The following is a 57671-nucleotide window of genomic DNA, read 5'->3' as shown; positions in this document are numbered from 1 at the left end:
TCATAGATGTCATCCGTTCTTAGTTCTCTTGTTACACGAACCGGATCGACCGTTGTTTTAAACTGAAACACATGCCGAATGACAACGCCATCCCTCTCTAACTCTTCAGCCCGTTTCCCTCTAGCCAGTACCGTAACGTCATTTCCTCCACGTACCAGAACCTGGGCCAATTGACTGCCCAACACACCCGCACCATAGACCAATATTTTCATTTGATTTCCCTCAACTTTGTATTTTATGAATAAACGTTGCTTTATCAACATTTGTTGATAAAATAAGAGTATCAAAGCAGCCACGGTGCTTCAATCGCTAAAATATCCATTTTCGTTGAATAATCAACGAAATGCTCATTATTGTTGAAAAGCGCAAGGAATTTATAAAGAATTGTATAGACTATGCAGGAACATTAGGGACATTAGAGGAGGGGCCATGGACAGACGCGTTTATAAGACAAGAAAGGCCATCATGGAGGCATTTGTGGGATTGCTGGAAGAGCGGGATTTCGAGCAAATGACCATCAACGACATCGCCGATCGAGCCAATGTTAACCGGGGAACGATCTATTTGCATTATACAGACAAGTTTGATCTGCTGGATCGGTGTATCGAGACGTATTTGCAGCAATTGGTGGACACCTGCATGAGCGATCATTTTCCAACGCCACTGACGGCGAAGGAAGCGCTGCTGCGGACCTTCCGGTATCTCGAAGAGCATGCGGCCATTTATACCACGCTTCTAACGAAAAAAGGGATTCCCGCATTCCGAAGCAAGCTGATGACACTTATGATTCAAGGTGTCGAGGAACAAATGGATGCGTGCGGCGTTCAGGAAAGCATGAGCAAAGAAGTCACTGTACAATTTCTTGCTTCTGCTGCCGTGGGTCTGCTGGAATGGTGGATAATGAACGCCATGCCTTATTCTGCGGAGGATATGGTGGATCAGTTGATCGCCCTGCTGGAGCTCCATTTGAGCCTGCCTTCGTTGGTGGCAAAAGGTTAAGTACCTCCATAAAATGATTCCCAACAAACAGAAAACCACGTCCAAGGACGTGGTTTCATTGTCTATACATTTAAAGTGCTAAGCCTCTTCTCAAGAAGAGGCCTTACCCTCATTACATTTTGCCAACAAAAGTTGAATTTGACGCTCCAGCCAGTGCCCAAGCAATGGATGCGGCAGCAGCGTCTCACCACTGTACGCGTAATCCAGTTCCTTCAGCCTGCCCGGAATGACGTTCATCGTAAAATAACCGGCACTCAAAAACAGTGGCGCCACAATAACGCGGCTTCCCTGCTCCTGGCTCCAGTACTTCGCCTTGTCATACACACTCTCCGGATTGAGAAGTGCATAATCCGTATGGGCTACGCCACTAACCTCCTGCACTCGCTGTGCGAGCGAAGAAATGCCTGTTTCCCAGCGCTGACGGAATCCATCATGGATGCTCCCGTGCCCGACAAGCAGAATCGTCTCCTGCTCCGGATCTTGAGAGAGCGATTTGACTTTATCCCATACCATAACGGCAATATCCGGATCGTTATCCACAGGATAACCGAAGTGTACTTTTGCATTTACCCGGAAGGGTTCCAGATCTGTTTCCCGTTCCGGTGCTTGCTTCGCACCGATCGCATACTCGATTTCATCCACATGTGTACTACCGGACGAAACGAAAAGGGGTACGACCAGAATATCAGTTACACCCTGTGCCTCCAGTCGGTCGATACCGTCCTGGATCAGGCGTCCTTCCACAAGTTCAAGAAATGAAGCCTCAACAGGCAATGGGTCAGGAAGAGTGAGCCGGGAGACCGCGTCATCGACGGATTCTACCCAGGTCTGCTCCTGAGAACCGTGACTAATGATGAGCACACCCGGTTTCTTCATCTTAGCGACCCAGACGTTCCAATGTCATTTTATATCCATCATTGCCGTAATTCAGGCAGCGCTTCACACGAGAGATCGTGGCCGTACTTGCCCCTGTCTCCGCTTCGATCTGGTTATACGTATTGCCTTTGCCAAGCATGCGTGCTACTTCCAGCCGCTGGGACATGGATTGGATCTCGTTTACCGTGCAGAGGTCATCAAAAAACACGTAGCACTCCTCAATATCTTTCAGAGTGAGAATGGCCTCGAATAGTTGTTCAATACTTTTATCATTTAGCTTTTTCAGCTGCATTTCATCATCATCCCCTAGCGGTTACTGTGTACCTTCATTGTACTCACCCTGAGTTGGTATTTCAAGCGTTAACGATTTCACGCACTACAGAATAAAAATACATGTTACCGCTTCCATTAGGTACTATTGTCCTCCACACGTGGACACTATCCGATATTACTGCGGTTTTTCCCATTTTTCACCTGTATATTCCCGATTGCTTACGTAGGGATTTAGCCCTCCTAATTGTTACAATTTTGTGTACAAGCTTCTCTTTTCTATGAATAAAAACCTCACTTGTCCCCTGCGCCCAAATCCGCAAATATCACGTTTTCCATGACACCCGCCTACGCCGTCTCTCCGCGAATGACATACAGTATAGCAAAAGGGAGTTCCAACTCGGTCTGTTATGCCCATGATCATTACAGCTGAAGGAACGCAATTCCGAAATCCAACATAGAAGGAACGTGATCGTTCATGCCACAGCATTATTATCATCGCCAGCCTGCACCACGGCAGCGTCCGTCTTCCTATTCGCACAGACAGGCGCAGACTTCTGCCTATATGCCGCCCGGTGCAGTACAGCGTTCATTGAATGAAACCCAGGTTCAGCCGATGTATCCAGGCGTAGAGCCCTATTATCCGGGCTACGGTGAAGTGGAAGCCTCTGCACTTGTACCTTATGGGCAAGGCGCACCCGGCGGAAACTATTTGGGTGGCAGTGCCCCTGTTGTTTCTCCAGTTCCGGTTGAGGCTCCTGCTGCTTCAGGAAGTTCCGGGTTCTCGCTGGCCAATCTCGGTGAACTGAAAGGAATGATCGACCGCTTCGGCGGAATCGACGGCATCATGAATGGCATTGGTAAAATGCAAAAGGTCGTTGGCGGCATTCAACAAATGGCCCCGATGATGAAGCTTGTTATGGGCATCCTGCCTTTTGGTAAAGGAAAAGGCAAGAGCAGCAGTCCTGCAGAGACCGACTATGAGGAATATACACCACCTCGCCGCTCGCGGAAGCGCCGCAAGAAGGCAACAGCCACCCCACGCCGCCGCAGCAGTAACACGACTCGGCGCAAAACCAGTTCCACCAAGCGCCGTCCCAAAAGCAGCAAACGTTAAACACTTCACCAGGCACCTCCCTTATAGAAGGAAGGTGCCTTAACCTTGTTATGTTATGCTGCAATCCCTATTGTTGCCCTAAGCCTTTCATCATTTCTGCCTCCTCTCTAGAATCCAGATCTTTTTTCAGGAACTTATGTTCTTATTCCTGTAAATTAAGGTATACTGGGTAGTAGATAAAGGAGGCGGATTATGGAACTGTTTAAGGACAAATATACGCCCGCATTGATCGATCAAACCGGAGAACTGCTGCACCAATTCTACCCCGCTCTGGACAAGGCGCACTTTCGCGACCTCGTGTTTGCCGAAGGCTGGGAGCAAGCGGAATTCAAGGCACGTATTCGCCGGATTACCCTTGCCCTGACGGAAGTACTGCCTGATTCGTATGAAGAAGCCTTGCATGTGCTTGAACAGGCGGCGCCGCAGCTGCGCGGGGTTGAGTATTTGTTTGTACCTGATTTTATTGAAGTGAACGGACTAGCGCCTGAGCACTATGAATTATCCATGAAGTACCTGGCGGTCTTCACACCTTATTCCAGCTCGGAGTTTGCGGTACGCCCGTTTATTGAACGTTATCCCATCGAAACGATGAAACAGATGATGGAATGGACAAACAGTGAGAACGAGCATATTCGCAGGCTTGCCAGCGAAGGCAGTCGCCCTCGTTTGCCATGGGGTTCCAAGCTGCGAAGTTTGATTGCCGACCCAACACCTGCACTTCCCATTCTCCATGCGTTGAAGCAGGACGAGTCCCTCTATGTACGGAAAAGTGTAGCGAACCATCTGAACGATATCTCGAAAGACCATCCTGATCTGGTTCTGGATCTAGCCTCTACATGGCATGGTCAGCATCCGCATACCGACTGGATTGTACGTCATGCCAGCCGTTCCCTGTTGAAAAAAGGACATCCCAAAGCACTCTCTCTCTTCGGATATACCCAACAGGACGCCGTACATATTGGGCATCTTGAGCTTGCACGGGATACGATTGCGATCGGTGAAGAGCTGGAATTCACGTTCGATGTGGTTAATGAGAGCGGTCAGCCTCAGATGCTGCGGATCGAGTATGAGATCGGATATATGAAGGCAAATGGCAAGCAGGCACCGAAACGCTTCAAATGCTCGGATAAAATGTATCCCGCCGGGAGCAGCAAGGTAGCTACGAAGCAATCGTTCAAGGTAATTACAACAAGACGTTATTATGCCGGGCTGCACACGATAACGATTGTGGTCAATGGACAACCCACCGCCTCGGCAACTTTCGTTCTTGAACAAACGTAGTACAAGATTATAAAGTTATTAACAGTCCGCAGATAAAAAAGATATTCACATGTGGATGAATAATAATATTCCCCTCTAACCGAATGCACATGTCTGTTACAGACGCGCTTCGGTTATTTATTTTCCCTCTCATCCTCCCTGTCTTCATACCCTCCAAAATTCCCTGTTGACTTGAAGCACACTCCAAGTTGTACCATTCGGAGATCATCATCCACATGCTTAACAATTACTAGTGAAAAGAGGAATGACCGATGAAAACCAAAAAAACCGCCCTCATCACGGGAGCAAACAAAGGAATCGGCTTCGAAACGGCTCGGCAGTTGGGAAATATGGGTTATGTTGTTCTCCTCGGAGCAAGAGACTTGCGTAAAGGCGAGGAAGCCGCACAACGACTATTGAACGAGGGAATCGAGGCCTATGGAATCGAGCTTGATGTTACCAGCTCCAATACGATTGAGACAGCCGTCAGTTACATTGAACAAAGGTTCGGCTCGCTCGACATTCTGGTCAACAACGCAGGAATCTCTGTTGGTGGAGCTGCTCCCCCAAGCCTAATCGCTTTGAATGATATACGAAAAACCTATAATACAAACTTCTTCGGCATGATTTCCGTAACCCAGGCCATGTTACCATTACTACAGCAATCCCCGGCAGGACGAATCGTTAACCTGTCAAGCGGGCTGGGCTCACTCGCCTATAATAGTGATCCCGGGCATGAACATGCCCAGTTCAATCTACTTGCTTACAACAGCAGCAAAGCAGCCGTTAACATGTTTACTGTCACTCTTGCCAAGGAATTCAGAGATACGCCGCTCAAAATAAACGCTGTCGATCCTGGCTTTACTGCAACCGATCTGAACGGTTTTACAGGAATCAATACCGTGCAGCAAGCAGCGGCTACGGTTCTGGAGCTGGCTGTTCTCGGGGACGATGGCCCGACAGGAGGATTCTATGGAAAAGATGGAGAAATACCTTGGTAAATTCATTACTGAGGAGTTGGATCAATTGTATGACAAATCGTATGACATACCGGACATCGTTACATCCATTCGGGAAGCTGCTATACTTACAGGCCTGACCGAAGATACGATCCGCTATTATGAAAAAGTAGGTCTGCTCCCATTTGCAGAACGAAAAACAAACGGCCATCGGCAATATCGTAAAGATCAGATTCTCGGCATTATTTTTTTGACAAGATTAAAAGCCACCGGGATGACAATTGAACAGATGAAACATTTCCGCGAGCTGTCTGAGCATGGTGCCGATACCCTTGAAGCCAGATACGCCATTCTGGAGGAACATCAGCGTAAGATACAGCAAGATATAGCTAACTTGAATGAGACATCAAAGATTATAGCCTATAAACTCCAGCATTACCGGGAGCTTTCGGAACATCCCGATCTTGAAGATACGCACTGCGATACCAACCCATAACTCTCTCAAGAGCGTCATCCAATTTTGCAGACACCAAATGATGATCTTTTTTTGCGCAGCTGCAGCTGACAAAAAAGATCATCGTTTGGTTACATCTTATTTATCCTTAGACCTTCTGTACGAGTAAATCTTCTACTTAAACCAGCCACGCTTCACAAACCAAGCTACCATGCTTCCGCCAAGCACAAACATCAGAAGCAGCACCGCACCATATCCAAACTTCCACTGAAGCTCCGGCATATAGGCAAAGTTCATCCCATAAATTCCGGCAATCAGCGTCAGCGGCATAAACACCGTTGTAATAACAGTCAGTGTCTTCATAATGGCGTTCATCCGGTTGGAATTCAGAGAAATATAACTGTCCCGCAGGTCTGCGGTCATCTCCCGATCCGCCTCAATCATATCCGTCAGCTTCAGCAGGTGATCATAGATATCTGTAAAATACGCGGTATGCTCCCCCGTCCTCTGCACATGTTGAGAGTTGATTACCCGGTAGAGCAAATCACGCATGGGCACTACGGTTCGTCTAAGCTTCAGCAGCCGGCTGCGCAGGTCAAACACCTGATTCATCAAGTCCTCTACCGACTCCTGACTGCCCCGGTTCTCCAGTTCAGCCAGCTCATCCTCAATCGCAAACAGCGACGGGAAATAGTGATCAACCAGCTTGTCCATCACCGTATACGCTGCAGCCACCGGTCCACGTGCCCAGATCGTTCGTTCGTGAGCATGATGCAAAATCCGTTCCCAAGCTTCATCCACCTCTTCCAATACACCATGGTGAAAGGAAACAAGGAAGTTTGAACCGAGAAACAGGTCTACCTCCTCGGCTTCCAGTGTGGTAGGATTCAGCGCGTGCAGCACAAGAAACTGCAAATTGTCGTAATAATCCAGCTTCGGACGCTGCAGCACATGCAGACAATCCTCGATCGCCAAGGGGTGAAAATGAAAATATGTATCCAGCAAACGGCTTTCTTCCTCCGAAGGCTGGTTGAAATCTGCCCAGACCCAGGCATAATCCTGCAGATCCAGCTGTGTCAGGGGTACATTAATGGAGACTTGATGATCTCGTGTAATGGCGAGTGTACGAATCATAAATTAGACCACGTCCTTGTCTTATATCCTTTACGCTATTGTATAACTTAATCCTCGAACCGTCTCCTGCAACCGCCTCACAGCCTGATTGTCCACAGAGTCACCTGCGACAGGGACAACAAAAAAAGCCAACCCTGTTGGCTTCTCTCATTTCCTATCCACAGTTCCCTGTATCCACAGGATAATCTTACTTTTGGTTTATCATTCCACGGATGGCTATCCACATATCCAGCCTGTCCACACGTTCATGCACAGGCTTCTCTAGTTTATGATTGTAAAATTGTCCACATATCCCGATATTCACACAGTTATGAACAGTTGTGCATGTCGCTCCCGAATACGTCTTCGGGATAACTTTTCTTAGAAAATGATCCAGTACAGCAACCCTGACAGTACAGCGGTAATCGGAATCGTAATGAACCACGTAATAATGATCCGTCCGGCCAAGCCCCATTTTACAGCGGAGAAACGCTTAGCAGAACCTACACCCAGAATGGCAGATGTAATCGCGTGCGTGGTACTCACTGGAAGATGCAGCAATGTTGCCGTGAATATAACGGAAGCCGCGGATAAATCGGCAGCAAAACCGTTAATCGGTTCAATTTTGAAAATTTTGGTCCCCATCGTTTTGATGATTTTCCAACCACCGATGGAAGTACCCAGTGCCATCGCCGTTGCCGCAGAGATTTTAACCCACAGCGGAACTTCAAGATGATCCTGTACTCCTGCTGCTACGAGAGCAAAAGTGATAATACCCATGGCCTTCTGTGCATCATTGGTACCATGTGTGAAGGCCTGCAGTGCAGCCGTGAAAATCTGTACCGTACGGAAACCTTTGTTCACGGTATGCGGACTGCGTTTGGCAAAAATATATTTGAGAATGGTCATGACCACATAACCTATGGCAAATGCAATCAGCGGGGATAACAGGAGCCCCTCGACGATCTCAATAAATCCGCCCCATTTGACTTTATCGGAACCTGCACCGACAAATACTGCCCCGGCAAGTGCTCCGATCAATGCATGTGAGGAAGATGAAGGAATACCAAACCACCAGGTCACGAGGTTCCAGATAATCGCGGCAATCAAGGTCACTATGACGACCTCTATCCCGTTATCCAGCTTCGTGGGGTCAGTAACACTTCCTCCAATCGTCTTCGCCACTCCCGTAAACATCATCGCACCGACAAAGTTCATCACTGCAGCCATAATGATGGCACGTCTTGGGGTCAGTGCCCGTGTGGAGACCGAAGTTGCAATGGCATTCGCTGTATCATGGAAACCATTGATGAAGTCAAACGCCAATGCAAGGAAGACGACTATACCTAATACCCAAATCGTTGTTTCCATTATTCTCTGGCTCCTTAAGAATTACGCATAATGATGGATTCCAGCATGTTGGCTACGTCTTCACAAGCATCCGTTGTTGTCTCAAGACGCTCGTAAATTTCCTTGCGCTTGATCAACTCAATCGGATCAGACACGGTAGCGAAGAGATGCTTGATGCACATGCGCAATACTTCGTCGCCCTGGTTTTCCAGATCGTTCAGACGGATCGTATATTCGCGGATCGCCAGCAATTTTTTCTGGGACAGCAAATGGATCGCTTTTTGAATTTCGTAAGCCGATTGGCGCAAAATCTCAGCGAACTGCACGATGAATTCATCCGGATCAGTTAGTTGGTACATATAGAATCGGGAAGCGGTTGCTTCAAGCCCGTCCAATACGTCATCAAGTGTTGTTGTCAATTCCATGATGTCATCACGCTCAATTGGCGTAATGAATGTTTTGTTGAGTTCCATAATGATTGTATGCACATAGTCATCACACTTGGACTCGTATTTTTTCATTTCATTGGTAAACAGAGTTACATCTTGAAGGTTGGAAACATGCTCTGAGAAATAGTCAGCCGCTTGTACGACAGTATCCGCCATATTCTCTAATGTTTCGAAAAATATATCCTTCTTCTTAAACTTCATCGTTCTATCCCCTTTACGAGAAATTGCTGATAACCTTGAAACATGAAATGACAACCTTTGATATCTTATCATATTTGTTTCATGGTTTGTACAAAAGGTGCGATCCTTTTTTATATTCTTATCACATTAATCTGAAATGAATCTTAATTATTTGGAATGGATGGAAAAATGATGCTGAGATTTTACACTGCGTTTACAATTCATAAACTGACAGGATTCGACTTTCAATTTGTTCAGCATAATAATGAAGCAACGCGAAGGAATTTTCGTCTTAATTTTGGACATCAATATGGCTTGCAAAGTCGGGTTGATTCGGAACGATACTGATAAAGGTTTGGCCGGGAACCAGAGCCGCCTCTGTCCCATTTTGCACAAAACGAATTATATCGCCCGGTTTCTTCACCCACTGTCCGCGAATCATCTTGCCTTTCTGAAACAGTAGGGCTTCTCCGCCCTGGTCTACATTAACGGATAGTCTGCCAACATTGTCGAGCACCTTGTGATCTGCACCCGCTACAATAATGTTCGCTGCTCCAATCTGTTCCCCATTATCCTGATCCTGGTCGGGCTTCCCATTCACCAGTCTCATATATCGTCCGCTAACTTCATCATAATCATACGTCACCCGGTAACTATCCAATAAATAATGAATGTCGAATAGCGTTCCGGGTTCTCCTGCTGAGGTGGAACCTTCTTCATTATAGTTATAGACGGGTGACTCGCTATCATGGCTGTAGCCCTTGATCTCTGCTCCCTCTCTAAGCTTGTCCGCCGAAGTGTACAGATTATGTGGTGCCTTGCGATCCGATGAACGCCAGAAATACGGGCCACTATTCGAGATTTCGTCCATGTGCTGCTTCTGCTGCTTTTGCAAAATGGAGTAGGCATCCGGGCTGCCGCCCGCATGTACAAGCACACCATCATAGCTCTCGCCCAGTTCAATCAGATACGGACGAATGCTGCGCACAGGTCCTACAGTCTCTGCACCGCCCTGACTTTGAAAAATGGCAATAAACCGGGTAATTCCACCCTCTGCGAGCACCTCGATAATGATATCGGCAGAGCTCAGGCCGGACTGGGGCCGGGCCGCAGGGGCATTGTTTATCATGACCGCGAGCGGTCTCTGTGTAATGGCCTCGTCAACGGGCAGTCCAGTCAGCGGTGCGGTGTACAGTGGAGCCGCCTGTTCTTCCGGTTCTTGTTCTTCCTGTACAGGCGCAGGAACAGATACCGGCTCGGGCGGCATCTGTGTCGCCTCCTGATTTTGACAAGCTGCAAGGCTTACGGCGAGAATCAGCAATGATGCAGCAGACGCTGCCTTATTCCATTTCAATGACTTCAATCGTTGTACCTCCTGTACAATGGCCTGGGTCTAAGGTGCGGCATTTCTTGGATGCAGACAACCATTTTGCATTTTTCTTTCCATTTAATCACACGAACCAATATTTGTCTTCGATATAAAGGCAATTTCCTACCCCTGAATGAGGTAATTGAAACGATGAATTGGAATCGATTTATGTCTAACATGTGAACTCATTAAACCTTACTTAAAATTTGAACTAGATTGTGATTTTTATCACAAACAAAACGACTTTTGAACTATACAATAAAGACATCAAAGGTGATCACTTAGAAAAACAAAAAAAAATAACACACACTAGATTCCATGAAGGAGTGGTTTATATGTTCAGCTTCAACCAATGGCTTAGAGAAAACAAAGTGGCAATGTGGATTTTGACAGTACTTCGGGTGTATATCGGTTATGACTGGATGACTCACGGATGGAGCAAACTGACAGGCGGCTTCCAGGCTGGCGGTTTCCTCGCCGGGGCAGTAGAGAAAGCAGCGGGCGAAAGCCCTACAGTTCAAGCATGGTGGGGAACGTTCCTTGAAAAATTCGCAGTACCGAATGCCGGATTGTTCGACTTTCTCATCCCTCTCGGTGAATTCTTGGTAGGTCTCGGACTGATCCTTGGCTGCTTCACAACACTTGCTGCGCTGATGGCACTCGTGATGAACTTCGCGTTCCTCTTCTCGGGTACAGTGAGCACGAATGCACAACTGGTACTGATGCAAATCTTCCTTGTAGTCGCTGGTGCCAATGCTGGTAAAATTGGTCTGGATCGTTGGGTACTGCCTTACCTTCGCGGATTGTTCAGCCGTAACAAAGGTAACCATCCCAAAGATACACCGACCTTGAATCCAACCCAAAAAACAGCTTAACTTCAATAACATATCAGGCTCTGCTCCCCATCCCCCGGGGAACAGGGCTTTTTTCGTGCCTGACTTGCCCCCGCACGGAATCACGTATTATGATGATCATATAGATTATGACCAAAGGAGCACTTCTCATGCCCACTCAACGCCGTCTTGAGACTGAAGCCGATTTCCAGGAAGCCATGGATATGAAGTACAAAGTCCGGGTGTTTCAGGATAACCACCAGATTGATTCCGGTGGTGTCATTATTCGTTTTGACAGCAAAACGATTGTTGTCCAGTCCAGTGTCAGTGACCTTGCTTATCATTCCCGCATGGATTGCGAGTTCTTCGAAATTCGAAAATAGACATATAGTAATGCACCAAAAAAAGGTTCCCGCTGCCAATGTATCTGGCCGCTGGAACCTTTCTGATTTTGTATTATACGTATGATATTCATGTGTTTCATCGTACAAGAAGTAAGTTCTACCATACAGATGTCTCTGTTGTCTGCTCCGAGTTATACGCCGTCACCGAATTGCCAGCAGTTTAAACTAAGTGTTCCATAGGGGTACGACTGGAACAGACGCTTCGCCTTTCGAGACATATCGGCTGTGCCCATGGCGTAGAACAGTGGAGCCAGATGCTCTGTTCCATACGAAGGAACGGCAGTCCGAGCGTTCGGGGCTTTTTTGTCATATTGAAACAGCTCTCTCGTGTTCCACTTCTCCAGCCGCTCCCCCATCCAGTTGTCAAACTCTACAGCCCAACCCTCCGGTTCATCACTGCTTCCGAGCAAGCGCAGATTATGAACGGTACCGCCACTGCCTATGATCAGCACATCGTCATGACGCAGCTGCTCAAGCATTCGGCCAATATCATACTGTTCCTGCGGTGAACGCAGCGAATCTACAGACACAACAACGACTGGAATATTGGCCTGTGGATACATATGCAGCAGTGGCACCCACACGCCGTGATCCAGGCCTCTGCCTCGAATAGGCTGATGCGGCAGATTGCTGCGGGTGAAGAGGGCACAGATCTCACTTGCGAGCGCTGAGTGTCCTGGTGCCGGATAATCAATTGTATACATATTGGAGGGGAATCCGTAGAAATCATGCAGCGTCTGATGTGAATCATCCATCGTCACGGACGGTTCGGGACAATCCCAATGCGCCGTAAAGACAACGATGGCTTTTGGAGCCGGCAGCCTGTCTCCAAGCTGGTTCAGAAATTGAGTGTAGTCATTGCTCTCCACCGCCAGAGCGGGAGAACCATGCGCAATGAAAAATGCGGGTAATGTCATTGCTGCCAACCTCCAGACACGGATAGAATGGTTACGCTTCTATACTACTCCTCTATTCTACCGCGTAGAAGGCGCTTTTCCAAGCTGACATACCGAAACTGCCCTATCACGCAATCTGGTTTTCCACTTCATTGTGCAATTGGTTACTCCAAACCTTCATACAAGCCATCAAATCATCCAGTGCTGCCAATCCTGCTCGATCTTCTGCCGCTCACCGAGCCATTCACGGGTACGCGTGATCAGCTGCTCCCGCTCTTTGCCGGAAGAGAAGGTATGATCACCCTGGAAAATAATCTCCTTATCGCAGCGTCCTTCCTGACGCATCCAGAACACCTTTTGATAGAGAAAAGCGTAGTCTACTGGGATGATATCATCCGACGTACCATGCACGACCAGAACATCGCCGTTAAACTTGACGGCTTCCTGGAATGGTTGGTGCTCGGCCAGAGACTCGAAGAAAGCCGGCGTGAACTTGTAACCGAGATAATCGGCAGCGCCCTGCTTCACGCCTGCATCGTACACTTCACGTCCTGTAATCTTCACGATGTCGTTGAACGGATATCCAACGGCAGACCACATCACCAGATTCTTGACACGTTTGTCACGAATGGCAGTTAGCAGAGCGACTGCACCGCCCAGACTGTGACCGATCAATGTCACACGGGTTGGGTCCACATCACTGCAGTTCACCGCATAGTCCAGTACGGAACGGGTCTGGGCAATCATGGAATCCAGCCCTTCCGCTCCATACTCGCCGCTGCTCTCGCCGCAGCCGATATAATCGAAGCGAAGCACCAGGTATCCATCCTCAGCCAGTTCACGTGCAGTCTTCACGAACAGGCGATCCACGCCAATTCGGCTGCCAACAAAGCCATGGCAAATTACTGCCAGAGGCACACGCTGCTGGTGATTGCCCTCCTTGATATCCCCAACCACGGGATAATGAATTGTGGCGGTTAACTCTTCCTGTCCATGACGGATACTGATCTGACGCTCCATGCCGATTTCCCCTTTCCATTCTTGCCTTTGCTTGTTCGTTTAGTTAATTATATATAAATCCGATAAGTTTAATGTGTATTAAGATGTTATTAGTATATTATCATCCTGGGAACTTCAAGTCAACGTGACGAAAACATCTGTAGATGGCCTATTCCCCAGTCAAAAAAGAGAACATTATAAAATCTTTAGAATTGGCTTGTATCTTCAATGTATCGGCAAAATCATGCCTGAAGTGAATGAAAAGGTTCGAGATTCAATTCATATAACGTATTCTGTTTTTACGCTCATGGAAATTTTAGGTACAATGAAGACTCAACATTTTAAAGGAAACGGAGACGGCAGTTTAAGGTTACATTTGCCTGAATGATCCTGCCAGGAAATCATCATGAACGAGAATATTTTGATTGTAGACGACGAAAAGGATATTGTGGCCCTGATTCATCAGACGTTATCACAGGAAGGGTATAAGGTGTCCACCGCGTCAAGTGGCAGCGAGGCATTGCAGTTACTCAGCAGTAAACCGGATCTCATTCTGCTGGATATCATGATGCCCGGCATGAGCGGATTCGAGCTCTGCCGGCTGATCCGGGATGAGGTCAGCTGTCCCATCCTCTTTCTGAGTGCGAGGCAGGCCGAAATGGACCGGATTCAGGGGTTATCCATCGGCGGCGATGATTATATGACGAAGCCGTTCAGTCTTGGAGAGTTAAAGGCAAGAGTGGCCGCCCACTTGCGCCGTTCCCGTCGCGATGGCGTTCAGCCGCGCGTGAATGAGCCTGCGTTTTACAGATACGGGTCTCTGCAGATGGACCTTAAAGGCCGCAGTGTGATGATTATGCAGCATGCCATCCTGCTAACGCTCAAGGAATACGATCTGGTGGAACTGCTTGCCACGCATCCTGGACAGGTTTTCTCCAAGGAACAGCTGTATGACCGCATCTGGGGACTGGAAGCCACAGGGGATACTACCACGATCACGGAACATGTCAAAAAAATAAGGGCCAAGCTGGCAGCAGCTGACCCGGATCATGTGTATATCTCAACGGTATGGGGTGTCGGGTACAAATGGGAGCCTGTACGATGATTAAGGAACGCTGGCCGATCAAAAAACAATTAGTCTGGGCATTTGTCCTCGTCATGGTGATCAGCATTTTACTGACTCTCCTCACGTGGGCTGCAGGTGTGTCTTTTCTGTTTTCCAACCAGTGGCTGCAGCCCGCCAACTATTATGAGTCTCAAATCCCCGAAATTCAGCAGAAAGTACAGGAGCAGGCGAGACATAAAATCCAGTGGACCGACACCGCTAATCAGGCGAAACTGGAGCAGCTGCTGCCTCCGGAAGGCATCACCTATCAGGTTGTGGATACCCGCGGAACCAGGAGATACGGGACGATTCAGGAACAGGTCTTGGAAAATGAAACGGACCTGCTGAGCAGACTGAATAGCAAAACGGTCACAGATAGTACACTCGGATTCGGCGGGCTGGTTACGCTCATTTCCCCTCTGAGCGGAGAGCGTGGAACCTATTCCGGGGCACTCGTGCTCCAGTACAGGTTGGAAACCAGTCCCTCTCCCTCCGTGTCCCCCGTTTGGACGAATACGTTTCTCGTGCTCATGCTGGCTTCTCCATTTGTTTATATTGCAGCTGCGACTTGGTTTATGGCAGGCAGAGTGGGTCGCAACGTGAAGCGGCCGATTGAGGACCTTATTCTGGCTTCCAAACGCATCAAAGAGCAGGATCTGGACTTCGCTCTGGATAATCACGCCCCCAATGAGCTCGGGCTGCTCTCCGCTTCCTTCGAGGACATGCGCAAAGAACTGAAAAGTGCACTGACTCGGGAATGGAAGCTTCAGCAGGAACGGAGTGAACTGATGGGAGCCATCAGTCACGATTTCCGCACGCCAATGACAGTGATTCAGGGCCACGTGGAACTTCTCAAGGATTCACCCAAGCATGTGGTACAGAACGCCGAAAGTATCAGCAGTCATCTGGACGTCATTGACCATAATGTGAAACGAATTAATCGCCTGATCCAGGATATGACGGTAGCCGCTGGGACTGATTTTGATTACTTTCCACTTCGCCGGGAACCGGTTGATCCATCTTCCTTCTGGGAGATGAAACAGCGTGAGGTGCGTTTTCTGTGTTCCAGCCAAGGTGTGCAATCCGAATTCAGACTCGTGGATCGACGGCTCCATACTTCTTCGCCTCTTTTACTGGATGTACAAAGGGTCGGTCAGGTACTGGATAATCTGGTAGCTAACAGTTTGCGCTATGTACCCCCGAAAGGGGAAATCAGACTGGATGTGGATATACAAAATAGTAGCTTAATGCAGGTTACCGTTTGCGATACGGGTCCAGGCTTTACCGAAGCGGATCTGCAGCATTTGTTTGATCAGTTCTATCATGGACACCAGGGACAGACCGGGCTGGGCCTGTTCACGGCCAAACGCATCGTGGAGAAGCACGGTGGAACCATAAACGCCGGTAACCTGCCTAAAGGTGGAGCATGTATTACGTTTACACTGGATATCGGGCAGTCATCGCCCGGAAGTTTCTACTCGTAACTCCGGCGGAACATCTCATGGGTCTCTACTTGACCTTCCCACCGATGCTCACGTGCAAAATCCGAACTTTCCCAGAAGCTACCCGTCTTATCTGGACCTTCGCCAAGTTCGACTGCAAATTCGGTATCCTCTGCTGCTCCCTGTCCCATGGGAACCACTTCATCCTTTACGCCACGGGAGTTGCTGTTCAGCAGCAGCTTCCGGGTTAATTCATTGTTTTTATTGGCTTGATTCATGTCTGCACACTCCCATCACTGGTTTTCGTTTTGAAATACTATTGTGATGGAAATGGCTGTCCTTTATGCATACTTCACACAATCGTTAGATATGGGTTGATCTTATGCATATTTCGCAGGGAAATTGGGGAAATTAATCAATAATATGTACATGCAATTGACCTCGGACTCCTTCCGGCGAAAGGGATTGGATTCATGGAACTTCTGTTTGAATGGGTACGTGCTCACGGCAAGCTGGTATTGTTATGCACTTGTGTTATTTTGGCCTGTGTATGGCTCTGGATACATCACACTCAGCTATTTTATAAGGAATGACTTTGCGAAACGAGAGCCCTTCCCGTATACTAAAATACCGTCAGGGTCTTCAGGGGAACTGGGGATCTGTAACGTGTTTAGACAGGGGGAGCAATCATTGGGGATTTCCTATAAAAAGCTTAAAGAAATACAAAACCGGCAAATGACCGAGATGAGCCGGATGACGCCTGAAAATGTAAAATTGTTCGACCAGATTAGCGGGATTGCCCGCAGAACCAACGCAGATGAGAGAACGCAGGAAGAATGGATTCTGTCTGCAGGAAAAGCCATTGTACAAGCACAGCGGGATGGCAAGTCTGCCAGGGAATTGTATGGAGCCGATCTGGAGCAGGACATACACTCACGTCTGGAATCAGGTACAGAATCGGCAGGTCCTTCAACGCTACCTGTGGGTAAGGGCCAATCTAATAAATCAAAACCTAATAAACAGGATATGCCTGCCCCAACAACTCCGGGCAATGGAACGGCGAATGGAGAGACTGCCGGTCCAGTCAAACGTACGCCCAAGTGGTACGTGATGATTGCCTGGGCCGCAATCTCCTTCGTCATGCTGATTCAGGGCGGAGCCGGATTATTTATCGGCTGGAGCGGTGGAGATACGGAACCATTCAGTCATATCAGTCTGTTTTCACTCATCATTACAGCTGTTGGCGGAATTGCACTGGTCGAAATGCTTCGTCGCCTTGCTGAACGGCCGGATGATCAGGGAAAAGATATGACGACCAAACCACAGGTTAATCTGCGCGGCATTGTGATTTATATCGTAATCGTTGTCCTTGTTCTGTTTGTCGGCTATCCACTGCGAGACAGTCTTCCGGTATTTACACTGGCCCCGTGGGTAAGTCTTGTGATCGGAATTGTAGGGCTTGCTCTGTTGAGGCCGCTCTTCGGGCAGAAGAAGTAAGATCTGCTCGGTAAGGATTCATTATCACCTTGAAATGCTCTAAAAACAATTTGTTTTTGAATATTGCAATCCAAAAAGGGGCCGTAATGGCCCCTTTTTTCATATTCTGTGAATCTTACATGTATGTTCTCGTAAATAACCTTTTACAGTGTTGGTGCCGCACCCGTGTCGATGCTTTCACCTTTTAATTGATTGCGCTGTTTGATCCCTCTGCCAGGTGTCTCTCCGAATTCCCGTTTGAACATGCGGATAAAATAGTTGACCTCCATGCCAACCGTCTCTGCCGCTTCCCTTACACTTGCCCGTGGATGCTCGTCCAGCCAATCGGATGCCTTTTGCAGTCTTAATCGCTGCATGTATTGGTGCCCGGTCACACCATGGCGCTGATGAAAGAGACGATTGAGGTGCTGAACGGAATAACCCACTGCTTCCGCCACATGCTTCAGCAGCAAGTCATCCTGATAGTGGGCATGCATTAAGGCTAGAGCTCGGGTAAAGGCCTCACTACCTGGATCGGACTCACGATAATAAGGTGTCAAAGATAGACTCTCCACTCCGGATACATCGGTCTCTTCCAGAGTTGATACGGATCGTGCCATGTCCAGAATGAGCTGATAGACGATCGGGGAAGTATTCCATACACCAGCCTTTCCATCATCCAGCGCGTGCCAGAGATCTGTCGTTCGCGACCAGAACTGTTCGAAGTCTGACAGGTCTCTAGGCCCCCTATGCAGCAATCCTGCGGACTGAAGCACTGATCCGGCTGATTCGCCTCCAATACCGATATATCCGAGCTCCCCATCTGTTCTGGAACGTGGATAAAATTCATGGGCAATCCCCGGTTCCATGACCCACAACTGACCTTCACCCACTGACCATGATCCCTTACCGGGAATCTTCAGTTCGCCTCCGGCGCTGCGCGACAAAAAAAGTTGGTGTACCGGAAACCCTTCCGGCCTGAGCTGCACTTTCTGCTCGTGTGTTCCAATACAATACAGATACAGAGGCAGCCGGGAATCCGACAGCCCGGTCAAGCGAAATGCAAGCATTCCATCATTCCTTTCCGGATCATGCGCTTCTTCCCTCCATTATCCTCCTGCTAGCCCGGACCAGCAACGGCCTAAGGAACCTTTTTGACGACAAGAATTGAGTTAACGACAAGAAAACTCCCTACCATTTCGGTAAGGGAGCTCTCAATACAATAATGATTTAGTTCATAATCTAGGTTAGTTTGATGCTAAAGGACTCGTGCCTTGAGCAGGGTCAGCCGGAGTGGCATTCGGGTCAGTCATTGGAACTGCCGGATCTGTAACAGGTGCCACAGGGGTAGCCAGAGCTGCATCAAGTCTGATTACACCTGACGGTGCGGAAAGAACACTTGTGTATAACGACGGATCACTGGTTACAGAAAGGATATACACTTTGTACTCAGCTCCTAGCTCAATTGCCTTTCCACTTGAATCCACCGTATCTTTAGATAAGTTGAATTCCCCTGGAGAAACTACTTTAAAATTATTATTTGAGTTTGCAGAGGGCAAATCCAGACTATCTTGAGCTTTTACTACAAATAAACGATATCCGCCAATCCCTTTATCGTCAGATGCTTTATTAAACGTTACCTTCAGACCTGCATCCGCAGCTGTGCTGGCATTATCAACTTTCGTTATGCTTGCTGGCTGAACAGCAACAGGCTCTGCCGGTTTGGCCAGGATACTGAATTCGTTGGAAGCACCGGACAGATTGGAAGCACGTGTACCTGTATCGGATACCGACAAAACAAATGCTCTGTATTTCTGACCTGCGACAAGAGTACTACCATTAATATCAACGTGGCCGTTATTCAATTGAATGGGATTGCCGGCATCACTTTTGGAAATTTGGACATATGATCTGATACCTAGAGCAGAATTCAAATCAAATCCAGTCACTTGGCCAGATGGAACAATTAACACTCTATAATTCGCAATGCCGCTATCTGTTTTTGGTTTATTGAAGTTTACAGTCACATCAGATGCGTTTCCTGCTTGCCCTTGATTTTTCACCGTTACATTCACGCTGCTCGCTGCCCCAACAGCCGCGTTGGAAGCGAGTGTAATCACATTTGAGCCGGATGACAATGCATTGGCGAGAGAAGCATTACTGTTAACGGCCATGACATACACGCGATAACCCACACCGTTCTCAATTGAACTGCCATCCACGGTTTTCGAATTACTTGTGAAGTTCACCGTCTGATTGCTGCCATTCTTGCTGACATACGTATAATTCGCGCTGTTCACTGCATTCGCTGATGCCAGATTGAAGCTTGTATTCGTGGATTTCACCACAAACACCCGATAGTGATTCACATTAGCTTCATCCGCCGATTTGGTGAACGTTGCGCGCAGATCGCGTCCATCCCCGTTATCGCCAATATCACTTGCCGCGACATTGCTCGGAGCTGTTATCGCTGCATTCGGGGTCAACGTAATCTGTGACGAGTACGAGGATAACGCGTTCTGGCTGGAGTTGCCACTTGTACTTACGGACAGGACGAACACACGATAGGTTACGTTATTGGAAACTCTGTACCCATTCGTATCCACCATGCTGCTTGGCAGAGTAACAGACAGATTACCACCGGTTTTGTTGACCTGATAGTAGTTGTTTGAAGCGTTAGCTGCGCTCAGTGTGAAGCTTCCTGCGTTACCGGACCGAACTACATAGACACGATAAGCCGAAACCTTTGACTCATCCGATGCTCTGTTGAAAGAAACCCGCAGATCACGCCCATCCCCATAGTCGCTTACATCCGTTACAGCCAGGTTATTTACAGCTCCTGCATTACTGTTCGTGGTCAGTCTCAGCAATGTGGACGAAGAGGACAGCGCATTCGTGTAGCTATTTTGCTGGTTGCCCACAGCCATGACGAAGATCCGATAATCCTGCAGGTTTGTTACGTTATACCCGCTTGTATCCTTCATCGATGAAGGTAACGTGGTGGTAATGTTGTTGCCTGTTTTGTTCACGTTGTAGTACAGACTGGAAGACAGATTGCTTGCTGTCGTCAGATTGAAGCTGCTCGCCACCGAGTTGCGCACAACGAAAATGCGATAGCTCGCGACCTTGGATTCATCAGATGAACGGTTGAAGCTTATTCGAATGTCACGCCCATCTCCATAATCCGAGTTATCCAGGACTTGAGTGATGACAGGCGCCTTTGCGGTATTTACGCCCAGTGTCAACGATGATGATACAGCTGAGAGCTTGTTGTCCGCAGTTGCCGCATTGGAGCTGACCGACATAATGTAGACGACATAGGATGTTCCGCTGCGGATCAACTCTCCGGAAGTATCACGTGTGGAAGATGTCAGCTGACTTTTGACCGCTGTGCTGCTCCCTTTATATATAATCGTTGAGTTGGAACTGGAGACTTTATTCGCCGCAGTCAGATTGAACGATGAAGCATCCTTCGCTTTGACGACAAACGCACGATAATACGTAATATTCGAGGTGCTGCTTGGCTGGGTGAAATTAATCTCCAGGTCACGGCCATCCCCATAGTCACTGATGTCGGCAATGCGAAGACCTGTGACAGGCTGAACTGTTGTTTTTACATTGTTTAATTTCAAGGACTGGGCAGACCAGGCGAGTACGTTTTTGTAATTGTTGCTGCTGTTGCCCATGGTCAGGACGTACAAACGATAGGTTTCACTCGTGTTCAGCAAATCCCCGTTTATGTCACGTGTTTGAGCATTCAGCGCCAACCTTGGGTTGCTGCCATTTGGAGAAACCGAAGTATAATTACCGGATGGTACAACCGATGCTGCCGACTCGTTGAAGCTGTTCACATCACGGGTTTTTACCAGCATAATGCGATACTCGGATACAGCCTTCTCGGACGTAGGACGTGTAAAGCTGACGGTCAGATCCCGTCCATCCCCATTACTTCCCGAGACCGATCCATAGATGTTCCATGCTGCATATTTCGTGTCATCCACAGGAGGCGCAGACGTTGTTTTGATATCCACACGCTGATTGCGGGAGTTCCAGAATACCTTTTCTCCAAATGCTTCGCTTACAAAACGAATAGGAACCATCGTATTCCCCTTGATGGTACTTGCTGGCACGTCCAACGTGACCGCTTCCCCATTAATGTAGGCTGTCCTGGAACCAAGCTTCAGTGAAATTTCCTGATCCCCACGGCTGGCTGTAATGGTTTTGGTTTTGTTGGTATAGCCCACTTTGGCATCTAATCCTTCAAAAATGGACCGCAGCGGAACCAATACACGTCCTGCCTTCATCACAGGTGCTTGTGCAGATGACAGCTCGGCATCATTGATATATATGCTTATTCGCGCTGCCGCGTCCATGACCGACGTTGGCAAGGCAGACATCAGCATGGCTGATACGGCCAGTGCGGACATAACCTTTTTGACTTGACGTCCTCCAGCTTTTTTCATATTGAATATCCCCATTCTCTTCTTAGTTAAATGTATTTAGAGCGTCTTTCACTTGATTTATTCCTGTAATTTCCTGTGCACATCTAAGACGTCTGGACCTGAACAAAAGTTTCCAATCGCTCAAAAAATATTTTCGCAGAAAAGTCCTTCCATCATCTACCTGTGAAAGGTTAAAAATAACAGAACATTTTGTCATTATTCCGAAACAACATCCTTCGTAAATTGGGTTAATGTATAAAGAATCATTCAGTTTATCATTTTCAAAATCTACGGGAGGTTTATAACAATGACATCATTGTACTCATCTGCCAGAAGCAAAGGGCTCCGTATGCTCATGACAGTCACAGCCGTTGCTGTATTGATGCAGACCGGTGGCACGGGTTTAACGGGAATGGCTGCTGCAGCCCCCTCTGATTCCGATGCCAAAGTAACCACCAGCAGTTCAACGGTCATTTATAATACCTTTCAATCCATACTCAAAAAAAAGAACGGCTTATCTGGCGCTGACACCTATCTGGAATCCAATATTCATAAAGTGACAACCCATCACGCTACCTTGATGGTTTTGCAGCTGGAGAATGCCCGCATCAAGGGCTTAACAACCATGACGGACCGCATGTTGGTTCCTAATGTTCAGGACAAAATGATCAAAGTGTACAAGTGGAACGACAGTTTCACCCAACTGATGGAGCGCACCAAAGACCCTGAACTCCGTTCATTGTTAAAAGAAGCCCGGGACAGCGGCTATCGCCTCGTCATGTTGGAAGGTTCCCTCTATCCGATCATGAATTATATGGCCTTTCAAAAATATAATTCGGATGTCAAACCGGACATCAAGCAGTACATCAATATCATGGCCGTTGAAACAAGCAATTTGGCTGCAGAGGATGGAGCACTGATCATTGGTTATCAGGAGATTCTGAATCGGGCATTGAATCAGGAACGGTTTCTGCAGGATTATCCGAAGTCCAATCGGGTCAAACAAGTCCGAAATTTGCTGAACAATTACACGCTGTATACATTTTATGGCCTGAATAATACTCCGCTGTTTGACTATGAAACGAACACCATGGTGGCGAACGCCCAGAAAGGGTACAAGGCTGTTCTACAACGAAACGCATCCGAAGATAGTGACTTCCTGGCTAAACTAGGTGCCTTTATGGATATCGTCACTGAAGCAAAATACCAAAGGACGACCGCTGTGGAAGAGTGGCTGGATCAGAAAGTTCCGACCACGGACTATACCGGATTCTGAAGCGTTAATCCCATGAATGATGTGTGCCTGATTCAAAACAAAACCGCCACAGGATAAGCTCCTATGGCGGTTTTTCAATGCAATCAAACCTATTGAAGCGGCTTGACCATATGGTTATATTCATGTCCTGCAATCACGAGTACATCGTCCTTCGTGTATCCCTGCCGTTCATACAGCATCAAGGCACGCCCATTATCGCGTTCAACAATAAGGGCTGCTTGAGTGTGCCCGAGTTCCCTTCCCTGCTGCTCAAAAGCAGCCATTAGGGCTCGCCCGATGCCCTGTCCCTGATACTTTTCACTTACCGAAAGAGTATCCAAATAATACTCACCGGGACGGGTTTCTTTGACCAATACATACTTCTCATCCTGGCTGCGTCCTGGCCGATCCAGAATCGGCTGGTCCAGACGGTCCGCCTCACTGCCGTCATAGGCTACGAGAATTCCGGCAACTTCTTCATCTTGCACCATCACCGTTACATGACGATAGCTAATCCGGTTATCCTCCTGCACATAAAACTGCTGCAGAACCTGCATCGCCTGCTCATGATTACCCTCACCTGCCAGAGCATATGCGATGTCTCCAATCGCCTGATAGAGCAGCGGGATGACCTGATCTGCATCCTCTCTTCGAGCTGGTCGCAGCTGCAGCTGGGGCTCATTCGTATTTGGGTGCATCATGGAATGATTCATCAGATTAACATGTTGAACAGGTTCAGGTTTTTGTTCAGCTCGGTATAGGCAATGCCTTTGCGATTCATGCGTTCAATCAGAGGCTGATAATCTTCCTTGTACATCAGCTCAATGCCAACAAGGGCAGGGCCATTTTCTTTGTCGTGCTTCTTCGTATACTCAAAACGGGTGATGTCATCGTTCGGGCCGAGCACTTCCTCCAGGAATTCACGCAAAGCGCCTGCGCGCTGCGGGAAATTGACCATGAAGTAATATTTCAAGCCTTCATAAATCAGGGAACGTTCCTTGATCTCCTGCATCCGGTCGATATCGTTGTTCCCACCGCTAATGACGCAGACAACGGTTTTGCCTACAATTTGCTCACGGTATTGCTCCAGTGCGGCAACAGCCAGTGAACCGGCAGGTTCGACCACGATTGCATTTTCATTATACAGCTCCAAAATGGTGGTGCAGGCTTTGCCTTCAGGCACTTTCACAATATCATCCAGCGTGCTGCTGCAGATGTTGTAGGTCAGATCGCCTACCCGTTTCACCGCAGCTCCATCCACGAATTTATCGATATCATCCAGCGTAACAACCTGTTTGCGGAACATCGCCTCGCTCATTGAAGCTGCGCCAAGAGGCTCGACACCAATCATGCGCGTTTCCGGGCTGACGGTCTTCATGTAGGTTCCGACCCCAGCAGCGAGCCCACCGCCACCAATGGTGACAAATACATAATCTGCATTCTCATCCAGACTCTCCATGATCTCCATCGCTACCGTCCCGTTGCCTGCAATAATCTTCGGCTGATCAAACGGATGGATAAATGTCATGCCCTGTTCGTCACATGCACGCATTGCTTCTGCATAGGCATCATCATACGTATCTCCGATCAATACCACTTCCACGTTGCTGCCGCCGAAGCGTCGTACCTGTTTCACCTTCTGATTCGGCGTGGTGCTCGGCATGAAGATTTTGCCGTTAATTCCGAGCGCATTACAGGAAAAGGCAACACCCTGGGCATGGTTTCCTGCACTTGCGCAGACAATGCCTTTCTCCATCTCATCCGGGGTCAAACTGCGAATCATGTTGTAGGCACCACGGATTTTGAAGGAGCGCACCACTTGCAGATCTTCCCGCTTGAGATACACATTGCAATTATATTTGGCCGACAAAACAGCATCACGCTGCAGCGGCGTTCTTACAATAACTTCACGCAGCACATGATGTGCACGTACGATATCTTCCATGCCAACACCGGCTTGGCCGGAACTTTTGTTTCCCGTTGATTCTTGTTCCACTGGTTTCATCTCTTCTCCACACTCCGCTTATCTTGGTTGGCAATGCAAGCATTGCTTTTTTATTTATTGTATCACTTTTGCCCTGCCCTTGCGCCTCGGGGTGAGTCATTTGCCATCCGCAATATTTCATCAATAATAATCTGTGGTTCGCTAAACATGACCATATGACCGGATTGATCCGCTTCCATCCATTTGGCTTTGGCGAGTCCGTCAACACTCTGACGGTGAGCTGATACGACGGCAGGTCTTATTTTTTGTTCTCCCTTGCCCGCTTTTGTACCGGAGATGATGCTGACTTCCAGCTCCCCCAGCTCAGGAGGGGTATGTCGTAATAAGGCCAAATCATTCAGAAACGGCACCGACTCTGCGACCATCGTTTGTGCGGCCTGCACCGTAAAGTCTTCCTTGTGGTGATCCTGCGCAACATCCTCTGGTTGGACAAACCCTGGCTTGCTGCCCATCTTCCGATACATACCTGTACGTGCCATCAAGGGCATTAAAAAACGGTTCATGGCAAAACTGGCTCTGGCCAAAGCCGAGAAATACAACTCACAGTTCTCGTCCGAAGGATCCACCAGAATGATTCCTCGAATACGCGAAAGATCTGCAGCAGCTGCGGCCCTTACAATCGGACCTCCCCAGCTGTGTCCCACCAGAATGAACGGACCTGGTCCGAGTGCGGTCAACAGATCTCCCAGATCCTCTGCCAACCTGCGCAGATTCCGCTGTTCCGAGTCGGCCTCACTCCGGCCTAGACCCGAACGGTCATAAACGACAGACTGTGTCTGCTCAGCCACGTGTGGCGCCACGAGACCCCACGTGGACCTGGAGAAGCCCATCCCTGACTCAAATATAATGGTCGGTTTACCGGTTCCTTTGGACATATAATGAAGTTTGCGGCCATCCCGTGTCTGAAAAAATGCACTTGAACCATACGAGTGGTTGGAATGAGTAGAGTTCATGGTCTCCTCCTGCCCTGATTACGCATATCGTCATTTCAATAAAATATCGACCTAATTGAAAATGATTATCAATTACTTAAGTATAGGATATCCCCTCCTGTAAATGCAAACCAAAAACCCGATCCGTTCAAGGATCGGGTCCATATTAGACTGGCGAATCAACGTTCAATATTCCTTTCGTATTGCATTCATTAACTGCAATCTCATTCATGTATCAGGCTCGGATTCCATGATCTTTACGGTTCAACTGATCCAGCAATTGATTCATCGCTTCTTCGCTCATCGCTCCCCCACTGAAAGCGACCAGTGCACGCAGCGGCATATATTTCATCATAGCAGCCATCATGTCGGCGTGGTCACCCGCATCATCGCCCCCCATGCCACTGGCTTTCTGGAATTGCTGCAGCACTTGCTCCAATAGCTTCTTGTTCACCGGATCGCGCTGAATATCGCCAAGCGTACTATTCCGTGTATATGTGGGAATAAATGTTGCCGTGGACTCCACTTTCACACGTGTTTGGAGATGAATGTCCCTTGAAGAGCTGCCCACTTGAATATCAAACTCCCCGGTCTCCACATGCCAGTCTTTCAAATCCACATTGTAGTAAGCAAATGAGCGTTTGTTCAGCGTAAAACGAACCACCTCGGAAGCTCCCGGCTCCAATTCCACTTTGGCAAATGCCTTCAATTCCTTCACCGGACGAATCACTGTACTTTCCACATCACTAATGTACAGCTGCACAATTTCTTTGCCTGCTCTGGCTCCTGTATTGGTGATGTTCACGCGCACTTCAACTTCATCCTGGTCCGTTAGTTCATTCCGGTTCACGGATAGGTCGGTATATTCGAATGTCGTATAGCTCAGTCCATAGCCAAACGGAAATAGCGGCTTGATCTGTTTCTTGTCATAGTACCGATAGCCTACAAAAATACCCTCCTTGTATTCCACCCGGTCCCCTTCACCCGGGAAGTTAAGGAAAGATGGATTATGGCTCAGCTGGGCAGGGAACGTCTCGGCCAATTTGCCAGACGGATTTGCCTCACCATACAACAGGTCTGCAATCGCTCCTCCAACAGCCTGCCCGCCCAGATAGGCTTCGAGCACGGCTTTCACTTGAGAAAGCCAAGGCATCTCCACTGGCGAACCGTTGCTGAGCACCACAATAATACGCGGCTGGACCTTGGCTACCTCTTCGATCAGCCGGATATGGTTATCTGGCAGACGCAGATGGGATCGGTCATATCCCTCGGATTCGTAGCGGTCGGGTAAACCGACAAAAACGACCGCTGTATCCGTATCCTTTGCAGCCTGAATCGCTTCTGCCATAAGCTGATCATCCACATCATCCGATTCAATACGGTAACCCAGGGCATAAGAGATTTGTGTCTCCGTTCCTGCAATCCGTGTTATCTCTTCGACAATATCATCGACTTTGGTCGGATTGATGTGGGAGCTTCCTCCGCCCTGAAAGCGCGGTTTGCGGGCAAAGGCCCCAATCAGTGCCAGCTTTCCTTCACGTTTCAACGGAAGCAGCTGATCTTCATTTTTCAGCAAAACCATACTCTCCGATGCAACCTTACGGGCAAGCTGATGGTGCTCCTCCTTGTTGTAGGTCGCCCCCTTTCGCTGCTGATCCACTGCCTTGAAGATAAGTGTAAGCAGCCGTTCTACGGCCCGGTCCAGCTTGTCCAGCGGCAGATTTCCGCTCTCAACTGCATCGATCACCTTGCGTTCTCCGATTCCACCGCTTGCGGGCATCTCAAGCTCAAGTCCTGCGGCAAGCGCATCCGCACGTTCATTCACAGCACCCCAGTCTGAAACGACGAGACCTTCATGTCCCCACTCATCCTTAAGAATATCGGTAAGCAACCATTCATTTTCTCCCGCATACGTGCCGTTCACCTTATTGTAGGAGCACATGACCGTCCATGGCTGGCCGTCTTTCACCGCACCTTCGAAGCTGGCAAGATAAATCTCACGGAGCGTACGCTCATCCACCACCGCATCAATCGACATGCGCCGCTCCTCCTGATTGTTTGCCGCAAAGTGTTTCAGTGATGTACCCACACCCTGACTTTGTACACCTTGGATATGGCCGGTAGCCATGCGTGTAGACAAGAACGGATCCTCGGAAAAGTATTCAAAATTCCGTCCGCCCAGTGGCGAACGCTTAATATTAACGCCTGGCCCCAGCAATACACCCACTTCTTCGGCCTGACATTCCTCACCCAGCGCAACGCCAACCTGACGCGCCAGCTCAATGTCCCAAGAGCTGGCCAACCCTGCTGCGGATGGGAAACAGGTCGCTGGCACACTCGACGTCAAGCCCAGATGATCCGCGCTTCCGTCCTGTTTCCGCAAACCATGCGGCCCGTCTGTCACCATGATGGATGGGATACCGAGACGCTCCACCCCTTTTAGATACCAAAAGTCCAATCCTGAGCACATGCCCGCTTTTTCTTCCAGTGTCATCTGCTGTACCAGTTCCCTGATGTTTCGTTCCATAATAACCCCTCCAGTTCATGATGGTGCTATATAACTATATGAAGTAAGCATACAAGCTTATGTAGTAGACATTCAAATGATTACCCGGTTAGTAACGTTTACATAACACGTGCCTTTCATTCATTCGTTTGATAGATATGCAAAGAAAGACAGCCTGATCCTTTCAGATCAAACTGTCCCGTTGTCTTGCGGGTATCTGCCTTCTCCGGATTCATAACCCAGATCCGCAAATCAGGATTATGCCTGGGATTTAAACCATGCTGCCGCAGCTAATGCTTCGGTACGGGTCAATTGGTGGCCCTGACGCTCCCAGTGAGTCTGCACATCTGCACCTGCACCACTGAGAAGTGAAGCAAGTTCTTCCGTTTCCCGTCTCGGCACGATCGGATCGTTCTCTCCTGCACCGATGAAGACAGGCAGACCTTTCAGATCAGGCAGCTCCAGTCCGCGCAGCGGTACCATTGGGTGGTGCAGAATAGCTCCTTTGAATACGTCAGCCTGATGGAACATCAAACTTGCTGCAATGTTAGCACCGTTGGAGTAACCCAGTGCAAAGACATTGGAACGATCGAATCCATACTCTGCAGCAGCTGCATCCACAAACTCACCCAGCTCCGCCGTCCGTGCGATCAGATCTTCTTCGTCAAACACCCCTTCGGCCAGGCGGCGGAAGAAACGGGGCATCCCGTTCTCCGACACGTTACCGCGTACGCCCAAGATACCTGCTCCTGGTGCAATCATCTCGCCGAGTCCTACCAGATCGTTCTCTGTTCCACCTGTGCCGTGAAGCAGCAGCAGCGTTGGGGAATCCGGCTGTACACCTGCTTTATAGATATGTTTCATCGTATTGGTTGTGGTCATGATTTGGACTCTCCTTTCCATTCACGTACTTTGATCGGTGGCAGCAGCTGTTCAATCTGCTCACGCTGTGGTTCATACCAATCAGGCAGCATCAGTTTCTCACCCATGCTCTCCTGTGGTTCATCCCGTGCAAATCCCGGAGGATCAGTAGCCAGTTCGAACAATATGCCTCCCGGTTCCCGGAAATACACGGCATTGAAGTATTGACGGTCAATTACAGGGGTTGGATGGTAGCCTGCTTTCTCCAGATCCCGCTGCATTTGTTCATGCTCTGTATAGTCTTTTGCACGCCAGGCAATGTGGTGCACCGTACCCGCTCCACCAATGCCCCGCTGGAATCCGGTCGATTGAATGTCGATGATTTGACCAATGTCACCAGTTGCCCGGAGGCGAATCAATCCATTCTCTTCCCCTACCTGTTCCAGGCCGAGCATTGAGACCAGTACGTCCGTGGTTTTCTCAGGAACATGGCTGAACAGTACTGCGCCGCCAAAACCTTTGATGGCATGCTCAGGCGTCACACCGTTGAATGTCCATTGACTTGGCTGGCCTTCTTCGCGTTCGACCAGTTCAAGCAGCAGGCCGCCTTTGTCGAAGAAGCGGATATATTGCTCACCGAATCTTGTTTTATTTTCAAACGGAATATCGAAGGAAGCGAGACGTTCTTTCCAGAATGGCAGACTTCCTGCCGGAATCGCATATACGGTTACTCCGGTCTGTCCGGAACCAATGACACCTCTCATCGCATTTTGGTGCGGAAAGAAGGTGATGATTGTACCTGGCGCTCCGTCCTCATTTCCGTAATACAGATGATACACATCTGGTGCATCGAAGTTAATTGTTTTTTTCACCAGTCTAAGGGCCAATACCCCTGCGTAAAAATCAACATTTTTCTGTGCGTCATCTACAAAAGCCGTAACGTGGTGGATACCTGAAGTTCTGAACATAATCTCCACTCCCTTGGTTTTATTTTTATCATGGTTGGTTTTAGCTGTTCGTTATTCATTGTTGTTTGTTTTGTTTATTTATCTTTAATTTAAGATTCTTTAAATTTATATTAATCCATTGGTGATCGAATTGCAAGCTTTTGTTTTAAAATTAAGATTGTTCGGCTGTTGCTGCTGTTAACCCTTGGTTAAGAGAAAATGAAAACGAAAAAACAGGTTCCCGAATGAATCGGAAACCTGCTCTCTTGAGTCCTATTTAAGTCAATTTTAATCTCTTAGGTGGATTCACCAGATCCTTGCGGTCATATTCGTCCCGAATATCCCCTACGATTTCTTCCAAAATGTCCTCCATCGTAACCAGACCTATGGTTGCACCTTCTTCATTACTCACAATCGCCATATGCACACGACTCTGCTGCATTTGGATCAATACATCTTTAATCGGCGACTTTTCCGAAAAAGCAGGCATGTCATGAATGTAGGCATCCATGCTGAACGTTCTTCCTGCAGCAACGCTGGTCAGCATTTCTTTCGTATTAATAAAGCCGATAAAGTGAGTCGCATCCCCATTGGCGATGACGGGGTATCTTGTATATTCATGCCGGTTCAGTACTTCAATCACCTGATCAAGCGGCATTTCCTTATTCAGCGTAACTATTTTTTCTTTACGAATCATGATTTCCTGAAGCAGACGCTCATCAAACGCAAAAATGTTTTTCAGATAGTCCAGCTCGGTCTGATTGATCTCCCCGCTCTCATAACTCTGGGCTACAATCAGCTTCAGCTCCTCCTCGGAGTGAACGGTATCGTGTCCAGCAGGCTTGATGCCAAAAATACCGAGCAGCAGCCGTGCAGCTCCATTGAGTGCATAGATGAACGGATTCATGATTTTACCAAACCAGTACAGCGGCGGAGCGAGCATAAGTGTCATTCTTTCTGCAAATTGAATCGCCAGCGTTTTGGGTGCGAGCTCACCAATAACTACATGCAGAAATGTGATGATCGCCAGGGCAATCCCGTAGGAAAGCACTGTGGACACTGCTGCTGGCACTTCAAGACGCTCAAACAGCGGATGCAGCATTTTTTCAACCGTAGGTTCACCCAGCGCCCCCAGAACGAGAGCCGTAATGGTGATACCCAGTTGACATGCTGACAGATAATAGTCCAGATTGTGCGCTACTTTCTTCGCCATGACCGCTTTTTTGTTGCCTTCCAAGATCAGCTGATCAATTCGTGACATCCGCACTTTCAGAATGGCGAATTCAGCGCCGACGAAGAAGGCTGTGAGCCCTATAAATACGGCTACTAAAAATAAATTCAATGCTATTATTCCGTCCAATGATTTCCCTCGGTTGAGGGATTCACCTCCAAGTTGTTGAACATTTTAATGGTTATAAATTTCTGATGGAACTTACATGGGTCCACTCTGATGACAGAACAGCCTTCCGATCGCTGTTATCCCCAGGTTTTTTCTGTCCCCTACACTACTACGCAGCCATACTAATATATAGAAACCGATTTAGTTCGCCAGATCGCTCGTTGCTTCTTCAACCCCGGCTCCACTCACTCGTTCAAGCAGAACCTGCTTGATGTGATAATTGTCGGTGTCCACTACGGTCCAGACATAATCACCGTGTACAACCGTATCACCATTTTCCACACCAACACCCTTCTGGAACTGAATCCAGCCGGCAACGGTATCCATCTCTTCGTTACCTTCAAAAATCAGTCCAAACTGCCGTTCCACTTCATCCAATAGTACACGGCCGTTAATAAGGTATTGATTCTCTCCGGTCTCCTGGATGTCGGCCACTTCATCCGCATCGAACTCGTCACGGATTTCACCGACAAGTTCCTCCAGAATATCCTCCATCGTGAGAATACCCGAGGTACCGCCGTATTCGTCAACCACCACAGCCATGTGCACACGTTCCTGCTGCATCTTGATCATGGCTTCCTGAATCCGTGTAACTTCGGAAACGAAAGGAATCTCACGAACAAAATCGGCGAGTTGGTATTGCTTCTGGGCAACCATGTCCGGCAGTATCTTTTTGACATTGACCATACCGATAATTCGGTCCTTATCCCCTTCCTCAATGACAGGGTAACGGGAGTAGTTATGCTCATCGAGCAACGGAATGATATCGTCGTAGGTCATCTTCTGATCAAGTGTCACAAGCTCCGTCCGCGGAACCATTATATCCTTCGCAACCCGTTCATCAAATACAAATACGTTTGCCAAGTAAGACAGCTTGGTTTGATTGGTCTCGTCGCCTTCATAACTCTGGTTCATGATGATTTTGATCTCATCCTCCGAGTAGGCTTGATCATGTCCTGCAGGTTTCACGCCGAACATCCGCAGAAGGACACGGGATGCACCATTCAGCGCCCAAATGAAGGGATACATCACTCTCCCGAACCAGTAAAGTGATGGGGAGAGCATCAATGTCAATTTTTCCGAAAATTGAATCGCCATGGTTTTGGGTGCCATTTCACCGACAACCACGTGAAGGAACGTCACGAGGATAAAGGCGATGGCATAGGAGGCAACAGACGAAATCGATGGCGAAATACTCAGGTAATCAAACACCGGATATAACAGCCTCTCGACGGTCGGCTTACCTAATGCTCCAAGTCCAAGAGCCGTGACCGTAATACCGAGCTGACACGCAGATAGATAGTAATCGAGATCGGAAACGACTTTTTTGGCGAGTACAGCCTTTTTATTACCTTCGGCAACCAGTTGATCCACTCTTGATGTACGAATCTTAACTACCGCAAATTCGGATGCCACAAAAAAAGCGGTCAATACAATCAAGAGAACAAGTAATGCTAAATTCAAGATGGTAATTATGTCCAATGATTTCCCCGATTCTCAGGGATTCACCTCCAGAAATAGTTACAGCGTCGCTCGTTAACAACGTTAACGGCTGCACGGCTGATTGTTGTTGAATTGGGCGTATGCATCTATGAAAATCAATACATGATATAGATTGTCTATGCTGCATACAGACCTTGTAAGTTGCAAAACAGGAATTTAGGATGAAGTTAATCACAATAAGAAACCACTTCACTTTAATAGGGGCTAACCCTCAAGCTGTCAGGCTGTTTCTCCGATTTACTCCACCTTAATTCTCCATTTGGACAGTTTACAATATCGCCTTCCCAATAGATATCCACCTCCCCTCTTACTCATTCCTGTTTCAGAAAAGTATAACATGTTCTGACTTAAACCATCCAGTTGCACGTCATGGTTTGGTTATGTTCAACGTATATTAATGAATATTTTGTTCACAAATAGCTTTATTCATGTAAACGAGCATTTTTGCATAAATCCAATAAGTGCCTTCGAATCAGGCAGAATGCTGAATGAAGTTACTTATATCTCTAACCATTATATGTATAGAATAGACCCATTTTATAACACTACTACCCGGGGAGTTAACCAGCTGAAACATTATTTTAATAAGGTTAACAAACCAAAAAAGCCCGTTGAATGAATGCTATGCTTCTGATCTGAAGGCATTCGTCCAACGGACTCTAAGTTTATATTCAACTATGCTTACACCAAAGCTTTGGCAGCAATATCCGACCGCTGATGTTTACCTTCAAAGCGGATTCGTTCTGCCTGTTCATATGCTTTATTTCTCGCTTCCGCAATATCAGCTCCAAGACCCACAACCCCAAGAATACGTCCACCATTCGTGACCCATTCTCCGGATTCGCTGCGTGCCGTTCCTGCATGAAAAACGACAGCGTCTCCAACTTGATCCAGCCCTTCAATGGCTACACCTTTTGCATACGGTCCTGGATATCCTCCGGACGCGAGCACCACACATACAGCGGCCTCTTCGCTCCACTCAATTTCAATATCTGCCAGTTTACCATGAACAGTGGCCCAGAAGATGTCGAGCAGGTCACTTTTCAAACGAGGGAGGACAACCTGTGTCTCAGGATCACCAAAACGCGCGTTAAATTCAATCGTTTTGGGTTTGCCATCCGGTGAGATCATGAGTCCGGCAAACAATACACCGCGGAATGGCCGTCCCTCGGACACCATCGCTTTGGCGGTTGGTTTGATGATTGTTTCGACAGCCTCTTCGATAATCGAATTCGGGATATGCGGCAGTGGTGAATATGTACCCATGCCACCCGTGTTAGGCCCCTGGTCATTGTCGAAGACAGGCTTGTGATCCTGCGCAGCGGCCATCGGACGTACCGTCTCCCCATCGACAAAAGCCAAAATGGACATTTCCTGACCTGCGAGGAATTCCTCAATGATGACTTTGGCTCCAGCTTCCCCGAACACTTTCTCCACCATAATACTGCGCAGCGCCTGATTCGCTTCCTCACGGGAATAGGCTACGGTTACGCCCTTGCCAGCTGCCAAACCGTCAGCCTTGATGACCACCGGAATCGCCTGAGCATCCAGATAAACCTGTGCCTGTTCGTAATTGTCGAATTTCTCATAGGCTGCAGTTGGGATATTGTACTTGTGCAGCAGATCCTTCATGAACGTTTTACTGCCTTCAATCTCTGCTGCATTGCGACGTGGTCCGAAGACGGGGATGCCTGTGGAATCAAACGCATCCACAATCCCGTCCGCCAGCGGATCATCCGGCCCGATCACCACGAGATCCACCTTAAGTTCCACGGCGAGAGCCTTTAATTTATCGAATTCATTCACTGCAACCGGGTGACACTCGGCGAGCTGTGCAATGCCTGCATTTCCCGGCGCACAGTGAATCTTGCCTGCTTTCGGACTTTTCGCCAGCGCCCAGATGATCGCATGTTCCCGGCCGCCGCCACCCACTACCAGAATATCCATTCGTTCCGTTCCCCCTCATGAATTTCAGGATTCAATTCAGCATTCTTGTTCATTAGCTGAAAAAGAGGATGAACAAGCCTATTCGCTTGTTCATCGACTTGTGATGCTTTGGTTTTGACGCTTAGTGTTTGAAATGACGGACGCCTGTGAAGACCATCGCTATGCCGTACTCGTTAGCCACTTTGATGGACTCTTCGTCCTTAATGGAACCGCCTGGTTGGATAACAGCTGTAATTCCTGCCTTCGCTACCAGTTCCAGCGTATCACCCATCGGGAAGAATGCATCGGATGCCAGAATGGCACCTTTGGCTTGCTCGCCAGCTTGTTCAATTGCAATTTTGGCTGCACCGACGCGGTTCATTTGTCCAGCACCTACGCCTACCGTCATGTCATTCGCCGCAAGCACGATCGCATTGGACTTCACGTGTTTAACGACTTTCCATCCAAACAGCAGCTGTTTCAATTCTTCTTCGGAAGGCGCACGGTCCGTAACCACCTTCAGTTCACTCGCTTCAATGGAGTGCACATCGCTCTGTTGTACGATCATACCGCCATCAATAGATGTCACTACGAATTGGCTCTCCCGATTGCGAGCTGCGCTCAACTCGCCGGTTTTGAGCAAACGGATGTTTTTCTTCTTGGTCAGGATATCCAGTGCTTCTTGTGTAAAATCAGGAGCCAGCACGATTTCCAGGAAGATCTCACTCAGTTTGGCCGCTGTATCGCTGTCGATAATCCGGTTGGCTGCCACGATGCCACCAAAGATGGACGTTGGATCAGCAGCGTACGCTTTGCTGTAAGCTTCGTAGATGCTTTCGCCAATTCCCACGCCGCAAGGATTCATGTGCTTAACGGCAACAACAGCAGGCTCTTCAAATTCTTTTACAATCTGCAATGCTGCGTTGGCATCGTTGATGTTATTGTAAGACAACTCTTTGCCGTGCAATTGCTCGGCTGTTGTCAACGTATCTTGGGCTGCAAGCGGTTTACGGTAAAATGCCGCTTGTTGGTGTGGATTTTCGCCATAGCGCAAATCCTGGAGTTTCTCGTAAGTCACCGTCAGACGCTCTGGCAGCGGATCGCCGTTCAGGTTGGAGAGATAATCAGAAATAACTGCATCGTAAGCCGCCGTATGACGGAAAACTTTTGCCGCAAGCCGTTTGCGTGTTTCCAGTGTGGTATCCCCACTGCTGCGGATTTCTTCCAACACTTTGCCATAATCTGCAGTATCTACAACGACACTAACAAAGGCATGGTTTTTGGCAGCGGAGCGAAGCATGGTTGGACCGCCGATATCGATGTTCTCGATCGCATCTTCGTACGTTACGTCCGGCTTTGCGATTGTATCCTGGAATGGATACAGGTTCACAACAACCAGATCAATATAACCCAATCCATTCTCTTCCATCTGGCGTTTATGCTCTTCACTGTCACGAACCGCCAGCAAACCGCCATGAACTGCCGGATGCAGGGTTTTGACACGCCCGTCCATAATTTCCGGGAAGCCAGTCACATCCGAAATACCGATGACGGGCACGCCCTCCTTCGACAGCAAGCTGCTTGTACCTCCTGTCGAAATAATCTCCACTCCCATTTGCGACAGCTCGCGGCAAAAGTCCACGATGCCTGTTTTATCCCATACGCTGACCAACGCTCTTTTGATACTCACAATATGCTCCTCCTTTAATGTCCCATGGCCCCGCGTTTCATGACGAAACACAGCCGATTTATTTCCCGAGAAATATCACAAAATGCGTACCAATTTTCGACTTCTGTTATATAAGTTGAACCAAGATGTTTACACGGGACACTCCGATGACAGAACAACCTTCGAATCACTGTTATCCCCAGATTTTTTGATTCCCTTTTCTTAAAGGGAAAATCCAGGAATAAAGCGTATGCTTACGATACAGCTTTCTTTCAGAAAGCTTTTAGGCAAACGCTTCGCTTTTTCAGGTTTTTTCTGTCCTCTCCGTTAATGTGTAAACGTAGTCCACCTTATATCAATCCGGTTTCCGAACCGTAACCTGACGGCCTTCCAACTTGACCAATCCCTGAGCGAACCAGGAAACAACTTCCGGATACAACTGCTGCTCTGCAGCATGAATGGAGCGGCTGATCGATTCAGCCGTATCCTCAGGCAGAATAGGTACCGGATGCTGAGCAATAATTGGCCCAGTGTCCATCCCGCCATCCACAAAGTGCACCGTTACCCCGGTAACTTTAACGCCATAGTCCAACGCCTGACCGATCGCATCCTTGCCTGCGAATGCTGGCAGCAAGGACGGATGGATATTAATCAACCGTCCTGCATACCGATCCACTACGACAGAAGTCAGCAATCTCATGTATCCGGCAAGGACAACCAGATCAATGTTTTTGGATTCAAGCACTTCCACGATCTCGGCCTCGTAGGCCTCCCGGGAATCATAATTTTTCGGGGTGAACAGATGACAATCCACGCCTGCATCCTGGGCCCGCTGCACAACGCGTGCAGCCGGCTTGTCGCATACCAGCAGATCTACGGATGCATCCAGTCTTCCGTTCCGTTCTGCATCCACCAATGCCTGAAAGTTTGACCCTTCACCAGAGGCAAATACGGCAATCCGGTAGTTCGCCATTAAACATCCGCTCCCGTGAAGGTTACTCGTGCATCTCCTTCAGTCACACGTCCAATGATGTACGCTTCTTCGCCAGAAGCTTTTAACTGCGCCAGAGCTTCACTTGCGTCTGCTTCGTTCACGACCAGCACAAGCCCAATCCCCATGTTAAACGTGGTGAACATATCGCGGTTCGAGACAGACCCTTTCTCCTGCAGCAGGTTGAAGATCGGCAGGATCGGCCATGAACCGTAATCAATATCTACATTGACTCTGCCAGGCAGCATCCGCGGAATGTTCTCGATGAAGCCTCCACCCGTGATGTGTGCCATGCCTTTTACGTTGACCTTTTCCAGCAAGGAGAGGAGTGGTTTCACATAGATCTTTGTTGGCTCCAGAAGTGCATCACCCAGCTTGCCGCCCAGTTCGGCTACTTCATCATGCAGGTCCAACCCGGCTTCCTCCAACAAAAGTCTGCGTACCAGCGAGAATCCGTTGCTGTGAACACCGCTGGAAGCCAGTCCAATCACTGTGTCGCCTGGAGAGATGGTCGTACCGTTGATGATTTTGGCTTTGTCCACGATCCCCACCGTAAATCCGGCTATATCGTATTCCCCTTCGCTGTACATGCCCGGCATCTCAGCCGTCTCGCCGCCGATCAGCGCACAACCGGACTGGTGACATCCTTCAGCAATTCCGGCAACGATAGCTTCGATCTTCTCGGGGATGACTTTGTCACATGCCAGGTAGTCGAGGAAAAAGAGCGGCTCAGCGCCCTGCACCACAATGTCGTTCACACACATGGCCACGGCGTCGATTCCAATGGTATCGTGACGGTCCATGGCAAACGCGATTTTCAGCTTGGTTCCTACGCCGTCAGTACCGGAAACGAGTACCGGCTCATCATATTTATCTTTGTTCAAACCGAACAGGGCTCCGAATCCACCCAGATCTGTCATCACTTCCGGACGGAAGGTACGCTTCACGTGTTTTTTCATCCGTTCAACCGCTTCATTACCTGCCGCGATATCGACGCCGGCCTTTTTATATGCTTCTGACAAGTGGAATCACTCCTCAATGATTTTCGCCCCTCCTAAATCCTCCCACCCGGGAGGACCCCAAAGGACCTTGGCAGGCCCTCTGGACACCCGCCAAACAAGCGGTGCTGAGGTGGCTGGTATGATCTTGCTATGGTTGGTTCGTTCATGTGCTCGCGTGTTTGTTCGCCATGCCGCTGGCTTTTAGCCGCGCCTAGGCGAACCACGCTTGACTGCGCTGCGGGGCAAGCCCGCTTGGGCAGCTGCTTCGCCTTGCTGCCTGTGCCCCTGTTGCTCCGCAAGGCGGGGCTTAAGGGATCGGGCAGTGCCCGGTGGCAGCTGCTTCGCTCCGCTGCCTGTGCCCCTGTTGCTCCGCAAGGCGGGGCTAATGGCTCGGGCGGGGCCCGGTGGCAGCTGCTTCGCCTTGCTGCCTGTGCCCCTGTTGCTCCGCAAGGCGGGGCTTAAGGGCTCGGGCGGCGCACGGCGGCTGCTGCTTTGCACCGCTGCCTGTGCCCCTGTTGCTCCGCAAGGCGAGGCTGAAGGGCTCGGGCAATGCCCGGTGGCAGCTGCTTCGCACCGCTGCCTGAGCCCCTGTTGCTCCGCAAGGCGGGGCTGAAGGGCTCGGGCAGGGCCCGGTGGCTGCTGCTTCGCCTTGCTGCCTGTGCCCCTGTTGCTCCGCAAGGCGGGGCTTAAGGGCTCGGGCGATGCCAGGTGGCAGCTGCTTCGCCTTGCTGCCTGGCCCCTGTTGCTCCGCAAGGCGGGGCTATGGGCTCGGGCGATGCCCGGGACAGCTGCTTCGCCTTGCTGCCTGAGCCCCTGTTGCTCCGCAAGGCGGGGCTTATGGGCTCGGGCGATGCCCGGGGCAGCTGCTTCGCCTTGCTGCCTGAGCCCCTGTTGCTCCTTAAGGCGGGGCTATGGGCTTGGGCTGCTTAGCAGCTGCAGCCGAATTTCTCTTCGCCGCCGAAGTCGAGGTTGGTTGGGTAATCATTATCGAAACATGCGAGGCAGAGCCCGCCTTTATAGTCATCCTGATTGTCTCCCTGAATCGATGCAATCAGTCCATCGGGACTGAGAAAAGCCAGGGAGTCCGCGTTGATCTCACGACAGATCTCTTCCACCGACAGCTGTGAGGCGATAAGTTCGCGGCTGTCGGGCGTATCGATGCCGTAGAAACACGGGTTTTTGAACGGCGGCGACGTTATTCGTACGTGTACTTCGGTTGCTCCGGCATCACGCAGCATGTTCACGATCCGGCGGGATGTCGTACCCCGTACAATGGAATCATCAATCATGACAACGCGTTTGCCTTCAACCACACGGCGCACGGCGCTCAGCTTCATCTTCACGCCCTGCTCACGCAATTCCTGACTTGGCTGGATAAACGTACGTCCGGTGTATTTGTTCTTGATCATGCCCATCTCATATGGGATACCAGTTTGCTCAGCATATCCAATTGCCGCGGAAATACTGGAGTCCGGTACACCTGTGACCAGATCGGCATCCACAAATGATTCGATCGCCATGCGTCCACCCATCCGCTTACGAGCAGCGTGCTGGTTGGCACCATTCATATCACTATCCGGACGGGCAAAATAAATATATTCCATCGCACACAGCGCCTTGCGGTGTTTGTGATGGTCGAAGCGGTCTTCATGCAAACCATCTGCGTCCAATACCAGCAGCTCACCCGGTTCAATATCGCGGATCAATTCCGCGCCGATCGTTTCAAGCGCACAAGTCTCGGATGCGAACAGATACGCATCCCCCAATTTGCCCATCGTCAGCGGACGCAGACCATGGGGATCAGAAGCAACGAGCAGCTTGTCGTTGGTCATGATCAGAAACGCATAACCACCGACAATACGCTGGAATGCATCCTTAGCAGCTTCCACCAAACCCTTCGATGAACGTGCAATCAGATGCGCAATGACCTCCGTATCACTGGTTGTCTGGAAGATCGATCCGCTCTGTTCCAGTTCACGACGGATGGTTGGTGCATTCACGATATTCCCGTTGGTTGCTACGGCCAGATCTCCGTCACGATATTTGAAAACCAAAGGCTGAGCGTTTGTCAGTTTACTGTCACCGCTTGTGGAATACCGAACGTGACCTATGGAAATATCACCGGACAGGGTCTGCATCAGATCTTTGGTGAACACTTCCTTCACCAGACCCATACCGCGATGATAGTGGAATTCATTGCCGTCACTTACACACATGCCTGCACTTTCTTCGCCTCGATGCTGCAGGGCGTGCAAACCATAATAGGAGAGCGATGCAGCGTCAGGGTGTTTGAACACCCCGAACACTCCGCATTCTTCCTTCAATTTGTCGAGTCCTTCCTTGCCGGACCCCTCGTTATAATAATCGCCTGTCCACCACTGTCCTGTCGTCAGTTCATGAGACATGGAATCGCATCCTCCCAGACCTGAGCCAAACCTCCTACAGGTTCGTTCACGGCTGATGTTCCGTTCAATTCGATCGTCAAGTTACTTCCTTCTACACGTCCAATCACAGCTACAGGTACCCCGCGCTCACGTACAAACGCTTCAAGTTGGCCCGCTTGCTCCGGTGAAGCCGACAGCAGGATACGGGACTGGCTCTCACTAAAGAGCGCATGATCTGCACGCAGTGCAGTTTCCACATTGACCTGTGCACCCACGTTGCCGCTGATGCAGGATTCTGCCAATGCCACAGCCAGACCGCCTTCAGACAAGTCATGTGCCGAGCGAACAAGTCCGGATTGGATGGCTTCCAGCACGGTGCTGAGCAACGCTTTTTCGGTTTGCAAATTCAGCTCTGGCGGACGGCCTTCCGTTTTGCCATGAACCGCGTATTGCAGCTCGCTGCCGCCCAGCTCAGCTTTGGTCTCACCGAGGAGGATAATGACATCGCCTTCGGATTTGAATCCTTGTGTCGTGATATGATCCGTGTCATGAACGAGACCTACCATACCGACCACTGGCGTTGGATAGATCGAGCCTTTGGCGTTTTCGTTATACAAACTCACGTTACCACCAATAACCGGTGTATCCAGCACGCGGCAAGCTTCTGCCATACCGTCTACCGCTTTTTCCATCTGCCAGAAGATATCCGGCTTCTCCGGGTTACCAAAGTTCAGGTTGTCCGTAATCGCCAGCGGCTCTGCACCGGAACATACAATGTTACGCGCTGCTTCACTCACGGCAATCCGTCCGCCTACTTCAGGATCCAGATAGACATAACGTCCGTTACAGTCCGTTGTCATCGCCAGACCTTTGCGAGTTCCGCGAATGGTAATAACCGCTGCATCCGAGCCTGGACGAACTGCAGTGCTGGTACGCACCATATAATCGTATTGATCGTAAACCCACTTTTTGCTTGCTACCGTAGGCGAAGCCAACACCTGTTTCAGCGCGCCGCCGAGATCCGACACTTCATCGTAACGCAGGGTGTCGATTGAAGCGCTTTGCTCGTAGTAAGCCGGTACCGAAGATGGCTTGTTGTACACCGGACACTCGTCCACCAGCGCTGTAACTGGCATGTCACCAACCACTTCGCCGTGATGGTACAGCTTCAAACGTCCGTCATCGGTAACTTTACCGACTTTTGCACAGATGACGCCCCAACGTTCAAAAATCTCCATGGCCTGCGCCTCATCCTTCGGCTCAACAACGAACAGCATCCGTTCCTGGGACTCGGACAGCATCATCTCATAAGGCGTCATGCCTTCTTCACGCTGTGGTACCTGATCCAGATACAATTCCAGACCATTACCCGCTTTACTTGCCATCTCCGCACTGGAGCACGTCAGGCCTGCTGCACCCATATCCTGAATACCAAGCACGATCCCTGTGTCGATCAGTTCCAGACAGGATTCCATCACGAGTTTCTCCATGAATGGGTCACCGACTTGAACCGCTGTCTTCTTGGACTCGGATTCTTCCGTCAGTTCTACCGATGCAAACGTTGCGCCGTGAATTCCGTCGCGGCCAGTTGGAGGACCAACGTAGTACACCGGGTTTCCTACGCCCTTGGCTACACCGCGCTGGATTTTGTCATGATCGATCAAGCCTACGCACATTGCATTTACAAGTGGGTTGCCTTCATAACTTTCGTCGAACATAACTTCCCCAGCTACCGTTGGAATTCCGATACAGTTACCATAACCGGCAATACCGGAAACGACATGTTCAAACAGGTATTTCACGCGGTCACTCTCCAGCTTGCCGAAACGAAGCGAGTTCAGCAGGGCTACCGGTCTGGCACCCATGGAGAAAATATCACGAATGATGCCGCCCACACCTGTTGCCGCACCTTGGTAAGGCTCAACCGCGGAAGGGTGGTTATGGCTTTCAATTTTGAATACAACCGCCTGGTTGTCACCGATATCCACGATCCCGGCACCTTCACCCGGTCCCATCAGGACACGTGGTCCACTGGTTGGGAAACGGCGCAACAACGGCTTGGAGTTTTTGTACGCACAGTGCTCGGACCACATGACACTAAATACACCGATTTCCGTGTAATTCGGCTTGCGTCCCATGAATTCACAGATCAGCTCATACTCGCTGTCCGACACGCCCATTTGTGCGTAAAGTTTATGTTCTGCGACCTGTTCTGCTGTCGGTTCCTTAGCGGATAGCTGCTGCGTCATGCCGATCCCTCCATGCTTTCAAAATAGATGTAAACATACGTTTGCCGTCTTCTGAGCCCAGCAGCGAGTCCACTGCGCGCTCCGGATGCGGCATCATGCCGACCACGTTTCCGCCCTCATTACAGATTCCTGCGATATCGCCCAGGGAACCGTTCGGGTTACTGCCATACGTAAATACGATCTGGTTGTTCGCCTGCAAACTCGCCAGCGTCTCCTCGTCGCAGTAATAGTTTCCTTCACCGTGAGCAATCGGGATGATAATTTCTTCCCCTGGAGCATAGTCACGTGTAAATGGTGTATCTGCATTCGTCACTTTCAATACCGTATCATGACAACGGAATTTCAATGACATATTGCGGATCAATGCTCCCGGAAGCAGTCCCGCTTCGGTCAGGATCTGGAATCCGTTGCAAATACCGAGAATATATTTGCCTTGTTCAGCAGCCTTGGCTACCTCATTCATTACTGGTGCGAAGCGGGAAATCGCCCCACAGCGCAAGTAGTCTCCATAGGAGAAACCACCCGGAACCAGGATACAATCATACGCCGATAGATCCGTTGCCGTGTGCCATACATAATCAACCTCTTGCCCAATGGCGTCTTCTACTGCTTTGTAACAGTCAATATCGCAGTTGGAGCCAGGAAACACAAGAACTGCAAATTTCATGGGATTAACCCTCCAATTCGTAGCGGTAATCTTCAACAACGGTGTTGGCCAGCAGCTTCTCGCACATCACAGTCAAACGTTTTTCCGCTTCTTCACGATCTGTCGTATCCAGGGTCAGTTCCATGACTTTACCGATCCGTACACTTTCCACTTCATTGAATCCCATCGAGTGCAGGGCGCCTTGAACGGCTACTCCTTGCGGGTCGAGTACGCTTTGCTTAATAGTGACATAGACGGTTGCTTTGATCATGATCCTTATGTTCCTCCTCAGTAATGAACGGGATAAATGCTTTATGCTGTTAAAAAAGTGGTTTGGGAGCTTGGAGCTTGCTTCGGGGCGGATTGTTCTTCCGGTCGCTGTTGTCCCCAGGTTTTTCTGATTATTTTGAACCGCTGTGCGGTCAAAACCTGGGGACAAAGGCGAACGCTAACGCTCCTTTAAGAACAATTCCGCCCCTTCGCTAGTCCATGCGACGTTTTTTTAAAGGCTTAAATTTTTTACGTTGCACGGTGTGTAATGGTCTAGCGTGATACCTGACCATTCCGTGAATCGATGAAATGGTCTTCAAGTTACTTACGTAGTCAGTGTTTTTTATCTCGCAACTTTTTCTGGCTTTCCTAACTGACGGAAGCCGATGCTCTAAATTGCCTCATCCCCAGTTTGATACTGGCGGAGGGAAAGATTGAGCTGGAGAAGCGGAGCGTTCGCCTTTGCAACCGGAATGTTTCCTTTTGAAAATGGATCCCAACCAAAACATTCCGGGGGCAACAGCGATCGAAAGCCAAACATTCCCGCAGCTTGCTCAAACTTACTTTTCCGTTAAACGGTTATAAATATCGACGTATCTTGCTGTTGTTGCCTCCACCACCGCTTGTGGCAGCGGATCGGGCTTACTGTTCTTGTCCCAATCGGATCCTGCCAGATAGGTGCGCACCGGTTCTTTGTCCATGCTGTCGATCTCGATGTCGAGTGCGTAATTTTCTTTGGCCCAGAAGCGCGAAGCATCCGGGGTGAAAATTTCGTCGATCAGGATAACCTTGCCATCCACGATACCAAACTCAAATTTGCAGTCTGCGAGGATGATCCCACGCTGGTTACAGTAATCCCGAGCGAATTCATACAGACGCAGGCTTTTTTCCTGAAGCTCCATTGCCAGCGTATCCCCAACCAGTTCTTTCATTCGGTCCATCGGGATGTCTTCGTCATGACCTACATCATTTTTGGCTGCCGGGGTGAAAATGGGGCTTTCGAGCTTGGCGTTTTTGCGAAGTCCTTCCGGCAGTTGGATGCCGTTGACCTCTCCGCTCTTCTCATACTGTCTCCATCCGCCTCCAGTAATGTATCCACGCACTACACATTCGATATCAATGCGTTCAGCTTTGCGGGTCACCATAATCCGATCTTTCAGAAGTTCCGGTTCCACAATCAGGTCACCCAATCGGTTCAGGTCCGTGTGCACCACATGGTTGTCCATCATGTCCCTCGTCAGTTCAAACCAGAAGCTGCTGAGTTTATTCAGCACATTGCCTTTCTCGGGAACCGCCGGGTCCAGCACGTAGTCAAAAGCCGAAATTCGGTCCGTGACCACGATCAGAAAATGTTCCCCCAGGTCGTACAATTCACGTACTTTTCCTTTATATAACAGAGGTGCTTTAACGAGATCTGCCGCTGTGGACAGTGCCATGGAGGCTCACCTTCTTTCAGGAGATATAAGGCTATGAACAGAACCGCGATGGTGCACACTCCACTCCGATGCCAGAACAATCTTCCGATCGCTGTTATCCCCAGATTTTTATGATCCACTTTTATAAAGTGAAAATCCGGGGATAAAGGCGAACGCTCTGCTTCTGCAGATTTGCTCTGTCCTCTCCGTTCCTTGCTGGCCCATCATTCTGTTCTCTAGCCTTATTAGAGAAATTAGTTGGTCAAGCCAAGCTTCTTGAAGATCGTGTCCACGTGCTTCAGGTGCCAGGACGGGTTGAATGCATCTTCGATTTCCTCTTCGCTCAGCACTTCGGTGATTTCCGGTGTCGATTTCACGATATCCTTGAACTGACGTTGTTCTTCCCATGCCTGCATGGCACGTGGTTGAACGGTATCATATGCCTGTTCACGGCTGAAGCCTTTGTCGATCAGCTTGGTCAGTACGCGTCCAGAGAATGGAACACCGAAGGTACGCTCCATGTTGCGCTTCATGTTTTCAGGGAACACCGTCAGGTTTTTCACAATGTTACCGAAACGGTTCAGCATGTAGTTCAGCAGCATCGTTGCATCCGGGAGGATGACGCGTTCTACGGAAGAGTGCGAGATATCACGCTCATGCCACAGGGTTACGTTCTCGTATGCCGATACCATATGTCCACGAATGACGCGGGACAGACCGGAGATGTTTTCGCTACCGATTGGGTTACGCTTGTGCGGCATCGCAGATGATCCTTTTTGACCTTTGGCAAATGCCTCTTCCACTTCACGGAATTCACTCTTTTGCAGTGCACGAACTTCAGTAGCGAACTTGTCCAGGGATGTTGCAATCAATGCCAGTGTGGCCATGTATTCCGCATGACGGTCACGCTGCAGGGTTTGCGTGGAGATCGGTGCAGGCTTCGTGCCCAGCTTCTCGCAGACGAATTCTTCTACAAACGGATCGATGTTCGCATAAGTTCCTACCGCACCCGAGATTTTACCGTACTGCACGTTGTCTGCCGCATGGCGGAAACGTTCCAGGTTCCGTTTCATCTCTTCATGCCACAAAGCCATTTTCAAACCAAAGGTTGTTGGCTCGGCATGCACCCCGTGTGTACGACCCATCATCGGTGTGTGCTGGTAAGCCAGTGCTTTGTCACGCAGGATTTCGATAAAATTCACGATGTCGCGTTCCAGAATCTCATTCGCCTGACGCAATACATAACCCAGAGCCGTATCTACGACATCCGTGGAGGTCAGTCCGTAATGCACCCATTTCCGCTCCGCACCCAGACTTTCGGATACTGTACGTGTGAAAGCAATAACATCATGACGTGTTTCCTGCTCGATTTCATAGATGCGGTCGATATCAAAAGAAGCGTTTTGGCGAAGCAATGCTGCTTCTTCCTTAGGGATAACACCGAGTTCCGCCCATGCTTCACATGCACAAATTTCAACTTCCAACCAGGACTTGAATTTATTTTCCTCCGTCCAGATGGCTCTCATTTCGGGTCTACTATAACGTTCGATCATGAATTTGTATTCCTCCAGATATTAGTTTGTTCAATCCATTGCAATGCTTCTTCAACATTCTGACAGAGCAGATTGACATGCCCCATCTTCCGTCCTGTTTTCGCATCGGCTTTGCCATATATATGAAGCTTGGGAATGACACCAAGTTCCATCGCTTCGATATCAGGTTGACCCGTTCTTGCGATGATTCCTTCCAGATGTTCTCCAAGCACATTGACCATAACGACCGGACTTAACAGTGTAGTGTCTCCAAGCGGCAATCCGCAGATGGCACGAATGTGCTGCTCGAATTGTGAGGTCGCACAGGCTTCCATCGTGTAGTGACCGGAATTATGCGGCCTTGGAGCCAGCTCGTTCACATACAGTCTTCCATCTGCCGCAACAAACAGCTCCACCGCCAGCAATCCAACCGCCTGCAAGGATTCGGCCACAGCCGCTGCGAGCTTCTGTGCTTCGATCTGTATATTCGTAGCCACTCTTGCCGGAATGATCGATGCATGCAAAATGTTATTCACATGAATGTTCTCCGCCGGTGGGAATGTCTTGATCTCCCCATTAGTACTTCGTGCAACGACAACGGAGATTTCGCATTCAAACTTGATAAATTGCTCCAGCACCAGTTCCGCTCCGGTAGCTGCAAGCTCATCATAAGCCGATGCTGCCTGGCTTGCATCCCGGATGACCCGCTGGCCTTTGCCATCGTACCCTCCGGTTACTGTCTTCAGTACACAAGGTACACCAAGTTCGCTTACAGCGGATTGCATGGTATCCTTGCTTGTAATTTCCCGATAAGGCGCCACTCTTACGCCTGCAGCTTCAATGGCCCGTTTCTCACGCAACCGATGCTGGGTGGTATACAATAACGCACTTCCTTGCGGTACATAGGATTCACGTTCCAGCAAGCCCGCAACACCTGCATCCACATTTTCAAACTCATACGTAATCACATCACACTGACGGGCCAGCTCAAGTGCTGCAGCTTCATCGTCATATGCCGCCTCAATCTGATGGGCTACCTGTCCACAAGGTGAATCCGTCGCCGGATCCAGCGTGACAAAACGGTATCCCATCGCAGTCCCGGCTAACGTCAGCATTCGTCCAAGCTGTCCGCCTCCCAGAATTCCAATGGTCGTTTTCCCTGGCAGCAGGACGCGTTCAGCCATCCCGGCAGCATTCAATTCCGTTTTACTCATAGCTCATCACTGCTTTCCAGTACTTCACGTTTGATACGCTCTCTGCGAGCTTCGCAGCGATTCCGGACATCCTCATCGAAGGCGCCGATCATCTGGGCCGCAAGCAGCCCCGCATTGGTTGCCCCTGCCTTCCCGATGGCTACTGTTGCAACAGGGATTCCACCAGGCATTTGAACAATAGATAACAGGGAATCGAGACCATTCAATGCCTTGGACTGCACAGGTACTCCGATTACCGGAAGCATCGTTTTGGAAGCAACCATACCTGGAAGATGTGCTGCTCCGCCTGCACCTGCAATGATAACCTTGAATCCACGCTCGGTGGCCTGCTCGGCATATTCAAACATCAGATCTGGTGTGCGATGCGCGGATACGACCTTTTTTTCATACCCAATCTCCAGTTCGTCCAGCACCTCACACGCATGCTTCATCGTTTCCCAATCCGACTTGCTGCCCATAATTACAGCGACCTGCACTGACATGAATACATCCAACTCCCGTCTGAGCTTTTTTGATAGCAACATCACTTGCATAAATGCGTTTCCTCGTGAAATGAAAAAATCCGCTACCCGCGAAAACATCACATTTTCTCCGGACACCGGACTCCAAGAAATACGTATCCCGCATTTGGGCATGCCAAAAGGGGGCTTGCTGTCCGCATCCATATTCATGCGACTCTCAGCCGTATCTCCTCGTAGTCCGGAAATTTACGGTTTCCGGGTAGATACTTCCGGGCCTTATCCCCGGCGTTATACGAGCAAATATCTATTTCAATCCCACGACTCATTTCTGTTCAGCCGTGTACAGCTTTCGTTCCTACTCGACCTTATTCTTACCTGATCGACACATCTAACATTCTAACAATCCCCTACAGCTAATGTCAACTTAAAGACGAACATTTAACATATTGACAAATGTATTGTTCGTGATTGAGGCACTTTTCTTGGTTTGCATATCCATTTCATCCCATAAAAGAAAGCCGGCCTCTCTTCAGTTGATCGAAGACAGCCGGCTTCCCGCTACTATTTTAATACATACATGTATATTGCTTATTTCACGATCAGTACAGGAACTTGAGCATGCTGCACTACGTTATGACTGACACTGCCCAACACAAATTCACGAATGCCGCCAAGTCCACGACTTCCGATTACAATAACATCTGATCCATTTTCCTTAGCGTAATCAAGCAGTACTTCTGCTGCCGCTCCCTGAATCAGGTCCACGTTTGCCGTAACTCCCGCAGCTTTAACGCGTTCTTTGGCTTCATCCGTCGTCTGCACAGCCAAGTTGTAATAATCATTATTGAGTGATGGCGGCAGCGGCGCAAGCCCTTCCCCGATGAATACACGCGGGAAATCAAAGGCATGAATGACATCAATGACAGCATCCGGAGATACCTTAGCCAGCTCAATCGCACGATCCAGTGCCTTGTTTGAAGCTTTCGATCCGTCGTAAGCCACTAATATTTTAGAGAATAACATGTAAATCCCGTCCCTTCCTTATATGTAGAAACTCCGAAGCCAAATGCTCCGGTCTGACATAAAAACAAATACAGAACCATGTAACCCTATAAACGTTATCAAGCCGATATGAACCAATTACCTCATGTTGCAGCAGGCAGCACCTCTATGTTCTATTTCAGAAAATATCCATAGATGACGGCATTCAGAAACAATAGAAGTGGAATTCCGATGGTGAAGCTCGGATGTTTGGTTTTGTGCCGTTTCCGGTACATCGCGATCCAAACCCCAAGTGCACCTCCAATAAAAGCAAGCAGGAATAACGTCCGTTCGGGTGTACGGTCACGACGTCGCTGCGCCCGCTTTTTGTCATCTGACATCACCAGATAACCTACCACGTTGATAAATATAAACCACAATATGAGTCCGGTTTGCATATAATTCTAGCGGTCCCCCTATCCCGGGACATCTCCCTGTTCCTCCATTATAGTCCTCTGCAGGGACATGATCAACGCGAGAAGGGAGCCGCTAGAATAGATTAATCCATAATCAGTCCCATTAAGAACCTAAGATTCCTGTTTAGGAATACCGTTCAGGCTGGGAACTCTTTTGCCTGCCTTGGTCGGACGTGCTCCGATGCTTTCTTCCCGGATGCTGTCCTTGTTCTGCTGGTTATGAATTTTCTCTGGCTTGTTATGCGGCATCTGTGTCACCTCCTTGGCTTACGTTGCCTGAAAAGGAGGGATCTTATACAGCACCACGCGAAGCGGTTTAATTCACAAAACCTCACCAGTATCCACCTTTTGTTTATACCAACATGATGTTTAGGCAACGATTTCCCTGCAGGTACCCCACAGACCATTTTCAGGGCAATTATTCCCCTTTTTTCTCCATGGCTGCCTTCAACAGATCGCCGAGATTGGAACCGATGGATTCCTGTTTGGCATACTGCTTGACCAGCTTTTGCTGTTCGCGTTTGTTCACGTGCTGCTTGTCTTTGTCCAAGGCTTCCGTGATGCCGCAAGGCAGACATTGCACATACAAGCCCGCTTTTCCTTCCTTCATTTCCATCTTCTTGTGACACTGCGGACAACGACGGTTGGATAACCGTTTCTCTGCCGAGCGGCGATAGCCACAATCCTCAGTGGGACATACGAGAAACTTGCCGCGCTTCCCTTTCTTCTCAAGCAAACGTGCATTACAATCCGGACAGTGACTATTGGACACGTTATGGGGTTTGTACTCCGCCTTGCTACCTTTCACTGTGGAGACCAGCTCTTTTGCCATCGAACGTATACCATCCAGAAAAGGTCCCGGTTTCCCCTGTCCTCGGGCAATCCGTTCCAGTTCAGCCTCCCAGCGGGCTGTTAACTCCGGTGTGCGAAGCTGCGGTGCAGCCAGTTCGATCAGTTGCTTCCCTTTTCCCGTTGGATGCATGCTGTTTCCTTGACGATCAATGGTATCTGAGCTGACCAATTTCTCGATAATATCTGCTCGTGTAGCTGGTGTACCGAGTCCATGCTTCTCCATTTGAGCAAGCAGAGCTGCTTCAGTGTACCGTTTAGGCGGCATCGTTCTCCCGCTTTTAACATGACAACGCTGAACGGTAACCGACTGACCCTGCTGCACATCCGGCAAAAGAGCACGTCCATTGTCTGCTTGATCCTCCGTGCGTTCATCATCGTCATCACTGTAGTCTCCGCCATATACTTCGCGCCAGCCGCTGTCTTTTACCGTGGTTCCTTTGACATGAAAGGAATCATTGCCAACCTGAACGGTAATGGCTACCGAATCGTATTTTGCCGCTGGATAGAACAGACTGATAAAACGGCGTACGATCAGATCATACAGTTTACGCTCCTCTGGATTCAGCTGGTTGAGCAGCACGGTCTGTTCCGTTGGAATGATGGAGTGGTGATCCGTTACCTTGCTATCATCAACGATGCGTTTAGTGATATTCAGATTTTTCCGCAGCAATGGACGCGCCAATGACGCATAGGGTCCGACTGCTACACTATCCAGTCTTTCTTTCAGCGTACCTGTCATGTCCGACGTCAGATAGCGGCTGTCCGTACGCGGATAAGTAACCAGCTTGTGCTGCTCATAGAGACGTTGAAGAACGTTGGAGGTCTGCTTGGCAGAGAAGCCATACTTGCGGTTAGCGTCACGCTGCAGCTCCGTCAGGTCATAGGCCAGTGGATGCGGCTCGACCTTTTCACTTTTTTTCACCTGAGCAATGGTCCCCTTACGTCCATCCACCCGGTTCTTCAATGCCTGGGTATCCTGACTATCGAAGATGCGAGAATCACCACCCGGGGCCCGCCACACGGCCTGAAACTCTCCAAAATCCGCAGTGAATGTCTCATATTCCTGTGAGCGAAATCCATTAATTTCATTTTCCCTGTCCATGATCATGCCTAGTGTGGGAGTCTGTACCCGCCCTGCAGACAACTGTGCATTAAATCGAACCGTCAGCGCCCGCGTCACATTAAGCCCAATCATCCAGTCTGCTTCTGCGCGACAGCGTGCCGATTCGTAGAGACGGTCAAACTGGCTCCCCGGTTTCAGTGAAGCAAATCCTTCCTTGATCGCCTTATCCGTCTGGGAAGAAATCCACAGTCGTTTGAAAGGCTTCTTCCACTGGGCCATCTGCATGATCCACCGTGCGAGCAATTCTCCCTCACGAGCGGCATCGGTTGCGATGACGAGTTCACCAACATCCTGGCGTTTCATGAGCTGCTGCACGGCCTTATATTGATGATTCGTCTCCCTCAACACCTTCAGTTTCGCCCGTTCAGGTAGGATCGGCAAATCCTCGAGATTCCAAGTGGCATACTTCTTGTCGTAATCCTCAGGTTCCGCCAGTCCCACCAGATGACCAAGCGCCCACGTTACAATATATTTAGGACCTTCCAAATAACTTTTATGTTTATCACGCGCGCCCATAACTCTGGCTATTTCGCGTGCCACAGACGGTTTCTCTGCGAGTACCAATGTTTTCACTTCATATCTCTTCCTTTCTTCTTACACCTTATGACCCTCGTTCTATCCTTTCATTATATCATTTCGTACTAACCGTTTGCTGACGCGATCACGATAAACTATTTATCTGATTCCTTTCCCTAAATTTTTATATGTAATAAAACATGACACAAATATAGTTGATTAAATTTCTTCTGTGCACGGGATCAAGAGCATTTGAAAGAAACAACCATATTTATGCAGCTTGTATCCGTTTTTTTGGATAAATATGAGTGTTGTAAGAATACCTTACATCTACTTAAAATGTGACAAAAGCATATCGATCAGTTTCGCTAACACACATCATTTAAGACAGAGAAGGGAGCGTGGATGCATGACTTATCATGGATCTGTATTGAAAAAAAGTGGAGCCCTGTTACTGACGGGAGCAGTCGTCGTTACAACTTGGGGAGGAGCCGTACCATTGGCCTCAGCCGCAACGGCAGCGCCATCAAGTAAAACCAGGGTCGCAGCAGTTTCTGCTGGCAAGGCTCCTGTCACTGCCGCCGCGTTTACAGAAGCCATGGAAGAAGCCGCTACACTTGCAGGTGTGCCTTTTTCAATGGACAAGCTCTCGGGCAAAACCATACAGCGTAAGGATGCAGCTCTAGCCCTCCAAACCTGGCTGAAGCTGGAGTCCACCACAGAGTCGTTCAAGGATGTACCAGACCAGTCCAGTTATGCAGGTGCCATCGGTGCCTTGAATGCCGCCGGATTAATGAAAGGATATACGGATTCCCTCTTCCTGCCTAACGCTGTTCTAACAGAAAATGATGTCGCCATATTGAAAGACCGCATTTATAACTACATAAAGCCAATTGTTCTGGAGGAAGCGACCATTACGGAACTTCAGGCTGCAATGACGCAAGGAAAGCTTACATCCAAGGAACTGGTTCAAATGTATTTGGATCGGATTGAAAAATTCGATGACCAGGGTGTTAGCATTAATGCAGTATTGACCTTGAATCCGGATGCACTCCAAATAGCTGAGACTTTGGACGAAGAACGTGCAGCCCAAGGATCACGTGGTCCTCTGCATGGTATTCCGGTACTTGTAAAAGACAACTTTGATACAAATGACATGCCTACCACTGCCGGTTGTATCTGTCTGAAAGATTCCGTACCTTCCCAGGATGCGGAACAGGTGAAGAAGCTCAAGGAAGCCGGTGCCATCATCCTGGGCAAAACAAACCTGCATGAATTTGCGTTCGGCATTACTACATCCAGTTCATTGGGTGGACAAACTCTGAACCCTTACGCACTGGATCACTATCCTGGTGGCTCCAGCGGTGGAACAGGGGCAGCCATTGCCTCCAACTTTGCCGCAGCCGGCATGGGTACAGACACAGGTGGATCGATCCGTATTCCATCCAGCTTCAACAGCCTTGTTGGTATCCGTCCAACAATCGGGTTGTCCAGCCGTGAAGGGATCATCCCGCTGGCACTGACTCAGGATGTGGGTGGCCCTATGGCTCGTACGGTTAGTGACGCAGCAATCATGCTGGACGCTACGGCGGGTTATGACAAAGATGATGTTGCTACAGCCTACGCCGTAGGCAAAATCCCGTCCAGCTATACCGATTTCCTGGATGTGAACGGCTTGAAAGGTGCACGTATCGGTGTGGCCGCAGAGCTCATCCCAAGCACCAAAGCGGAAGAGAAAGCAGTTGCTGATGTTATTAACAATGCAGTGGAAGAACTGAAGTCCCTCGGTGCAACCGCTGTACCAATCAGCATTCCGAACCTGGAAGAAATCAATAAGTATCCGAGCTTGAGCGGATATGAATTCAAGTTCCAGCTCAACGACTATCTGGAGTCACTGGGTGATGAAGCACCATATCACAGCCTGTCGGAGATCATCGCTTCAGGAGAGTTTGACAAAACTCAAGAGCAATCCATGAAGGCTCGTGATGCACGGGAAACATTGGAAACAACCGAGTACAAAGACATTGTACTGAAGCGTACTCAGATTACGCGTGAATCATTGCTCAAAGTGATGGCAGACAATAACCTGGATGCCATCGTCTATCCTACTTCCACACAGGCTGCTGGTGTAATCGGTGAAGGCCAGAACTCGGGTGGAAATAACCGGTTAAGTCCTTTCTCCGGTTTCCCGGCGATCACCGTACCTGCTGGATTTACTACAGACGGTTTGCCTGTAGGCATCGAATTCCTGGGCCGTGCCTTTGATGAAGGTACATTGATCAAACTGGCCTATAGCTACGAGCAAGGCACACATCACCGCCAAGCTCCTAAACTTACACCATAACTCTTCACGTTGAAAAAAATGCATAAATAAACAAAAGGTACACTTACCTCAACATGAGAGGTGAGTGTACTTTTTGTATTACCAGTAAAAACAATCTGTGTTTTCCAATCCACTGCTCTGACATCTATGTTACTTCGTTAGATCCGAATCAGGAACTCTCCATTCCATCACAAGTCCAGCATAGGTTAGACCGCCTCCGAATCCGAACAAGGCGAGACGCTGCCCCTGCTTCACTTTTCCTTCATCCACGGCCAACTGAATCGCTAGAGGTATGGATGCGGCTGAAGTATTACCGCGATATTCCATGCTGGTCAGTGTACGCTCCAGCGAGACGGGACCACGCTCGCACACAGCCTCGATCATTCTCATGTTGGCGCTATGCGGCACGAACCAGTCAATCTGCTCAACCTGCAGTCCGGCTTTGGCAATGAGTTTTGGCAGCTGCTCGGGAATCAGCCGGACAGCCCATTTGTATATTTCTCGGCCGTTTTGCACAAGGCGTCCGTTCCCCTGAAGGGATACTCCATTCATCTCGGAGGAAAGCCCACTGCTATAGACATGTAAGCCGCCCTCACCCTGAGTTCCGGACACCGCTGCGAGAGTATTCCCCTGTCCTTCTGTCCGCTCCAACAAAAACGCTCCTGCTCCATCGCCAAACAAAATGCATGTCGTACGATCGGTGTAATCAGTAATTTTCGATAATGTCTCTGCGCCAATCACCAGCACTTTGCGATACATACCGCTGGTAATCATGCTATCGGCCAACTGCAGTCCATAAACAAATCCTGCGCAGGCTGCGCTCAAATCAAGTGCCCCTGTCTGAGGAATGTTCAGTTGTGCTTGTACTCTGGATGCCGTGCTCGGAAAAGCATACTCCGGTGTACTTGTCGCCACCAGAATCATATCAACATCATGAACGCTAACACCGTATCGACGAATCATGTCTTCCACAGCTTTGACTGCCAGATCGGATACATACTGATCCTCAGCTGCAATACGCCGTTCTCTCATTCCAGTGCGCTGCACAATCCATTCATCATTGGTATCCACCATTTTTTCCAAATCAGCATTACTTAATATACGATCCGGTACATAAGTGCCCATGGCCGTAATCGTTGCTTTCGATTGAATCATACCGGTGATCACCTCGTTAGTTTTTTTACTATTATAGCACTAAGTATTAGTACTTGGTACTAAAATTTGATGAAAATTGATTTATCGTTGATTATTCCGTGGATAAATGTGAATCATTGCTGCCCTTCTAATCTTCATTACCTTACATTTGGCATGTAGATCGTATGAAGAAGGATAACCCCTTTTCTGTTTAATATGAAGAATGCCTTAAATAAAGCCATGACCTATAGACACTTCATTCGTTAAGGTGGACAATAAACAAATCGTTTAACATTACTGATAGATAGAGATGAGGATTTAACCATATGGAAAGAGACATTAACATCCTTGCGATTTCCGGAAGCCTGCGAAAACAATCCACGAACACCCTACTCATGCAGGCTATGATAGAACTTGCTCCCTCTGTTTTAAACTTCCAAGTATATGATCAGTTGAATGACCTCGCACACTTCAACCCGGATCTGGATGTAGATGACGGTCCAGTTGCTGTCCAACATTTAAGATCCCAATTGAAACAAGCAGACGGTGTCCTGGTCTGTACACCTGAGTACGGGAACGGTATCCCGGGTGTTTTAAAAAATGCATTAGATTGGATTGTATCTTCCGGAGAATGGATGAATAAACCTACAGTGGTCGTTGCAGCTTCTCCCAGCCCATTGGGCGGTGATAAAGCCCATGCTTCCATACTGCTAACTTTAAACATGATTAATGCTCATATTCTATATGACGCCTCATTTACAATCCCTCACATTACAATGAAAATGAACAAACAAGGTGAAGTCATCGACCCCGATACCAAAAAGGCATTACGAAATTCACTTTTACACTTAGCTGAAGTGCTTACTATCGAGAAGAAGTAATATACATGTTTCTTAAAAACAAAAAAACAGCCCGAAATGTTCTATCGGGCTGTTAAAAAATTATAATCAGTACTCACTCATAGTAAAATAAAAACCACCACCGAATATCATCGGCAGTGGTTCTTTGCTTGGCAACGTCCTACTCTCCCAGGACCCTTCGGTCCAAGTACCATCGGCGCTAGAGGGCTTAACGGTCGTGTTCGGGATGGGTACGTGTGGAACCCCT

General features: G+C 49.0%; 51 protein-coding genes, 1 rRNA gene and 1 riboswitch (1 of these 53 running past the window's edge). Of the genes, 14 read left to right on the top strand and 38 right to left on the bottom strand.

Features of this window, described 5'->3' with window-relative positions; all coding sequences use genetic code 11:
• Nucleotides 1–212, bottom strand: partial view of a ketopantoate reductase family protein gene (locus HP552_RS02210; protein WP_175394071.1) — the start only. It extends 712 nt beyond the left edge of the window; 212 of the gene's 924 nt are visible here — the first part of the coding sequence; its start codon is at nucleotides 210–212; its stop codon lies off the left edge, out of view.
• Between the two features lie 217 nt (nucleotides 213–429).
• On the opposite strand from HP552_RS02210, the gene HP552_RS02205 reads away from it, so the two are divergent.
• Nucleotides 430–999: a TetR/AcrR family transcriptional regulator gene (locus HP552_RS02205; RefSeq protein WP_175394070.1), complete on the top strand. Its 570-nt coding sequence runs from the start codon at nucleotides 430–432 to the stop codon at nucleotides 997–999.
• A gap of 90 nt (nucleotides 1000–1089) precedes the next feature.
• Here HP552_RS02205 and HP552_RS02200 read toward each other — a convergent pair whose 3' ends face one another.
• Entirely contained in the window at nucleotides 1090–1875 is a 786-nt protein-coding gene (locus HP552_RS02200) for a sirohydrochlorin chelatase (RefSeq protein ID WP_175394069.1), read from the bottom strand.
• A gap of 1 nt (nucleotide 1876) precedes the next feature.
• On the bottom strand, nucleotides 1877–2167 hold the full coding sequence (locus HP552_RS02195; protein WP_017690665.1) for a YerC/YecD family TrpR-related protein: 291 nt from the start codon (nucleotides 2165–2167) through the stop codon (nucleotides 1877–1879).
• Nucleotides 2168–2623: 456 nt separating this feature from the next.
• Here HP552_RS02195 and HP552_RS02190 point away from each other — a divergent pair, with 456 nt between their 5' ends.
• The 4 genes from HP552_RS02190 (at nucleotide 2624) to HP552_RS02175 (ending at nucleotide 5977) form a co-directional block, all read left to right on the top strand.
• Nucleotides 2624–3262, top strand: a complete 639-nt coding sequence (locus HP552_RS02190; RefSeq protein ID WP_246310728.1) for a tyrosine protein kinase — start codon at nucleotides 2624–2626, stop codon at nucleotides 3260–3262.
• Nucleotides 3263–3454: 192 nt separating this feature from the next.
• Nucleotides 3455–4543: a DNA alkylation repair protein gene (locus HP552_RS02185; RefSeq protein ID WP_175394068.1), complete on the top strand. Its 1089-nt coding sequence runs from the start codon at nucleotides 3455–3457 to the stop codon at nucleotides 4541–4543.
• Between the two features lie 251 nt (nucleotides 4544–4794).
• Entirely contained in the window at nucleotides 4795–5523 is a 729-nt protein-coding gene (locus HP552_RS02180; RefSeq protein ID WP_175394067.1) for an SDR family oxidoreductase, read from the top strand.
• A complete protein-coding gene (locus HP552_RS02175) occupies nucleotides 5495–5977 on the top strand; it encodes a MerR family transcriptional regulator (protein ID WP_246310727.1) in 483 nt (160 codons plus the stop codon). Before HP552_RS02180 ends, HP552_RS02175 begins: the two co-directional genes overlap by 29 nt.
• A 132-nt stretch (nucleotides 5978–6109) precedes the next feature.
• On the opposite strand, the gene corA is transcribed toward HP552_RS02175, so the two are convergent.
• The 4 genes from corA to HP552_RS02155 all read right to left on the bottom strand — a co-directional run bounded on the left by corA (nucleotide 6110) and on the right by HP552_RS02155 (nucleotide 10390).
• Nucleotides 6110–7069 (bottom strand): magnesium/cobalt transporter CorA, encoded by a 960-nt coding sequence (gene corA, locus HP552_RS02170; RefSeq protein WP_175394066.1) that lies wholly within the window; start codon nucleotides 7067–7069, stop codon nucleotides 6110–6112.
• A 360-nt stretch (nucleotides 7070–7429) separates the two neighbouring features.
• Complete coding sequence (locus HP552_RS02165) at nucleotides 7430–8419, bottom strand: inorganic phosphate transporter (protein WP_175394065.1); 990 nt, start codon at nucleotides 8417–8419, stop codon at nucleotides 7430–7432.
• 14 nt (nucleotides 8420–8433) lie between these two features.
• The gene (locus tag HP552_RS02160) at nucleotides 8434–9048 is read right to left on the bottom strand and encodes a DUF47 domain-containing protein (protein ID WP_095360942.1); all 615 of its coding nucleotides are present in this window, start codon (nucleotides 9046–9048) and stop codon (nucleotides 8434–8436) included.
• A 271-nt stretch (nucleotides 9049–9319) separates the two neighbouring features.
• Complete coding sequence (locus HP552_RS02155; protein ID WP_175394064.1) at nucleotides 9320–10390, bottom strand: DUF3048 domain-containing protein; 1071 nt, start codon at nucleotides 10388–10390, stop codon at nucleotides 9320–9322.
• A 341-nt stretch (nucleotides 10391–10731) separates the two neighbouring features.
• Between HP552_RS02155 and HP552_RS02150 the strand changes: the two genes are divergently transcribed.
• Together HP552_RS02150 and HP552_RS02145 are read left to right on the top strand one after the other, a co-directional pair.
• The gene (locus HP552_RS02150) at nucleotides 10732–11271 is read left to right on the top strand and encodes a DoxX family protein (protein ID WP_175394063.1); all 540 of its coding nucleotides are present in this window, start codon (nucleotides 10732–10734) and stop codon (nucleotides 11269–11271) included.
• 128 nt (nucleotides 11272–11399) lie between these two features.
• A complete protein-coding gene (locus HP552_RS02145) occupies nucleotides 11400–11612 on the top strand; it encodes a hypothetical protein (RefSeq protein ID WP_175394062.1) in 213 nt (70 codons plus the stop codon).
• A 152-nt stretch (nucleotides 11613–11764) separates the two neighbouring features.
• On the opposite strand, the gene HP552_RS02140 is transcribed toward HP552_RS02145, so the two are convergent.
• Together HP552_RS02140 and HP552_RS02135 are read right to left on the bottom strand one after the other, a co-directional pair.
• Nucleotides 11765–12550: a DODA-type extradiol aromatic ring-opening family dioxygenase gene (locus tag HP552_RS02140; protein ID WP_175394061.1), complete on the bottom strand. Its 786-nt coding sequence runs from the start codon at nucleotides 12548–12550 to the stop codon at nucleotides 11765–11767.
• Nucleotides 12551–12718: 168 nt separating this feature from the next.
• Nucleotides 12719–13549: an alpha/beta hydrolase gene (locus HP552_RS02135; RefSeq protein ID WP_175394060.1), complete on the bottom strand. Its 831-nt coding sequence runs from the start codon at nucleotides 13547–13549 to the stop codon at nucleotides 12719–12721.
• Between the two features lie 385 nt (nucleotides 13550–13934).
• Here HP552_RS02135 and HP552_RS02130 point away from each other — a divergent pair, with 385 nt between their 5' ends.
• Together HP552_RS02130 and HP552_RS02125 are read left to right on the top strand one after the other, a co-directional pair.
• A complete protein-coding gene (locus HP552_RS02130) occupies nucleotides 13935–14633 on the top strand; it encodes a response regulator transcription factor (protein ID WP_175394059.1) in 699 nt (232 codons plus the stop codon).
• Nucleotides 14630–16117 (top strand): HAMP domain-containing sensor histidine kinase, encoded by a 1488-nt coding sequence (locus tag HP552_RS02125; protein ID WP_175394058.1) that lies wholly within the window; start codon nucleotides 14630–14632, stop codon nucleotides 16115–16117. Before HP552_RS02130 ends, HP552_RS02125 begins: the two co-directional genes overlap by 4 nt.
• Here HP552_RS02125 and HP552_RS02120 read toward each other — a convergent pair.
• Nucleotides 16108–16353 carry a hypothetical protein gene (locus HP552_RS02120; RefSeq protein ID WP_175394057.1) on the bottom strand — a complete coding sequence of 82 codons (246 nt, stop codon included), beginning with the start codon at nucleotides 16351–16353 and terminating at the stop codon, nucleotides 16108–16110. The genes HP552_RS02125 and HP552_RS02120 overlap by 10 nt on opposite strands.
• A gap of 412 nt (nucleotides 16354–16765) precedes the next feature.
• On the opposite strand from HP552_RS02120, the gene HP552_RS02115 reads away from it, so the two are divergent.
• A complete protein-coding gene (locus HP552_RS02115) occupies nucleotides 16766–17572 on the top strand; it encodes a DUF1129 family protein (protein WP_175394056.1) in 807 nt (268 codons plus the stop codon).
• 143 nt (nucleotides 17573–17715) lie between these two features.
• Here the strand turns inward: HP552_RS02115 and HP552_RS02110 are convergent, their stop codons facing one another.
• Both HP552_RS02110 and HP552_RS02105 read right to left on the bottom strand, forming a co-directional pair.
• On the bottom strand, nucleotides 17716–18621 hold the full coding sequence (locus HP552_RS02110; RefSeq protein WP_175394055.1) for an AraC family transcriptional regulator: 906 nt from the start codon (nucleotides 18619–18621) through the stop codon (nucleotides 17716–17718).
• A gap of 177 nt (nucleotides 18622–18798) precedes the next feature.
• Complete coding sequence (locus HP552_RS02105; RefSeq protein WP_175394054.1) at nucleotides 18799–22014, bottom strand: copper amine oxidase N-terminal domain-containing protein; 3216 nt, start codon at nucleotides 22012–22014, stop codon at nucleotides 18799–18801.
• A gap of 286 nt (nucleotides 22015–22300) precedes the next feature.
• Here HP552_RS02105 and HP552_RS02100 point away from each other — a divergent pair, with 286 nt between their 5' ends.
• Nucleotides 22301–23269 carry a hypothetical protein gene (locus HP552_RS02100; RefSeq protein ID WP_175394053.1) on the top strand — a complete coding sequence of 323 codons (969 nt, stop codon included), beginning with the start codon at nucleotides 22301–22303 and terminating at the stop codon, nucleotides 23267–23269.
• Between the two features lie 89 nt (nucleotides 23270–23358).
• Here HP552_RS02100 and HP552_RS02095 read toward each other — a convergent pair whose 3' ends face one another.
• The 12 genes from HP552_RS02095 to purM all read right to left on the bottom strand — a co-directional run bounded on the left by HP552_RS02095 (nucleotide 23359) and on the right by purM (nucleotide 39009).
• A complete protein-coding gene (locus tag HP552_RS02095; protein ID WP_246310726.1) occupies nucleotides 23359–23949 on the bottom strand; it encodes a GNAT family N-acetyltransferase in 591 nt (196 codons plus the stop codon).
• An 11-nt stretch (nucleotides 23950–23960) separates the two neighbouring features.
• The gene (gene ilvA, locus HP552_RS02090; protein ID WP_175394052.1) at nucleotides 23961–25253 is read right to left on the bottom strand and encodes a threonine ammonia-lyase IlvA; all 1293 of its coding nucleotides are present in this window, start codon (nucleotides 25251–25253) and stop codon (nucleotides 23961–23963) included.
• A 62-nt stretch (nucleotides 25254–25315) separates the two neighbouring features.
• Complete coding sequence (locus tag HP552_RS02085; protein ID WP_175394051.1) at nucleotides 25316–26206, bottom strand: alpha/beta fold hydrolase; 891 nt, start codon at nucleotides 26204–26206, stop codon at nucleotides 25316–25318.
• A gap of 214 nt (nucleotides 26207–26420) precedes the next feature.
• Nucleotides 26421–28712 carry a beta-glucosidase family protein gene (locus HP552_RS02080; protein WP_175394050.1) on the bottom strand — a complete coding sequence of 764 codons (2292 nt, stop codon included), beginning with the start codon at nucleotides 28710–28712 and terminating at the stop codon, nucleotides 26421–26423.
• A 237-nt stretch (nucleotides 28713–28949) separates the two neighbouring features.
• A complete protein-coding gene (locus tag HP552_RS02075; RefSeq protein ID WP_175394077.1) occupies nucleotides 28950–29555 on the bottom strand; it encodes an alpha/beta hydrolase in 606 nt (201 codons plus the stop codon).
• Between the two features lie 14 nt (nucleotides 29556–29569).
• Nucleotides 29570–30520, bottom strand: coding sequence for a ring-cleaving dioxygenase (locus HP552_RS02070; protein ID WP_217506283.1), 951 nt, complete (start codon nucleotides 30518–30520; stop codon nucleotides 29570–29572).
• Between the two features lie 256 nt (nucleotides 30521–30776).
• Nucleotides 30777–31859, bottom strand: coding sequence for a hemolysin family protein (locus tag HP552_RS02065; RefSeq protein WP_175394049.1), 1083 nt, complete (start codon nucleotides 31857–31859; stop codon nucleotides 30777–30779).
• Between the two features lie 180 nt (nucleotides 31860–32039).
• Nucleotides 32040–33380 carry a hemolysin family protein gene (locus HP552_RS02060; protein ID WP_175394048.1) on the bottom strand — a complete coding sequence of 447 codons (1341 nt, stop codon included), beginning with the start codon at nucleotides 33378–33380 and terminating at the stop codon, nucleotides 32040–32042.
• A 702-nt stretch (nucleotides 33381–34082) separates the two neighbouring features.
• On the bottom strand, nucleotides 34083–35348 hold the full coding sequence (gene purD / locus HP552_RS02055; protein WP_175394047.1) for a phosphoribosylamine--glycine ligase: 1266 nt from the start codon (nucleotides 35346–35348) through the stop codon (nucleotides 34083–34085).
• Between the two features lie 121 nt (nucleotides 35349–35469).
• Entirely contained in the window at nucleotides 35470–37017 is a 1548-nt protein-coding gene (purH, locus tag HP552_RS02050) for a bifunctional phosphoribosylaminoimidazolecarboxamide formyltransferase/IMP cyclohydrolase (RefSeq protein ID WP_175394046.1), read from the bottom strand.
• 334 nt (nucleotides 37018–37351) lie between these two features.
• The gene (gene purN / locus HP552_RS02045; RefSeq protein WP_175394045.1) at nucleotides 37352–37969 is read right to left on the bottom strand and encodes a phosphoribosylglycinamide formyltransferase; all 618 of its coding nucleotides are present in this window, start codon (nucleotides 37967–37969) and stop codon (nucleotides 37352–37354) included.
• A complete protein-coding gene (gene purM / locus HP552_RS02040) occupies nucleotides 37969–39009 on the bottom strand; it encodes a phosphoribosylformylglycinamidine cyclo-ligase (protein WP_175394044.1) in 1041 nt (346 codons plus the stop codon). The genes purN and purM overlap by 1 nt, the downstream gene beginning before the upstream one ends.
• Nucleotides 39010–39153: 144 nt before the next feature.
• Here purM and HP552_RS02035 point away from each other — a divergent pair, with 144 nt between their 5' ends.
• Nucleotides 39154–39450 carry a hypothetical protein gene (locus HP552_RS02035; RefSeq protein ID WP_175394043.1) on the top strand — a complete coding sequence of 99 codons (297 nt, stop codon included), beginning with the start codon at nucleotides 39154–39156 and terminating at the stop codon, nucleotides 39448–39450.
• 464 nt (nucleotides 39451–39914) lie between these two features.
• On the opposite strand, the gene purF is transcribed toward HP552_RS02035, so the two are convergent.
• The 12 genes from purF to HP552_RS01975 all read right to left on the bottom strand — a co-directional run bounded on the left by purF (nucleotide 39915) and on the right by HP552_RS01975 (nucleotide 53164).
• Nucleotides 39915–41393: an amidophosphoribosyltransferase gene (purF, locus tag HP552_RS02030; RefSeq protein WP_175394042.1), complete on the bottom strand. Its 1479-nt coding sequence runs from the start codon at nucleotides 41391–41393 to the stop codon at nucleotides 39915–39917.
• Nucleotides 41378–43621, bottom strand: a complete 2244-nt coding sequence (purL, locus tag HP552_RS02025) for a phosphoribosylformylglycinamidine synthase subunit PurL (RefSeq protein WP_175394041.1) — start codon at nucleotides 43619–43621, stop codon at nucleotides 41378–41380. Before purL ends, purF begins: the two co-directional genes overlap by 16 nt.
• Nucleotides 43599–44288, bottom strand: coding sequence for a phosphoribosylformylglycinamidine synthase subunit PurQ (purQ, locus tag HP552_RS02020; protein ID WP_095288457.1), 690 nt, complete (start codon nucleotides 44286–44288; stop codon nucleotides 43599–43601). The genes purL and purQ overlap by 23 nt, the downstream gene beginning before the upstream one ends.
• A 4-nt stretch (nucleotides 44289–44292) precedes the next feature.
• Nucleotides 44293–44538, bottom strand: a complete 246-nt coding sequence (purS, locus tag HP552_RS02015) for a phosphoribosylformylglycinamidine synthase subunit PurS (RefSeq protein WP_175394040.1) — start codon at nucleotides 44536–44538, stop codon at nucleotides 44293–44295.
• Nucleotides 44539–45097: 559 nt separating this feature from the next.
• On the bottom strand, nucleotides 45098–45973 hold the full coding sequence (locus HP552_RS02010; RefSeq protein WP_175394039.1) for a phosphoribosylaminoimidazolesuccinocarboxamide synthase: 876 nt from the start codon (nucleotides 45971–45973) through the stop codon (nucleotides 45098–45100).
• Between the two features lie 233 nt (nucleotides 45974–46206).
• Nucleotides 46207–47505 (bottom strand): adenylosuccinate lyase, encoded by a 1299-nt coding sequence (gene purB / locus HP552_RS02005; protein ID WP_175394038.1) that lies wholly within the window; start codon nucleotides 47503–47505, stop codon nucleotides 46207–46209.
• Nucleotides 47502–48698, bottom strand: a complete 1197-nt coding sequence (purK, locus tag HP552_RS02000) for a 5-(carboxyamino)imidazole ribonucleotide synthase (RefSeq protein WP_246310725.1) — start codon at nucleotides 48696–48698, stop codon at nucleotides 47502–47504. Before purK ends, purB begins: the two co-directional genes overlap by 4 nt.
• On the bottom strand, nucleotides 48695–49180 hold the full coding sequence (gene purE, locus HP552_RS01995) for a 5-(carboxyamino)imidazole ribonucleotide mutase (protein WP_095288499.1): 486 nt from the start codon (nucleotides 49178–49180) through the stop codon (nucleotides 48695–48697). The genes purK and purE overlap by 4 nt, the downstream gene beginning before the upstream one ends.
• Before the next feature lie 193 nt (nucleotides 49181–49373).
• Nucleotides 49374–49475, bottom strand: a riboswitch (purine riboswitch).
• Between the two features lie 272 nt (nucleotides 49476–49747).
• Nucleotides 49748–50182, bottom strand: coding sequence for a universal stress protein (locus HP552_RS01990; RefSeq protein WP_175394037.1), 435 nt, complete (start codon nucleotides 50180–50182; stop codon nucleotides 49748–49750).
• A gap of 152 nt (nucleotides 50183–50334) precedes the next feature.
• Nucleotides 50335–50598: a DUF1294 domain-containing protein gene (locus HP552_RS01985; protein ID WP_175394036.1), complete on the bottom strand. Its 264-nt coding sequence runs from the start codon at nucleotides 50596–50598 to the stop codon at nucleotides 50335–50337.
• 129 nt (nucleotides 50599–50727) lie between these two features.
• Nucleotides 50728–50865, bottom strand: coding sequence for a hypothetical protein (locus tag HP552_RS01980; protein ID WP_167301682.1), 138 nt, complete (start codon nucleotides 50863–50865; stop codon nucleotides 50728–50730).
• A gap of 169 nt (nucleotides 50866–51034) precedes the next feature.
• Nucleotides 51035–53164, bottom strand: a complete 2130-nt coding sequence (locus tag HP552_RS01975) for a DNA topoisomerase III (RefSeq protein ID WP_175394035.1) — start codon at nucleotides 53162–53164, stop codon at nucleotides 51035–51037.
• A 352-nt stretch (nucleotides 53165–53516) separates the two neighbouring features.
• Between HP552_RS01975 and HP552_RS01970 the strand changes: the two genes are divergently transcribed.
• Nucleotides 53517–55451: an amidase family protein gene (locus tag HP552_RS01970; RefSeq protein WP_175394034.1), complete on the top strand. Its 1935-nt coding sequence runs from the start codon at nucleotides 53517–53519 to the stop codon at nucleotides 55449–55451.
• A 129-nt stretch (nucleotides 55452–55580) separates the two neighbouring features.
• On the opposite strand, the gene HP552_RS01965 is transcribed toward HP552_RS01970, so the two are convergent.
• Complete coding sequence (locus HP552_RS01965; RefSeq protein ID WP_175394033.1) at nucleotides 55581–56585, bottom strand: ketoacyl-ACP synthase III; 1005 nt, start codon at nucleotides 56583–56585, stop codon at nucleotides 55581–55583.
• Nucleotides 56586–56890: 305 nt separating this feature from the next.
• Between HP552_RS01965 and HP552_RS01960 the strand changes: the two genes are divergently transcribed.
• Complete coding sequence (locus HP552_RS01960) at nucleotides 56891–57445, top strand: NADPH-dependent FMN reductase (RefSeq protein WP_175394032.1); 555 nt, start codon at nucleotides 56891–56893, stop codon at nucleotides 57443–57445.
• Nucleotides 57446–57571: 126 nt separating this feature from the next.
• On the opposite strand, the gene rrf is transcribed toward HP552_RS01960, so the two are convergent.
• Nucleotides 57572–57671: ribosomal RNA gene (gene rrf / locus HP552_RS01955) — 5S ribosomal RNA — on the bottom strand; the annotation flags it as partial.

Source organism: Paenibacillus xylanilyticus (genome assembly GCF_013359935.1).
GTDB lineage: Bacteria > Bacillota > Bacilli > Paenibacillales > Paenibacillaceae > Paenibacillus > Paenibacillus xylanilyticus.
Note: the sequence above shows the minus strand (reverse complement) of the source record. Positions and strands in the feature narration are given on the sequence as shown.

What these genes read in the sequence shown, in the direction of transcription:
- HP552_RS02205 (WP_175394070.1), top strand. Translation starts at nt 430, where the DNA reads ATGGACAGACGCGTTTATAAGACAAGAAAGGCCATCATGGAGGCATTT.
- HP552_RS02200 (WP_175394069.1), bottom strand. Translation starts at nt 1,875, where the DNA reads ATGAAGAAACCGGGTGTGCTCATCATTAGTCACGGTTCTCAGGAGCAG.
- HP552_RS02195 (WP_017690665.1), bottom strand. Translation starts at nt 2,167, where the DNA reads ATGCAGCTGAAAAAGCTAAATGATAAAAGTATTGAACAACTATTCGAG.
- HP552_RS02190 (WP_246310728.1), top strand. Translation starts at nt 2,624, where the DNA reads ATGCCACAGCATTATTATCATCGCCAGCCTGCACCACGGCAGCGTCCG.
- HP552_RS02185 (WP_175394068.1), top strand. Translation starts at nt 3,455, where the DNA reads ATGGAACTGTTTAAGGACAAATATACGCCCGCATTGATCGATCAAACC.
- HP552_RS02180 (WP_175394067.1), top strand. Translation starts at nt 4,795, where the DNA reads ATGAAAACCAAAAAAACCGCCCTCATCACGGGAGCAAACAAAGGAATC.
- HP552_RS02175 (WP_246310727.1), top strand. Translation starts at nt 5,495, where the DNA reads ATGGAAAAGATGGAGAAATACCTTGGTAAATTCATTACTGAGGAGTTG.
- corA (WP_175394066.1), bottom strand. Translation starts at nt 7,069, where the DNA reads ATGATTCGTACACTCGCCATTACACGAGATCATCAAGTCTCCATTAAT.
- HP552_RS02165 (WP_175394065.1), bottom strand. Translation starts at nt 8,419, where the DNA reads ATGGAAACAACGATTTGGGTATTAGGTATAGTCGTCTTCCTTGCATTG.
- HP552_RS02160 (WP_095360942.1), bottom strand. Translation starts at nt 9,048, where the DNA reads ATGAAGTTTAAGAAGAAGGATATATTTTTCGAAACATTAGAGAATATG.
- HP552_RS02150 (WP_175394063.1), top strand. Translation starts at nt 10,732, where the DNA reads ATGTTCAGCTTCAACCAATGGCTTAGAGAAAACAAAGTGGCAATGTGG.
- HP552_RS02145 (WP_175394062.1), top strand. Translation starts at nt 11,400, where the DNA reads ATGCCCACTCAACGCCGTCTTGAGACTGAAGCCGATTTCCAGGAAGCC.
- HP552_RS02140 (WP_175394061.1), bottom strand. Translation starts at nt 12,550, where the DNA reads ATGACATTACCCGCATTTTTCATTGCGCATGGTTCTCCCGCTCTGGCG.
- HP552_RS02135 (WP_175394060.1), bottom strand. Translation starts at nt 13,549, where the DNA reads ATGGAGCGTCAGATCAGTATCCGTCATGGACAGGAAGAGTTAACCGCC.
- HP552_RS02130 (WP_175394059.1), top strand. Translation starts at nt 13,935, where the DNA reads ATGAACGAGAATATTTTGATTGTAGACGACGAAAAGGATATTGTGGCC.
- HP552_RS02125 (WP_175394058.1), top strand. Translation starts at nt 14,630, where the DNA reads ATGATTAAGGAACGCTGGCCGATCAAAAAACAATTAGTCTGGGCATTT.
- HP552_RS02120 (WP_175394057.1), bottom strand. Translation starts at nt 16,353, where the DNA reads ATGAATCAAGCCAATAAAAACAATGAATTAACCCGGAAGCTGCTGCTG.
- HP552_RS02110 (WP_175394055.1), bottom strand. Translation starts at nt 18,621, where the DNA reads ATGCTTGCATTTCGCTTGACCGGGCTGTCGGATTCCCGGCTGCCTCTG.
- HP552_RS02105 (WP_175394054.1), bottom strand. Translation starts at nt 22,014, where the DNA reads ATGAAAAAAGCTGGAGGACGTCAAGTCAAAAAGGTTATGTCCGCACTG.
- HP552_RS02100 (WP_175394053.1), top strand. Translation starts at nt 22,301, where the DNA reads ATGACATCATTGTACTCATCTGCCAGAAGCAAAGGGCTCCGTATGCTC.
- HP552_RS02095 (WP_246310726.1), bottom strand. Translation starts at nt 23,949, where the DNA reads ATGATGCACCCAAATACGAATGAGCCCCAGCTGCAGCTGCGACCAGCT.
- ilvA (WP_175394052.1), bottom strand. Translation starts at nt 25,253, where the DNA reads ATGAAACCAGTGGAACAAGAATCAACGGGAAACAAAAGTTCCGGCCAA.
- HP552_RS02085 (WP_175394051.1), bottom strand. Translation starts at nt 26,206, where the DNA reads ATGAACTCTACTCATTCCAACCACTCGTATGGTTCAAGTGCATTTTTT.
- HP552_RS02080 (WP_175394050.1), bottom strand. Translation starts at nt 28,712, where the DNA reads ATGGAACGAAACATCAGGGAACTGGTACAGCAGATGACACTGGAAGAA.
- HP552_RS02075 (WP_175394077.1), bottom strand. Translation starts at nt 29,555, where the DNA reads ATGAAACATATCTATAAAGCAGGTGTACAGCCGGATTCCCCAACGCTG.
- HP552_RS02070 (WP_217506283.1), bottom strand. Translation starts at nt 30,520, where the DNA reads ATGTTCAGAACTTCAGGTATCCACCACGTTACGGCTTTTGTAGATGAC.
- purD (WP_175394047.1), bottom strand. Translation starts at nt 35,348, where the DNA reads ATGGATATTCTGGTAGTGGGTGGCGGCGGCCGGGAACATGCGATCATC.
- purN (WP_175394045.1), bottom strand. Translation starts at nt 37,969, where the DNA reads ATGGCGAACTACCGGATTGCCGTATTTGCCTCTGGTGAAGGGTCAAAC.
- HP552_RS02035 (WP_175394043.1), top strand. Translation starts at nt 39,154, where the DNA reads ATGTGCTCGCGTGTTTGTTCGCCATGCCGCTGGCTTTTAGCCGCGCCT.
- purF (WP_175394042.1), bottom strand. Translation starts at nt 41,393, where the DNA reads ATGTCTCATGAACTGACGACAGGACAGTGGTGGACAGGCGATTATTAT.
- purL (WP_175394041.1), bottom strand. Translation starts at nt 43,621, where the DNA reads ATGACGCAGCAGCTATCCGCTAAGGAACCGACAGCAGAACAGGTCGCA.
- purQ (WP_095288457.1), bottom strand. Translation starts at nt 44,288, where the DNA reads ATGAAATTTGCAGTTCTTGTGTTTCCTGGCTCCAACTGCGATATTGAC.
- purS (WP_175394040.1), bottom strand. Translation starts at nt 44,538, where the DNA reads ATGATCAAAGCAACCGTCTATGTCACTATTAAGCAAAGCGTACTCGAC.
- HP552_RS02010 (WP_175394039.1), bottom strand. Translation starts at nt 45,973, where the DNA reads ATGGCACTGTCCACAGCGGCAGATCTCGTTAAAGCACCTCTGTTATAT.
- purB (WP_175394038.1), bottom strand. Translation starts at nt 47,505, where the DNA reads ATGATCGAACGTTATAGTAGACCCGAAATGAGAGCCATCTGGACGGAG.
- purK (WP_246310725.1), bottom strand. Translation starts at nt 48,698, where the DNA reads ATGAGTAAAACGGAATTGAATGCTGCCGGGATGGCTGAACGCGTCCTG.
- purE (WP_095288499.1), bottom strand. Translation starts at nt 49,180, where the DNA reads ATGTCAGTGCAGGTCGCTGTAATTATGGGCAGCAAGTCGGATTGGGAA.
- HP552_RS01990 (WP_175394037.1), bottom strand. Translation starts at nt 50,182, where the DNA reads ATGTTATTCTCTAAAATATTAGTGGCTTACGACGGATCGAAAGCTTCA.
- HP552_RS01985 (WP_175394036.1), bottom strand. Translation starts at nt 50,598, where the DNA reads ATGCAAACCGGACTCATATTGTGGTTTATATTTATCAACGTGGTAGGT.
- HP552_RS01980 (WP_167301682.1), bottom strand. Translation starts at nt 50,865, where the DNA reads ATGCCGCATAACAAGCCAGAGAAAATTCATAACCAGCAGAACAAGGAC.
- HP552_RS01970 (WP_175394034.1), top strand. Translation starts at nt 53,517, where the DNA reads ATGACTTATCATGGATCTGTATTGAAAAAAAGTGGAGCCCTGTTACTG.
- HP552_RS01965 (WP_175394033.1), bottom strand. Translation starts at nt 56,585, where the DNA reads ATGATTCAATCGAAAGCAACGATTACGGCCATGGGCACTTATGTACCG.
- HP552_RS01960 (WP_175394032.1), top strand. Translation starts at nt 56,891, where the DNA reads ATGGAAAGAGACATTAACATCCTTGCGATTTCCGGAAGCCTGCGAAAA.